Origin of the sequence: Campylobacter sp. RM12642, from assembly GCF_020137635.1 — a bacterium.
Lineage (GTDB): Bacteria > Campylobacterota > Campylobacteria > Campylobacterales > Campylobacteraceae > Campylobacter_E.
The window spans coordinates 115,344-164,500 of sequence record NZ_JACGAT010000002.1 but is presented as its reverse complement, the minus strand read 5'-3'; the positions used below and the strand labels follow the sequence as shown (position 1 = coordinate 164,500).

The 49,157-nt window shown below is 28.0% G+C and carries 46 protein-coding genes (1 of these 46 only partly in view); 30 read left to right on the top strand and 16 right to left on the bottom strand.

The annotated features are described in order from the left end of the window. Positions 1–30: 30 nt before the first annotated feature. On the bottom strand, positions 31–1,437 hold the full coding sequence (gene der, locus AVBRAN12642_RS01710; protein ID WP_239803537.1) for a ribosome biogenesis GTPase Der: 1,407 nt from the start codon (positions 1,435–1,437) through the stop codon (positions 31–33). Between the two features lie 34 nt (positions 1,438–1,471). Continuing rightward, positions 1,472–3,322 carry a flagellar hook-associated protein FlgK gene (flgK, locus tag AVBRAN12642_RS01705; RefSeq protein ID WP_336607862.1) on the bottom strand — a complete coding sequence of 617 codons (1,851 nt, stop codon included), beginning with the start codon at positions 3,320–3,322 and terminating at the stop codon, positions 1,472–1,474. Positions 3,323–3,516: 194 nt separating this feature from the next. On the opposite strand from flgK, the gene aroQ reads away from it, so the two are divergent. From aroQ to AVBRAN12642_RS01630, 15 genes are all read left to right on the top strand, one after another. Further along, positions 3,517–4,002 carry a type II 3-dehydroquinate dehydratase gene (gene aroQ, locus AVBRAN12642_RS01700; protein WP_214117276.1) on the top strand — a complete coding sequence of 162 codons (486 nt, stop codon included), beginning with the start codon at positions 3,517–3,519 and terminating at the stop codon, positions 4,000–4,002. Further along, positions 4,002–4,481, top strand: coding sequence for a 2-amino-4-hydroxy-6-hydroxymethyldihydropteridine diphosphokinase (folK, locus tag AVBRAN12642_RS01695; RefSeq protein ID WP_214117274.1), 480 nt, complete (start codon positions 4,002–4,004; stop codon positions 4,479–4,481). Before aroQ ends, folK begins: the two co-directional genes overlap by 1 nt. Positions 4,482–4,490: 9 nt before the next feature. Then, positions 4,491–5,759 carry a flagellar biosynthesis protein FlhF gene (flhF, locus tag AVBRAN12642_RS01690; protein ID WP_214117273.1) on the top strand — a complete coding sequence of 423 codons (1,269 nt, stop codon included), beginning with the start codon at positions 4,491–4,493 and terminating at the stop codon, positions 5,757–5,759. A 3-nt stretch (positions 5,760–5,762) separates the two neighbouring features. Next, the gene (locus AVBRAN12642_RS01685; RefSeq protein WP_214117271.1) at positions 5,763–6,629 is read left to right on the top strand and encodes a P-loop NTPase; all 867 of its coding nucleotides are present in this window, start codon (positions 5,763–5,765) and stop codon (positions 6,627–6,629) included. 5 nt (positions 6,630–6,634) lie between these two features. After that, complete coding sequence (locus AVBRAN12642_RS01680) at positions 6,635–6,988, top strand: hypothetical protein (protein ID WP_214117269.1); 354 nt, start codon at positions 6,635–6,637, stop codon at positions 6,986–6,988. Beyond that, on the top strand, positions 6,972–7,667 hold the full coding sequence (locus tag AVBRAN12642_RS01675) for an RNA polymerase sigma factor FliA (protein ID WP_442862352.1): 696 nt from the start codon (positions 6,972–6,974) through the stop codon (positions 7,665–7,667). The genes AVBRAN12642_RS01680 and AVBRAN12642_RS01675 overlap by 17 nt, the downstream gene beginning before the upstream one ends. After that, positions 7,660–8,760, top strand: coding sequence for a flagellar motor switch protein FliM (gene fliM, locus AVBRAN12642_RS01670; RefSeq protein WP_214119942.1), 1,101 nt, complete (start codon positions 7,660–7,662; stop codon positions 8,758–8,760). Before AVBRAN12642_RS01675 ends, fliM begins: the two co-directional genes overlap by 8 nt. Continuing rightward, positions 8,753–9,568: a flagellar motor switch protein FliY gene (gene fliY / locus AVBRAN12642_RS01665; RefSeq protein WP_336607339.1), complete on the top strand. Its 816-nt coding sequence runs from the start codon at positions 8,753–8,755 to the stop codon at positions 9,566–9,568. Before fliM ends, fliY begins: the two co-directional genes overlap by 8 nt. Continuing rightward, on the top strand, positions 9,565–10,092 hold the full coding sequence (locus AVBRAN12642_RS01660) for a TIGR00730 family Rossman fold protein (protein WP_336607338.1): 528 nt from the start codon (positions 9,565–9,567) through the stop codon (positions 10,090–10,092). Before fliY ends, AVBRAN12642_RS01660 begins: the two co-directional genes overlap by 4 nt. A 44-nt stretch (positions 10,093–10,136) precedes the next feature. Then, positions 10,137–12,425 carry a flagellin N-terminal helical domain-containing protein gene (locus AVBRAN12642_RS01655; RefSeq protein ID WP_336607337.1) on the top strand — a complete coding sequence of 763 codons (2,289 nt, stop codon included), beginning with the start codon at positions 10,137–10,139 and terminating at the stop codon, positions 12,423–12,425. Positions 12,426–12,492: 67 nt separating this feature from the next. Further along, complete coding sequence (locus AVBRAN12642_RS01650; protein ID WP_336607861.1) at positions 12,493–14,730, top strand: DNA translocase FtsK; 2,238 nt, start codon at positions 12,493–12,495, stop codon at positions 14,728–14,730. A gap of 18 nt (positions 14,731–14,748) precedes the next feature. Continuing rightward, positions 14,749–16,083, top strand: coding sequence for a branched-chain amino acid transport system II carrier protein (brnQ, locus tag AVBRAN12642_RS01645; protein WP_336607860.1), 1,335 nt, complete (start codon positions 14,749–14,751; stop codon positions 16,081–16,083). Positions 16,084–16,191: 108 nt separating this feature from the next. Next, positions 16,192–17,049: an isocitrate lyase/PEP mutase family protein gene (locus AVBRAN12642_RS01640; RefSeq protein WP_214119946.1), complete on the top strand. Its 858-nt coding sequence runs from the start codon at positions 16,192–16,194 to the stop codon at positions 17,047–17,049. Positions 17,050–17,051: 2 nt separating this feature from the next. Continuing rightward, complete coding sequence (locus AVBRAN12642_RS01635; RefSeq protein WP_336607334.1) at positions 17,052–18,128, top strand: PrpF domain-containing protein; 1,077 nt, start codon at positions 17,052–17,054, stop codon at positions 18,126–18,128. Positions 18,129–18,139: 11 nt separating this feature from the next. After that, positions 18,140–19,270: a PrpF domain-containing protein gene (locus tag AVBRAN12642_RS01630; protein ID WP_214117255.1), complete on the top strand. Its 1,131-nt coding sequence runs from the start codon at positions 18,140–18,142 to the stop codon at positions 19,268–19,270. Positions 19,271–19,354: 84 nt separating this feature from the next. Here the strand turns inward: AVBRAN12642_RS01630 and AVBRAN12642_RS01625 are convergent, their stop codons facing one another. From AVBRAN12642_RS01625 to rpsU, 4 genes are read right to left on the bottom strand one after another with little or no spacing between them, the layout of a single operon-like run. Further along, positions 19,355–19,831 carry a methylated-DNA--[protein]-cysteine S-methyltransferase gene (locus AVBRAN12642_RS01625; protein ID WP_214142576.1) on the bottom strand — a complete coding sequence of 159 codons (477 nt, stop codon included), beginning with the start codon at positions 19,829–19,831 and terminating at the stop codon, positions 19,355–19,357. Beyond that, complete coding sequence (locus tag AVBRAN12642_RS01620) at positions 19,831–20,394, bottom strand: UPF0323 family lipoprotein (protein ID WP_214117251.1); 564 nt, start codon at positions 20,392–20,394, stop codon at positions 19,831–19,833. The genes AVBRAN12642_RS01625 and AVBRAN12642_RS01620 overlap by 1 nt, the downstream gene beginning before the upstream one ends. An 8-nt stretch (positions 20,395–20,402) precedes the next feature. Next, the gene (locus tag AVBRAN12642_RS01615) at positions 20,403–20,819 is read right to left on the bottom strand and encodes a helix-turn-helix domain-containing protein (protein WP_214117248.1); all 417 of its coding nucleotides are present in this window, start codon (positions 20,817–20,819) and stop codon (positions 20,403–20,405) included. A gap of 34 nt (positions 20,820–20,853) precedes the next feature. After that, positions 20,854–21,066 carry a 30S ribosomal protein S21 gene (gene rpsU / locus AVBRAN12642_RS01610; RefSeq protein WP_214117291.1) on the bottom strand — a complete coding sequence of 71 codons (213 nt, stop codon included), beginning with the start codon at positions 21,064–21,066 and terminating at the stop codon, positions 20,854–20,856. 150 nt (positions 21,067–21,216) lie between these two features. Here rpsU and ccoG point away from each other — a divergent pair, with 150 nt between their 5' ends. From ccoG to AVBRAN12642_RS01565, 9 genes are all read left to right on the top strand, one after another. After that, on the top strand, positions 21,217–22,554 hold the full coding sequence (ccoG, locus tag AVBRAN12642_RS01605) for a cytochrome c oxidase accessory protein CcoG (RefSeq protein WP_214117245.1): 1,338 nt from the start codon (positions 21,217–21,219) through the stop codon (positions 22,552–22,554). Beyond that, on the top strand, positions 22,533–23,126 hold the full coding sequence (locus AVBRAN12642_RS01600) for a TetR/AcrR family transcriptional regulator (RefSeq protein WP_214149795.1): 594 nt from the start codon (positions 22,533–22,535) through the stop codon (positions 23,124–23,126). Before ccoG ends, AVBRAN12642_RS01600 begins: the two co-directional genes overlap by 22 nt. Positions 23,127–23,191: 65 nt before the next feature. Further along, a complete protein-coding gene (locus AVBRAN12642_RS01595; RefSeq protein WP_239803546.1) occupies positions 23,192–24,331 on the top strand; it encodes an efflux RND transporter periplasmic adaptor subunit in 1,140 nt (379 codons plus the stop codon). After that, positions 24,331–27,474: an efflux RND transporter permease subunit gene (locus AVBRAN12642_RS01590; RefSeq protein WP_336607331.1), complete on the top strand. Its 3,144-nt coding sequence runs from the start codon at positions 24,331–24,333 to the stop codon at positions 27,472–27,474. The genes AVBRAN12642_RS01595 and AVBRAN12642_RS01590 overlap by 1 nt, the downstream gene beginning before the upstream one ends. Next, positions 27,467–28,807: a TolC family protein gene (locus AVBRAN12642_RS01585; RefSeq protein ID WP_336607330.1), complete on the top strand. Its 1,341-nt coding sequence runs from the start codon at positions 27,467–27,469 to the stop codon at positions 28,805–28,807. The genes AVBRAN12642_RS01590 and AVBRAN12642_RS01585 overlap by 8 nt, the downstream gene beginning before the upstream one ends. After that, positions 28,761–29,774, top strand: a complete 1,014-nt coding sequence (ribD, locus tag AVBRAN12642_RS01580) for a bifunctional diaminohydroxyphosphoribosylaminopyrimidine deaminase/5-amino-6-(5-phosphoribosylamino)uracil reductase RibD (protein ID WP_250325123.1) — start codon at positions 28,761–28,763, stop codon at positions 29,772–29,774. Before AVBRAN12642_RS01585 ends, ribD begins: the two co-directional genes overlap by 47 nt. Beyond that, positions 29,775–30,293: a YqhA family protein gene (locus AVBRAN12642_RS01575; protein WP_214117232.1), complete on the top strand. Its 519-nt coding sequence runs from the start codon at positions 29,775–29,777 to the stop codon at positions 30,291–30,293. A 9-nt stretch (positions 30,294–30,302) separates the two neighbouring features. Further along, positions 30,303–31,304, top strand: a complete 1,002-nt coding sequence (gene hemE, locus AVBRAN12642_RS01570) for a uroporphyrinogen decarboxylase (protein ID WP_336607859.1) — start codon at positions 30,303–30,305, stop codon at positions 31,302–31,304. Then, a complete protein-coding gene (locus AVBRAN12642_RS01565; RefSeq protein WP_214117228.1) occupies positions 31,297–32,232 on the top strand; it encodes an asparaginase in 936 nt (311 codons plus the stop codon). Before hemE ends, AVBRAN12642_RS01565 begins: the two co-directional genes overlap by 8 nt. A 105-nt stretch (positions 32,233–32,337) precedes the next feature. On the opposite strand, the gene AVBRAN12642_RS01560 is transcribed toward AVBRAN12642_RS01565, so the two are convergent. From AVBRAN12642_RS01560 to AVBRAN12642_RS01540, 5 genes are read right to left on the bottom strand one after another with little or no spacing between them, the layout of a single operon-like run. Beyond that, on the bottom strand, positions 32,338–34,182 hold the full coding sequence (locus AVBRAN12642_RS01560; protein ID WP_336607858.1) for a transketolase family protein: 1,845 nt from the start codon (positions 34,180–34,182) through the stop codon (positions 32,338–32,340). Further along, the gene (locus AVBRAN12642_RS01555) at positions 34,183–35,223 is read right to left on the bottom strand and encodes a DUF7488 domain-containing protein (RefSeq protein ID WP_336607857.1); all 1,041 of its coding nucleotides are present in this window, start codon (positions 35,221–35,223) and stop codon (positions 34,183–34,185) included. After that, positions 35,220–35,522 (bottom strand): YbaB/EbfC family nucleoid-associated protein, encoded by a 303-nt coding sequence (locus AVBRAN12642_RS01550; protein WP_214117222.1) that lies wholly within the window; start codon positions 35,520–35,522, stop codon positions 35,220–35,222. Before AVBRAN12642_RS01550 ends, AVBRAN12642_RS01555 begins: the two co-directional genes overlap by 4 nt. Beyond that, positions 35,515–36,855, bottom strand: coding sequence for a UDP-N-acetylmuramoyl-L-alanyl-D-glutamate--2,6-diaminopimelate ligase (locus AVBRAN12642_RS01545; RefSeq protein WP_214119955.1), 1,341 nt, complete (start codon positions 36,853–36,855; stop codon positions 35,515–35,517). The genes AVBRAN12642_RS01550 and AVBRAN12642_RS01545 overlap by 8 nt, the downstream gene beginning before the upstream one ends. Beyond that, positions 36,852–37,124: a NifU family protein gene (locus tag AVBRAN12642_RS01540; protein ID WP_214117289.1), complete on the bottom strand. Its 273-nt coding sequence runs from the start codon at positions 37,122–37,124 to the stop codon at positions 36,852–36,854. The genes AVBRAN12642_RS01545 and AVBRAN12642_RS01540 overlap by 4 nt, the downstream gene beginning before the upstream one ends. Before the next feature lie 104 nt (positions 37,125–37,228). On the opposite strand from AVBRAN12642_RS01540, the gene trxA reads away from it, so the two are divergent. Together trxA and dapB are read left to right on the top strand one after the other, a co-directional pair. After that, positions 37,229–37,537, top strand: a complete 309-nt coding sequence (trxA, locus tag AVBRAN12642_RS01535) for a thioredoxin (RefSeq protein ID WP_214117217.1) — start codon at positions 37,229–37,231, stop codon at positions 37,535–37,537. Positions 37,538–37,541: 4 nt separating this feature from the next. Further along, the gene (gene dapB / locus AVBRAN12642_RS01530; RefSeq protein WP_336607856.1) at positions 37,542–38,279 is read left to right on the top strand and encodes a 4-hydroxy-tetrahydrodipicolinate reductase; all 738 of its coding nucleotides are present in this window, start codon (positions 37,542–37,544) and stop codon (positions 38,277–38,279) included. A 599-nt stretch (positions 38,280–38,878) separates the two neighbouring features. On the opposite strand, the gene AVBRAN12642_RS01525 is transcribed toward dapB, so the two are convergent. The 5 genes from AVBRAN12642_RS01525 to AVBRAN12642_RS01505 all read right to left on the bottom strand — a co-directional run bounded on the left by AVBRAN12642_RS01525 (position 38,879) and on the right by AVBRAN12642_RS01505 (position 44,002). Beyond that, positions 38,879–40,018 (bottom strand): tetrahydrodipicolinate N-succinyltransferase N-terminal domain-containing protein, encoded by a 1,140-nt coding sequence (locus AVBRAN12642_RS01525; protein WP_336607855.1) that lies wholly within the window; start codon positions 40,016–40,018, stop codon positions 38,879–38,881. Positions 40,019–40,027: 9 nt separating this feature from the next. After that, entirely contained in the window at positions 40,028–41,194 is a 1,167-nt protein-coding gene (locus AVBRAN12642_RS01520; RefSeq protein ID WP_336607854.1) for a sulfate adenylyltransferase, read from the bottom strand. Continuing rightward, a complete protein-coding gene (locus AVBRAN12642_RS01515) occupies positions 41,175–42,041 on the bottom strand; it encodes a response regulator (protein ID WP_214117208.1) in 867 nt (288 codons plus the stop codon). The genes AVBRAN12642_RS01520 and AVBRAN12642_RS01515 overlap by 20 nt, the downstream gene beginning before the upstream one ends. Continuing rightward, positions 42,022–43,191 (bottom strand): 2-C-methyl-D-erythritol 2,4-cyclodiphosphate synthase, encoded by a 1,170-nt coding sequence (gene ispF / locus AVBRAN12642_RS01510; RefSeq protein ID WP_336607324.1) that lies wholly within the window; start codon positions 43,189–43,191, stop codon positions 42,022–42,024. Before ispF ends, AVBRAN12642_RS01515 begins: the two co-directional genes overlap by 20 nt. Positions 43,192–43,306: 115 nt before the next feature. Continuing rightward, entirely contained in the window at positions 43,307–44,002 is a 696-nt protein-coding gene (locus tag AVBRAN12642_RS01505) for a molybdenum-dependent transcriptional regulator (protein WP_336607853.1), read from the bottom strand. Between the two features lie 61 nt (positions 44,003–44,063). Here AVBRAN12642_RS01505 and AVBRAN12642_RS01500 point away from each other — a divergent pair, with 61 nt between their 5' ends. The 4 genes in view from AVBRAN12642_RS01500 to AVBRAN12642_RS01485 are tightly spaced (at most 44 nt apart) and all read left to right on the top strand, a layout consistent with a single transcriptional unit that may run on beyond the window. Next, on the top strand, positions 44,064–44,729 hold the full coding sequence (locus AVBRAN12642_RS01500) for an MlaA family lipoprotein (protein ID WP_336607852.1): 666 nt from the start codon (positions 44,064–44,066) through the stop codon (positions 44,727–44,729). Beyond that, a complete protein-coding gene (locus AVBRAN12642_RS01495; protein WP_336607851.1) occupies positions 44,726–45,268 on the top strand; it encodes an MlaC/ttg2D family ABC transporter substrate-binding protein in 543 nt (180 codons plus the stop codon). The genes AVBRAN12642_RS01500 and AVBRAN12642_RS01495 overlap by 4 nt, the downstream gene beginning before the upstream one ends. Positions 45,269–45,312: 44 nt before the next feature. Next, on the top strand, positions 45,313–47,535 hold the full coding sequence (locus AVBRAN12642_RS01490; protein WP_336607850.1) for an efflux RND transporter permease subunit: 2,223 nt from the start codon (positions 45,313–45,315) through the stop codon (positions 47,533–47,535). Beyond that, positions 47,528–49,157, top strand: the 5' portion of a protein-coding gene (locus tag AVBRAN12642_RS01485; protein ID WP_336607320.1) for a hypothetical protein. The gene runs 788 nt beyond the window's last position; the window shows 1,630 of its 2,418 coding nt (coding positions 1–1,630); its start codon is at positions 47,528–47,530; its stop codon lies off the right edge, out of view. Before AVBRAN12642_RS01490 ends, AVBRAN12642_RS01485 begins: the two co-directional genes overlap by 8 nt.

Sequence of the window (49,157 nt, the reverse complement as noted above, 5' to 3'; positions counted from 1 at the left end):
TTAGCGAGTAATTAGGAATTAACTTCCTAATTATTCTTCAATTAATTCTTTTTCGCCTTTTTTACGAGCTGCTATGATTAATGGAACTCCACTTAAATCATAGTGTTTTCTTAATACATTTTGTAAATAGCGTTTGTAAGAAAAATGAAGTGCTTTTGGTCTATTCATTACAAGTGCGATTTTTGGTGGTGCAACGCTATATTGAGTAGCGTAATAAATCTTAACAAGTTTGCCTTTATCGTGTGGCAATGGATGAGCTAGACAAGCTTCTTCTATGATTTGATTTAGTTTTGAAGTTTGGATTTTTTGAATGTAGTTTGAATGCACTTTTAAGATTAAATCTAAAAGATTTTTAATACGCTTTTTACTAAGTGCTGAAACGCTAATAATCGGTGCATAGGCTAAGAATTTAAATCTATCAAGTCTTAAATGTTTGCAAACTTCATCAAATTCTTTATCACTCTTACCACATAAATCCCATTTATTTAAAACTATAATCACGCCTAAATAATTCTTACCCAAAAGCCCAGCTATTCTTTCATCAAGCTCGTTAAATCCTTCAGCAGCGTCTAATACAAGCAAGGCGATTTGAGAGTTTTCTAGCATTTTTTCTGTGCGATTTAGAGCGTATTTTTCTATACCTAAAATTTTACTTCTTCTTCTAATTCCTGCGGTATCAATAAATTCAAGCGTTTTGCCATTATATTCAATACTTTCATTTACAGGGTCAATTGTTGTTCCTGCAATGCTACTTACAACACATCTTTCATCATTTACAAGTGCGTTTAAAAGTGAGCTTTTGCCTACATTTACACGCCCTAAAATTGAGATTTTTATATGATTTTCATCAATTTCGCTAACTTCATTAATGCCTTCTTCATCATATTCACCAGCTATGTTTTCATCTAAGAAATCTTCTAAGCTAAGCTCTGAATTATCAGGCACGAAAGTATCACGCAAATGTGAGCTTAAAAAATCATTTAATTCATCAATTCCCGTTGCGTGAGATACGCTTATATTAAATACATTTTTAAATCCAAAACGAGTAAATTCCAAGCTTCTTTCTTCATCTTTTTTACTATCTACTTTATTAATTACTAAAGCTGTTGGTTTTTTAAGCTTTAATAAATCATAAAAATAAGCCCTATCATCATCATTTGCACCCAATTTACAATCTACCATATAAACGATTATATCAGCGTCTTTTGCTTCTTTTAAGGTGTTCTTTTTAACATTTTGAAATAATTCATCTTTATCATCAAGCCCACCGCTATCTACTAAAATAGCCTTTTTTCCATTAATATCAACTATTTTTCTATTAGTATCTCTAGTAGTGCCACTAATATCAGAAGTTATCGCTAAGCGTTCTTTTGCCAAGCGATTAAATAGTGAGCTTTTGCCAACATTTGGCTTTCCTATTAACATTATTTTTTGCATTTATATCCTTTATTAAAAAAGCTCATTTTAGCTATTATTGTTTAAGTCCTAGCAAAGTATCTAACATTTTATCAACCGTTGTGATGATTTTAGCACTTGCACCAAAACTTGCTTGATATTTCATAAGATTGCTTAATTCTTCGTTCATATCAACACCACTTACTGATTGAAATTCTGCTGTTACATTAGCCAAGATAGCTTCGTTTGTTTTGTATAAAGTATTATTGTTTTCTGCACGACTTGCTATATCTGTTGTTAAAGACCTATAAAATCCTTCAAAAGTAGCTTGAGTGCTTTCTCCTTTAGTATCGTAAAAATCAATTTTATTATATTGAAGTTGATTGATTGCATTTGCTACATCGTTATTTCCATCAGCACCAGAACTACTTGCTCTAAGTAAAGTTGGATCATGTCTTAGGCTAGTATCTACATTTATATTGCTACCATTAGTGCCTTCAAAGAATTTCCCAAGACCAAAAATTCCAGGAAAATTCGTGCCATGATCTTCTACGCCTACTTTAAATCCATCTAGTTTAGGAATAAGACTAAAAATACCACTATCTTTTGTTTCATCATAAGAATAATCAGCTAAAAAATAATCATCAAAATCGTTTAAATTGTTATTATCATTATTATCATCTGTATTAGAATTAATTTTTTCTAATAAACTAGAACTTCTTACTCCACCTGTCATTGATGTGCTTGTATCAAGAGTGATTGTTTTTCTTGCTACTTCTTTACCATTATCGTTATATACGATTAAATCAAATGTGCCTGTTTTTAATCTATTATCTGCATTCATAATAATATCATCATTTTTTAGATGAGACATTTCATTTGATAATATTTGCTTTTGAGCTGCTCTTGAGTAGATATTGTTTGTTTCTGTAATCATAGTTTTTGCAAAAGAATCAAGATTGTTTATATAATCTTGCAAAATACCATCATCAAATCCATTAGTTTGGGTATTAAACTCACGACCTCTTAAATCAAGTTGAGCTCCTAATTGTCCCCCACTTAATTTAGAAGTTAAATCAGCAGTAGTTCCATCTTGAAGCTCATAATAAATCCTTTGAAAAGGGCTTCCTGCAGCAACACTATCTATTCTTAATGGATGAAATGTTGTCCCATCAACTATAGAAAAACCTTCAATATTTAAATGATAATCTATGCTCCCATCTTTTACATTTGTATCAAATGAAGCATTTTGTTCTAAATTCTCTTTAAAAACTGATGATTTAACGAGTTTTGAAAGTCTTAATTCTAATTCATCTCTTTTATCTCTTAAATCATTTGCCATAGAATCACCAGCACTCTCACTTGCTGCTATTTGAGCATTAATTGTAGAAATATCCTTACCAATTCTATTTATTTCTTCAATAGTTAAAACTACATCATCATTTACTGATTTTTGCATTTTAAACATATCATCTCTAGTAGCTTTTATATCTTTTGCAAGGGTTGTTGCTACTTGAACTAGATTTATTTTTGTAGCACCATCAGCAGGGTTGCTAGCATAATTATTCCAAGCTTTTTGATAAGCTTGTAAATCATTTAAAATTCCAACATCTTTTAAATCAGGAAATCTTTGTGCTGCTTCTTCAAGTTTTGTTTTTAGATATTTAGTATGTTCAAAATTATTTGTATTATCACGCATTTTTGTGAAAACATACTCATCGTGAATTCTTACAATCTTATCAACCTTAGTTCCAAGTCCAATATCACCAGCTGGCACATGTAAAGCATCTGCTGCTGATTGAACCACTCTTTGCCTAGTATAATAAGGATTGTTTGCATTTGTAATGTTATGTCCTGTTGTAGATATTTGAACTTGTGCAGCTCCAAGACCACTTACACCTGTATTTAGTGTTGAAAATATACTCATAATTAACCTTTAAAACTTTAACTTGATTTAAGCTTGTTAGCAAAATATATTCCATATCGTAAAAATTTTATTAATCTTTATATTTATTTGAAATTCTTTTTTTTAGATATTGATTTAAAAAATATTTTTTAATAACTTATATTAAAATTAAAAACTTATAATCCAACATTAAAATATTTATTAAAGGAAGAAATATGAAAATAATGGTAATTCAAGGACCAAATTTAAATATGTTAGGTCAAAGAGACCCTAGAATTTATGGAACTATGACTATGGCTCAAATACATGAACAAATGAGTATAGCTGCTAAAGAAAGCAATGTTGATATAGAGTTTTATCAAAGCAATTATGAAGGCGAAATAATTGATAAAATTCAAGAGTGTGTAGGAACTTGTGATGCAATTATTATAAATGCTGGTGGATATACTCATACATCAATTGCGATTGCTGATGCAATAGCAGCTACTAGAATGCCTGTAGTTGAAGTTCATATTAGTAATATTTATGCTAGAGAAGAATTTAGAGCTAAGAGTTTCTTAAGTCCTGTATGTGCTGGAACTATTAGTGGTTTTGGGCCATTTAGTTATCATTTAGCATTACTTAGTGCTATTCAAATGGTTCAACAACAAAGAGCATTTATAGCAGCTCAAGAAGAAGCACTAAAAGCAAATAACGCTTAATGCCAAATATCAAGATAAATGAAGCGAGATATTTTAAAAGGATTAAGTATTATCCGTATTTTAGTAAGGATAATAAAGCTTATAAATATTTAGCTTTAATTTCTCTTGGTAGTAATATAGAGCCTGAGTGTGAAAGATTTGTAAGATTATTTAAAAAATTAAAATCTGATAGAAGATTTAAGATTATTCAAACTTCAGCATTATTAATAAATGAAGCTTTTGGGTATAAAGAGCAAAAAGATTTTACAAATGCTTTAATGTTTGTTAAAACAAGTCTTCACGCAAGAGAGCTTTTAAAAGTTTTACAACACTATGAAAATATTTTTCATAGGACAAGAAGTTTTAAAAATGCACCTAGAACTCTTGATTTAGATATTGTTTATTTTAGTGAAAAAACATATTGCGATAAGAGATTAGTATTACCACATTATGGTGCAGAAGATAGGATTAGTATAACTTTAGTATTAGGAACAATGTAAGGAAAAAATATGGCAATTAGGCAAGATAGTTTTAGAGTAGAAAAAGGACAAGATTATTTAGCTTATGTTAGAGATTATTATGGAGATGAAGCTGAAATAGTTGCTGTAACTCAAGTAGAAGGAAGAACTCCAACAAGCCCTGCTATGGTAGAAGTAGTTGTAGCTATTAATGATACAAAAGAAAAAAAGCAACCAATTGTAAATAAAAGAGCAGCGTTACACTACGAAAATAGCTTAAAAGAATTTAAAAGCGATAATTTTGATAGAAAAATAGCTATAGAAAATAAGCAAAATCAAAATGAAAATAAATCACTTAATCAAGATTTAAATTCTAAAAAAGAATTATCTAGATTAAAGTTTAATCCTAATTCTAGCAATAAGTCAAAAGATGATAAGCAATTATTAAATGAGTTAAATAGCAAAGTAGATTATTTAATGAGTATGAGATGGGGAGAGCTTGCTCCTGCTAGAAATAATCTTGAAATTCCACCTGAGTTTGCATTAATTTATGATAAAGCAAAAAAAAGTGATATGTTACAAACTCATTTAGATGAAATTATGAGAGCAACTCTTAAAAATATGCCAAAAGCTTTATTGAGTAATAAAGAAGCAATTACTAGATATTTTACAACCTTACTTAAGAGTATGATACCTTGCAGAGTTGATGCACCTATTAGAAAACAAAAAATAATTATGTTAGTTGGCCCAACAGGGGTTGGCAAGACTACAACATTAGCTAAGCTAGCTTATAGATACGCATACGGAAGCAAAAGATACAAAACTGCTATAGTTTCACTTGATAATTTTAGACTAGGTGCTAAAGAGCAATTAGCTGAATATGCTAGGACTATGAGATTACCAATTGCATTTGTATCAACCGAAGAAGATTTACATAAAAATCTTGAGACTTTAAGTGGTTATGATGTGGTTTTAATAGATTCAACCGGTAATTCTCAATATGATAAAACAAAAATTGAAAAATTAGAAAGTTATTTAAAGGCTAGTGAGAGTGAAATTGAAGTTGCATTAGTATTAAATGCTGGTATGAAGTATGATGATATGGAAGAGACTTTTAATGCTTTTAATGCTTTAAATATTGATACTTTAATACTTACAAAATTTGATGAAACTAGAGCTTTTGGTAATATTTTTTCATTAATTTTTAATATTAAAAAACCTGTTTCGTTTTTTTCAATAGGTCAGAATGTTCCTGATGATATTTTAGTAGCTAATAGCGAGTATTTAATTAAATGCGTTTTAGATGGATTTAAAGGATAAATTATGCAAACACAAGCTGATAAATTAAATGAGCTTATGAAAAATGAGCATAAAGTAAATAAGAAAAATACAAAATTTATTGCAATTACAAGTGGTAAAGGTGGGGTTGGCAAAAGTACAATAAGTGCTAATATTGCTAATTTACTTGCAAATGATGGATATAAAGTAGGTCTTTTTGATGCTGATATTGGTCTTGCAAATCTTGATGTAATTTTAAATGTGAAAATAGGTAAAAATTTATTACATGTTTTAAAAGGAGAATGTAAGCTAGCTGATATTATTAAACAAGTAAAACCGAATTTAAAACTAATCCCAGGTGATAGTGGTGGAGAGATTTTAAAATACAATAATTCAAGTTATTTTGACGCTTTTTTAGAAGATGCTGAATTATTAGAAGATTTAGACTTTTTGATAATTGATACGGGTGCTGGTATTGGTGGAACTACTTTACATTTTTTAGAAATTGCTGATGAAGTTATTGTTGTAACTACACCTGATCCTGCTGCAATTACTGATGCTTATGCTACTATTAAAGTTACTTCTGATGTAAGAAATGATTTTTTAATGCTTTTTAATGTGGTAAAAAGCGAAAAAGAAGCACTAGATTTATTTACAAATATTTCAAAAGTTGCATCAGCAAATATTAAAAATAATCCTGAATTAAAGTATTTAGGATATTTAGAAAGCTCTGCTTATGTTATTGATTGTATTAAAAGTAGAGTTTTGTTTTCTCAAAGTTCATCAAGAGAAACTAATCAGTTAAAAAAAGCTACTAATAATCTTTTATCAAGATTGGAACGAAATGTGCTTAAAGATTCTGATTCAGGAAATATAAAAAGCTTTTTTAAGAGATTAATTGATAGGATTTAAGGTATATGAGAACGGATAATTATATTGCTTTTGTTACAGTTTGTGGATTTTTTATAGGTTTTATTTGTGCTGTATTTAAGATTGATGATCCGTTTATGATGATAGGTTTTACCTTATTTACTACTTTTGTTTTTTATATTTTAATCCATCTTGTTGTTCTTAATTTTGTTGATGCGAAGAAATTAGGTAGTAGGACTTTTGATAAATTTGCTTACGAAAATACTACAAATCATTTTATAAAAGAGCTTGAGATTAGAGAAAATAGAATGGATAAGATTATTCAGAGTGTAGAAAGTGAATTAGAAATTATCAAAAAACAAACAAAACCTGCAAGGAAATATAATGCAAAAGCGGCTTAATGCGTATGCAAGTGCTTTAAAAAATGCTCAAGATGAATTAGCTGTTAAATATCAACCAGCATTAAGAGCTATGGCATTTAGATTAAAAGAACGCTTGCCTGCTAGTGTTGATGTTAATGATTTAATAGGTGTTGGGACTGAAGAATTAATCAAATTAGCAAGACGCTATGATGATTTACAAAATGATAATTTTTGGGGATATGCTAGAAAAAGAGTATATGGTTCTATGCTTGATTTTTTAAGAAGTCTTGATACTTTAAGCAGAAGCAATAGAAAAATTGTAAAAGATATAGAAAAAATAATAAATGATTATATAAATGATTTTGATGAAGAACCAAGTGATGAGTATTTAGCAAGTGAATTAGGTATAGAAGTAGATAAGATTAAAGAAGCAAGATTAGCACAATCAATTAGCTATATCGTTCCATTAGATGAACAATTACAAGTATTAAGCGATGAAGACGCTAATGAAAGACTTGATAAAGAAAATTTATTAGAAAAAATTACCGAAGTTTTAGAAGAATTAAATGAAAGAGAACAATTGATTATTCAGTTATATTTTTATGAAGAGCTTAGTTTAAAAGAAATTAGTGAAATTTTGCAAATTAGCGAATCAAGAGTATCGCAGTTGCAAAGTAGGGTAATTAATACATTAAGAAAAAGGCTAATTGATGGCTGATATTTTATCTCAAGAAGAAATAGACGCACTTTTAAATTCCGTTGATTCAGCCGATAGTGTCCCTGAAGTAAAGAAAGAAAACGATGAAAGGCAAATCATAATATATGATTTTAAGCGTCCAAATCGTGTTAGTAAAGAACAACTTCGTGCAGTAAAAGGAATTCATGATAAATTAGCAAGAAGCCTTGCTACTCAAATTTCTCAAATGATGAGAAGTATGGTGGAAATAAAGCTACATTCAGTTGATCAGATGACTTATGGTGAGTTTTTGATGTCTTTACCAAATCCTACTAGTTTTAATGTTTTTTCAATCAAGCCTTTAGATGGAACTTGTGTTTTAGAGATAAATCCTAGTATTGCCTTTCCTATGATTGATAAATTATTAGGCGGAGCTGGAGAAGGAAGTGAAAAAAATAGAGAATTAACAGATATTGAGATTAATTTACTTGATAGTATTTTAAGAATTATGATGGGTAGGCTTAAAGAAAGCTGGTCAATAATTACTGATATGTATCCTAGCGTAGAAGCTAAAGAAAGTAGCCCAAGTGTAGTCCAAATTGTAAGCCAAAACGAAATAGTAATAATGGTTGTAATGGAGCTTACTATAGGTAATAATAGTGGTATGATTAATATTTGTTATCCTGTAATTTATTTAGAACCAATTTTAGGTCGTTTAGCAAATCGTGATGTAATGCTAGGCGAAACAAGTGCTAAAAAAAGTAGAAATAAAGAAATCAAAACCTTAGTAGGTCGTGCTGATATGGTCTATGAAGTGATTTTAGGTAAGGCTTTTATTAGCGTAGAAGAATTTTTAGGACTTGAGAATGGAAATATTATTAAGTTAAATAGAAATGCTGATGATAAAGCTATTGTGAGCGTTGATGGAAAAGATGTATTTTTAGCTCAATTTGGTATTCATAGATACCAAAAATCAATTAAGATTTTAGATTTAATTAAAACTGATAAAGATGAGGTTAAAAACATACTTGAAGCTTATGAGTTAGAGCGTAAAACAAAGGCTGCAGAATTTGATAAAGTAGTAGAAAATCAAGAAGAATTGTCAATGGAAGATGAGGATAAGATAAATGATTGATGAGTTTTTAGGTTTATTTGTAAATGAATGTATTGCCACTATTGAAGGGCTTACAGGAAAAAGTGCTAGATTTAGCGAATATAGTGAGTTTGATATTAAAAACAATGCCTTAAAACCACCTATTTTAAAAGCTGCTTTTAAAAGCGAAGATAAAGAATTTGCATTTTTATCAAGTCCAGTTTTAATGAGTGCGATTTCTGAATGGATGATGGGTGAAGAAGAAATCTCAATGAATGAGAATTTAGGCACAGATGAGCTTGACGCTAGCAAAGAAGCAATTAGCAATATATTTTCAGCATTTTCAACTTCATTAAATGCACAAAAGGATTTGCCTAAATTTAATTTTAGCTTAGAAAAATGTGAGTTTTTGACTGATGAGTGTGATTTATCTAAGTTTTATAAAATTTATTTTTATGATGTAAATATCAATGATTTAAACGAGCAAATAAGTCTTGCTATCAATGAAAAAGCTTATAAGCTTTTAAATCCTAATTCAAATTCTACAAAAGAAAGCGAAGTAAGTGCACCTAAAATGGATTTGGGTGAGTTAAAAAATATTAATTTAATAATGGATGTAAAGCTTCCGATTAGAGTTAGAATTGGTAGTAAAAAAATGCTTTTAAAAGATGTTTTAACAATGGATATAGGTTCTGTTATTGAGCTTGACCAATTAGCAAATGACCCTTTAGAAATATTAGTTGGGGATAAATGTTTTGCTGAAGGAGAAGTTGTTATTGTTGATGGAAATTTTGGTGTGCAAATTACTAAAATCGGAGATAAAAAAGAAAGGTTAGAAAGTCTTAGATGAAATCAGTTACAATTTTTGGCTCGGCTAGATTTGATGAAAATAATAAATATTATAAAGACGCTTTTGAATTAAGTGAAGTTCTAGCAAAGAACGGCTATAGCATTACTACAGGTGGTGGCGGTGGTATTATGCACGCTGCTAATAAAGCTGCTTTTTTAGTTGGCGGGGTTGAGAGTATTGGTATTAATATAAAATTACCAATGGAACAAAGATTAAATGAATATTGCACTAAATCTATTGAATTTAGCGATTTATCTTTAAGAAAAAAAGCCTTAATGCAAAATGATGTAATGATAGTTTGTGCTGGTGGATACGGAACTTTAGATGAATTATTTGAAGTTTTAACCTTAGCTCAAACAAAATTAAGAAATTATAAAATCATTTTGTATAACGAAGAATTTTTTAAACCATTAGTTGATTTTTTTAAAAATACACTTTTAAATTCCGGTGCAATTGATGAGAGTTCTTTAGATATTTTTAGCGTAGCAAATACACCTAGTGAAGTTTTAGACTTAATAAAATAATTTTTTTACCGATATACCCTAAAGATTATTAACAAGGAAAAAGAATGAGAATAACAAGCTCTTATATTTATTCACAAAATTTAGGCAATTTTCAGCGTCAGCAAAATATGATAAATGACGCAAATAACCAATTAACAAGTGGTTTGAAGATTAATCAATCTTATGATGACGCTGGAATTTATTCAGAAGGTTCAAGACTTGTTTATGAGATTTCTACATTTCAGCAAATTAGCGAAGCTGCTAGTAAAGCTATAAATATTACAAAAAACTCTGATAAAGCAGTAGATGAAATGAGTAAGGCACTAGACCAATTTAAAAACAAATTAATTCAAGGTGCAAACGAAGTTCATTCTGATACTTCTTTAAACGCTTTAGCAAATGACTTACAAAAAATAAGAGATCATATTGTAAATATTGCAAATACAAGTATTAATGGACAATATTTATTCAGTGGAACTAATGTTGGGACTAAGCCTTTTGATGAAAAGGGTAATTATTATGGCAATGATGAAAATATGCAAGTTTTACTAGGGTCTAATGTGTATAATGATTACAATATTTCAGGTCAGGAGCTTATGAAAGGTGTTGATAATGATTACAAAAAAATAATCAGCACAAATGTTCGTTTGGTTGATAGAAGATATGATATTAATAAACCAGAAGAAGTGCATTATATTACTCAAGATAGTAAGATTAAAGACTTAATTGGTAAAGAATATTTAAAACCACAAGCTAATGGAAAAGAGCTTAATGTGAATGATCATTTTTTAAAAAATGATGAAGGAAGATTTCCTGATACTTATTTTTATGTTCGTGGGACTAAGGGAAATGGTGAGAGTTTTAAAGCTAAGTTTAAGATGGGTGCTGATGAAGATGTTGGTGCTATGCTTAGTAAAATAGGTGAGTTATACGGAAATACTAAAGAAAATAAAGTAGTAGATGTAACGCTTAGCAATAATGGAACAATAGAAATTACTGATTTAAAAAATCAAGAAAGTAGAATTAATTTTTCTATGTTTGCAGCTACTGCTAAGGCTGATGATTTCGGACAAATTTATCCACCAAAAATACCTGATACACCACCAATGCCTATCATTCCTTTTCCTGTTAAAAGTGAGTTAGCAAGTGTAACTAATCCAAATGATTTAAGAAATAATAATGATGTTTTTGTTTTAGAATTTACAAATACAGGTAATATTGATACTTCTTTTACTAGCGATGGGATTGATTATTCTAGGTCTTTATTTAGTAAAAAAGATAATATCTTAAGCTCAAACATAGCTCAAGTAGATAAAAATAATAATGTAGCTACTAATGAGACTAAATTAGTTGAGGCTTCGCAAGGAACATTAAAGCTAAATCCAAATGATACTACAAGACCTGATAGTGTTTTAAAACTAGAAATTACTTCAAAAAATAAGGTGCATTATTCAATAGATTTTAATATTACTCAAGGCACTGCAACGGCTAGTTATAAACAAAATGGTCAAGATAAAAAAGTAACTTTACCTATTACAAATGTGGTTTATGATAATAATCAGCATATTTCAGATAGTGTTAAAACAAATCCTGAAAATATAACATATAAGCAATTAGGAGATATTATTTCTATGTTTGCTAGTGATAATATCCCAACTAAAGATTATCAATTAGTTAAAAAATATCCAAATCAAGCTAATTCTCCTATGATTTTAAATAATGATGATAAAGCAGAATTAGAAAGGCTGTTAATTAATTCTAAAAATTCAGTTGATGTAGGTCTTAATGAAAAAGGTCAAATGACTTTAATAGACAAAGGTGCGACTACTACTAAAATAGATTTAGCTATATTTGACGCTAATACTATGAATAAAGATGAATTTGATTTTGGAAATGATGCTAATGGTTTGCCAATTGCTGAAGGTTCTAAAAAGGGAGATTTGTTTAATTTCAATACAAATTCTACTTTAATTGTTGATGAAGGTAGGGTTGATATTATAAAAGACCTTGATAAGATGATAGAAGCTGTTAGAAATGGAAATTATAGAGCAGATAGTAATAATCCTGAATTGTTAAAAAGTGTTGGTATTCAAGGAGCTTTAAAAAGGATTGACCATTTACAAGATCATATTAATAAAGTTCATACAAAAATAGGTGCAACTCAAACAAGTATTCAAAATTCTCAAGATAGAGCAGATTTAATGAAAGTAAATGTTGAACAAGTTAAGGCGAAGGTTCTTAATTCAGACCCTGTAGAAAGCCAATTAATGCTAATGCAAGCGACAATTACCTTACAAGCTACTTTACAAGCTAGTGCGCAGGTTTCAAAATTAAGCTTATTAAATTATATGTAAGATGAAAAAAGAATTTATATTTATATTTGTTTCATTTATATTATTTTATTTTAGTTTCGGGCTGTTTTTGCCCGAAGCTAATGGATTATTTTTAGCAAGTGCTTATTTTAGCAAGGGCTTAAGAATTTGTTTTGGAAATCTTTCTTATATTTTTTTATTAGCATTTGTAGGAAATTACTTATTTGTATATAAATCTTTTAAATATGCTTTAAAAATATTAGCCAATATAATTTGTAGTATTTTGATATTATCTTTACCTTTTTCTAGTGTTTTTGATTTTGGAATTATTAGCTTTTTAGGTTTTGTAAATATTGTATTTTTTATCTTGCTTGTATTTGTTTTAATTTATTTTAATCATTCTTATATTTATTCAAAATTACAAGATAAAGATAAGTTTAAAAATCTTTTTAAAAGTAAAGAAAAACCTATTAAAAAAGAAAAAATCATAAAAGAAATAAAAACTCCTAAAGAAGACAAATCAAAACCAAAAGAAGAAATTTTAAGCGATTTAGGCAATATTAGATTTGTAAAATCATATGAAGCAAAAACTCCTAAAGAAGATGAAAAGACTAAAATTAATTTTACAAATGAACAAGGCAAAATAATTAGTGAGCCAAAAATAGTTTTAGAGCCTTTAATGCAGAAAATAAACAAAGATAGCATTAATAAAGATGATTTTAAAATAGTTAAAAACGAAATAAAAGAAGAAAAATCAGTAGAGCAAAACGAAGAAATACAAAATGAAATTCCTGTTTTAAATTCTAATGATTTTCAAGATATTTTGATAGTAGATGAGCAAGATTCTCAAAGTTTTGTCCCTAAAAAAGGCAAAAAAGTAGAGATTTTAAATGAGCTTGAAGAAAATAAAGCAATTTTAAAAGATATTGAATTAGGAGCGATTGAAATACCAAGAGATTTTGAGTTACCTAGTGTGGAATTATTAGATAAAGCCGTAACTACAGAAATAATAATTAATGAAGATGAACTTGATGAGAAAATAAACGAGCTTTTAGCAAAATTAAAGCATTTTAAGATTGATGGAGATGTGGTTAAAACATATTGGGGTCCTGTGGTTACTACATTTGAGTTTAGACCTGCTGCTGATGTAAAGCTTAGCAAAATTTCAGGCTTAGCTGATGATTTAGCTATGGCACTTAAGGCTACAAGTATTAGAATTCAAGCACCAATTCCAGGAAAAGATGTGGTAGGGATTGAAATTCCAAATAAAACTTCTCAAACAATTAATATTAGAACTATTTTTGAAGATGAATTATTTTCAAAATCTAAAAGCAAATTAACAATAGCCTTAGGTAAGGATATAGTAGGAAATACTTTTGTAACCGATTTAAAACGCTTACCGCATTTATTAATAGCAGGAACTACAGGAAGTGGTAAGAGTGTGGGTATTAATGCTATGATTTTAAGTCTTTTATATAAAAATAGCCCAAGGACTTTAAGGTTATTGATGATTGACCCTAAAATGCTTGAGTTTTCAATGTATAATGATATTCCGCACTTATTAACTCCTGTAATTACAAGAGCAGAAAAAGCAACTTTAGCTTTAAAAAATATGGTTTTAGAGATGGAAAGACGATATGAATTAATGGCTAGCGTTTATACTAAAAATATTGAGAGTTTTAATGAAAAAGCACCTAAATTAGGACTTGAGCCTTTTGCTTATATTGTAATTATTATTGATGAGTTGGCTGATTTAATAATGACTAGCGGAAAAGAAGTAGAAACTTATATAGCAAGATTAGCTCAAATGGCAAGAGCAGCAGGAATTCATCTAATAGTAGCTACACAACGCCCAAGTGTAGATGTAATAACAGGTCTTATTAAGGCAAATTTACCTAGTAGATTAAGCTATAAAGTTGGAACTGGAGTTGATAGTAAGGTTATACTAGATTCTAAAGGAGCTGAGAGTTTGCTTGGTCGTGGAGATAGTTTATTTACTCCACCAGGAACAAGTCAGATAGTAAGATTGCACGCTCCATTTGCAAGTGAAGAAGAGATAATTAGAGTAGTAGAGCACCTAAAAAAACAAGAAAAAGCAAATTATGATGAGAGTATTTTACAAGATTCAAGCTTTACTCAAACCTATGTTAAAAATAATGATGATAGTGTAGATGAATTATTCAGTGAAGCTGTAAGAATTATGCAAGAGAGTGGAAAAACTAGTATTTCTTATATTCAACGCCAATTAAATATAGGTTACAATAGAGCTGCTAATATTGTAGAGCAGTGCGAAAAGCAAGGAATTTTGAGCGAACCTAATTCAAAAGGTGTGAGAAGTCTTTTATAAAAAAATCTAAGGAGAAATATGACAAAAATAGGAAAAAAAGAATTTTATGTAGTAGCATTAATGCTGTTTGCTATGTTTTTTGGTGCTGGGAATTTTATTTTGCCACCAAAACTAGGAATGGATGCGGGGAGTAATTTTTATTTAGCGATTTTGTTTTTTTGTGTAACAGGTGTTGCTTTACCTGTTTTAGGCGTTGCTGCAGTTGCTAAAGCAGGAACATTAAAAGAATTAGCAAGTAGAGTAAATGTAACATTTGCAGTAATTTTTGTAGCAGTTATTTATATTACCATAGGGCCTTTAGTAGCAATTCCAAGAGCTAGCACTATGCCTTATGAAATAATGATTTTACCTTTTGTTGATAATGAATATAATGTATATTATTTAGCTTTTTATAGTTTTATATATTTTGCACTTAATTATTATATATGCTTAAATCCTAGCACTATGTTAGATACATTAGGCAAGTATTTAACACCGATTTTACTTATTTTAATAGCAGTATTTTTTATATGCACTTTAATTTATTCAGAAGTAAATGTTAGCATTCCTAATCAAAATTACACTACCCACCCAGTAGCAACAGCATTTGTAGAAGGCTATCAGACTATGGATGCGCTTGCTGCTTTAGTATTTGGGATTAGTGTTGTTGGAGCTTTAAAATCATTAGGAGTTACTAATAAACATCAATTATCATTACTTACTATAAAAGCAGGATTATTTTCTGGAATTATTTTAATGATAGTTTATTTTGCTTTAGGGTATTTAGGCTATGTTTATGGTAATACCTTTAAAGACGCTAGTAATGGGGCTATTTTATTATCATTAATTAGTGATGATTTATTTGGTAGTTTTGGTAGATTTATTTTAGGTTTTACTGCCTTACTTGCTTGTCTTACTACTACGATTGGTTTGATTGGCTCAAGTGCTAGTTATTTTAGTAGTGTTACTAAGATTTCTTATAAAACTTGGGTTATTATTTGGGTAGTTGCTAGTTTTGTTTTATCAATTCAAGGTTTAACGCAGATTTTGAAAGTAAGCGTTCCTATATTAATAGCGATTTATCCAATAGCTATAGTTTTAATAATTTTATCTTTAATAAATAATTTAATAAATGAGAGCAAAATCATTTATAGATTTAGCGTTTATACTGCGGCTTTTATAGGAATTTTAAACGCAATTGATAGCTCAATTTTAAGCATAAATGATGAAAAAATATTATCTTATTTAGGTATAGCTAAATATTTAGAAATGTTGCCATTTTACTCATCTATGCTTGGCTGGGTTATACCTGTGATTGTTATGTTTATATTGGGATATATTATTAATGCCTTTAGTAAAAAAGATGATTTTTAATTAAATCATCTTGTTACAATTCTACACACTTATTTCTTATTAATTAACAATTAATATCAAAAATTAAAATTTTGTGTTAAGATTAAGCATTTTTTAAAAGGAGTGCTAATGAAAGCAAAAATTTTAAAAGAAGCACTTAATTCACAAGAAATTCTAGTAGCACCAGGAGCTTCTTGTGCTTTATATGCAAGACTTATTGAATTAGCAGGTTTTAAAGTTGTTTATGCTACAGGAGCAGGTATGGCAAATATGCAGTTTGGTTTTCCTGATATAGGACTTGTTAGTATGAATGAAATGTTAGAAAATACAAAGAGAATAAACGACGCTACAAATCTTCCCGTAATAGCAGATATAGATAATGGCTACGGCAATGCTTTAAATGTTTATAGAACAGCAAAAGAATTTAGTAAAAACAAAATAGCAGCAATTCAAATAGAAGACCAGCAACTACCAAAAAGGTGCGGGCATTTTGATGGGAAAAAATTAATATCTCAAGATGAAATGTGTGCGAAAATCAAAGCTTGTAAAGACGCTTTAGAATATGATACTTTAATAATTGCAAGAACAGACGCAATTGCTGTTAATGGTTTTGATGATGCTATTAATAGAGCTAATGCGTATTTAGAAAGCGGAGCTGATATATTATTTATAGAAGCTCCTACTAGCATAGAACAAATGGCAAGTCTTCCTAAATTAGTAAAAGCTTATCATATTGCAAATATGGTAGAAGGTGGCAAAACTCCGATATTAAGCAATGATGAATTACAAAAAATGGGCTTTAATATAGTCCTTTATGCAAATGCTACTTTAAAAGCTGCTATTAAAGGTATGAATGATTTATTAAATCATTTAAAAACTACAGGCAGAACAGATAATGCAGAACATTTAATGATTTCTATGAAAGAAAGAAATAGAATATGTGAATTTGATAAGTGGATGGATATAGAAAATAAATTTAAAGGATAATTATGAAAATTAAATGCAGTGTTTATAGGGGTGGCACGAGTAGGGGGCTAATATTTAACGCAAATGACTTGCCTAAAGATAAAAGCACTTGGGCTGATATATTTAAAAAATCCATTGATTGTCATAACCAAAACGCTATTGATGGGCTAGGTGGTTCTATATCATCAACCAATAAAATATGCGTTGTAAAAAGTGTAAATAATAAAAATTATGATATTGAGTGGGAATTCTTTCAAGCTGGGGTTATGAAAGATAGTATAGATAATAAGGGCACTTGCGGGAATTTAATAGCTGCTGTTGGAGCTTATGCCATTAATGAAAAGTTATTTAGTTTTGATAGGTTTGCAAGCAATGTATGTGTTAGAATTTACAATACAAATATTAAAAAAATTATTGAATTTAAAGCTAAGATTAAAGATGGAGAATTTGTAGAAAAAGGCTCTAGTATTATGCAAGGAGTTTTTGGTGGTTGTGAGCTGGCTGATGTTTTTATTAAAAATGCAGGGGCTGAGCAAACAGGACTTAAATATCCATTAGGAAAAATTAGCAATTTTAATGGTTATAGAGCTACTTTACTTGATTTAATAAATCCATTTTTATATGTTGATGCAAGGGAATTTGATTTAGATTTTAATTTAAATTATAATGATTTTAGTGCTTTAAAAGCTATTGAAGATTTAAACAAATTAAGAGATTTTTATGCTATTAAATTAGGTTTTGCTAAAGATGAAAATGATTTAGAAAACAATCAAGCTATACCAAAAATAGCAGCACTTTTTAAATCTGATGATAAAAGTGAATTTGATATAGGAATTAGGGTTTTAAGCCTTAGAAATCTTCACAAAAGCTCGCCTGCTAGTGGATTATATAATTTAGCCGTTGCAGCATTAGAAAATGGCACTTTAGCAAATGAGCTTAGTGGTTTAACTATGATACAAAATGGTATTCAAGATGTAAAAATTAAACATTTTTTAGGCGTAGTAGATGTTAGCGTAGAGATAGAAAGTGGTAAAATCATAGGTGTTGGACTTAAAAGAAGTGCAAGAAGAATAATGGACGGATTTATTTACATTAATTAAAAGGAGAAAATATGAAGAAATTTAAATGTAGTATTTATAGAGGTGGCACATCTAAAGCTGCTTGTTTTTATGAAAAGGATATGCCAGCAAGAGTTAAATGGGGCGAGTTTTTAGCTGATGTTATGGGAACTGCTACAAAGCAAATTGATGGAATTGGTGGTGCTGCGTCAGTAACTTCAAAGGTAGCTATAGTTGATATTAAAAATAATGAATTAACTTATACTTTCGCTCAAGTAAATATTGATAAAGAAATGGTTGATTTTAATAGTAATTGTGGAAATATTAGCTCATGCGTTGGTGCTTTTGCTTATGATTTGGGTTTGATTGATTTAAATGATTCTAAAATGTATGAAAAAATCATTATAAAAGATGAGTGTGATTTAGAAAATAAAATAATTTGCGTTAGGATTTTAAATACTAATACAAATAAATATTTAAAAGCTAGATTCAAATTAAGCGATGATTTAAAAAGTTTTGAACCAGCAGGAGATACTAAAATAGCAGGAGTGCCAAATACAGCTAGTGAAATTAAATTAGGTTTTATTAATCCTGAAGGCTCTATGAATAAAGGATTATTGCCTACAAATTCTGCAAAACAAGTTGTAAATACAAGTTTTGGCAATATTGAAATTAGTATAGTAGATGCTGGAGCAGCACTTGTGTTTATGAGAGCTAAAGATTTATTAAGTGGCAACATATATGATGAAATTTCTCAAAACGAGCTTGATAAAATTGAAGAAGTAAGAAGCATAGCAAGTGAGCTAATTGGCTTAGCAAAAAAAGAAGAAGCAACAGCAAAAAATCCATCAGTGCCTAAAGCTTGTTTGGTTGATTTCGTGCAAGATTACACTAGCACAAGTGGTGCTAAAATATCAAAAAATGATATAAATGTATGCGTTAGAATGATGAGTATGCAACGCCCACACCCATCAATTGCAGTTACAGGAACGGTATGTATTTCAATGGCAGCAAAGACACAAGGTACATTAATTAATGAGCATTTAAGTAGCTTTTCTAATGAATTAGTAATAGCTCATCCAAGTGGGACAATTACGGGATTTATTGATAATGATAGCGTGAGTGTGATTAGGACTGCAAGATGCTTAATGCAAGGCTATGTATTTACTAGAAAAGATTATTAAGTTAAATTTCTAATTTAAATTCCTTTTTTGGAATTTAAATTAGGATTAAGTATTTTATAAATTAATAATGGCTTATAAAATACTTTAAAAATTATTTGATTTGATATTGTTTTTTTCGTGTTTATTTAAAAACTCTTTCATATTAGACACTTCACAAGTAAATCTTCCTAGACTTTCATCAGAGCGAATTACTCTATGGCAAGGTAGTATTATTAAATAAGGGTTTTTTGATAATGCAGTTCCTACTGCACGATAGGCTTTAGAATTTATTCTATATGCTAATTCTTTATAAGTTATAGTGTTTGCGTAAGGTATATTTTTAAGTTCATTTAAAACTTCTTTTGTAAAAGCAGAAAATTTATCAAGATTAAGTTTTATATTTGTAAAATCAAAATCTTCTCCCTTAAAATACTTTAAAAGTTCAGATTTTACTAATGAAGTTATTTGATTTGGTTTTTCTTTTAAAGTAGCAAGATTTGTAATATCAACTGAAATCAAATACTCATCATTAGCTTTTATTAAAACTATAAAGTTTTTAAATTTTATAATTTCAATATACATTAAGAGCCAAAACTACCAGAACTACTAGCACCACTTGTGCTTTGGCTTTTAAAAAATCCACTACTTTTTGAAGCTCCTGCACTAGGTGTGCTTTTAAAGCTATTTACACTTCTTTGATATGTGCTTGGGTTTTGATAATGTGTAGCTTTGTTTGCATTAAAATGTGAATTATTAAATAACTTATTGCCTATCCAAGAGCCAATTATTGCACCTGCTACAGAGCTTAGCAAAACTTCGCCTAATGAATGATTTGAACCAATACTTTCATTTGTTAATGAGCTTTGATTTGCTTCTATTTTTGCATTTTCAGCTTTTATTAGCTCATCCATCTCAGCCTTGCTTAATACTCTTTCATTTCCATTTAATTCTTTTAGAACTACTCTTGTTTCATCGCTTGGAAATTCATCTTTAATTCTGTATTGTTTAGGAGCATATTCTTCTATTATTAAAAATGAGCCTTTAGCTTGTTGTTGCTCTTCACCACCACAAGCACTTAATAATGAACCAGCTACAATTGCAGTTAAAGACGCTTTATAAGTTAAGTTATTTAAATTCTTAAACATTTTTCCTCCTAAATCTTTGATAATTTTTTGTTTCTTATAAATACTTGATTGTTTTCTAGTTTTATTTTTTTACTTTTAAAAAGCCTTGATATTAGATATTTTTTTATTTTTTCACGCTTTTTTTTCTTAAATCTTAATAAATATTCATCTATTAAAATCCATTTTGCTTTTATAATTACTGGTAGATTTATTTTATTTTTTAATTCTTCGTTTTCTTTTTTTAATTCTTCGTTGCTTAGTTTTAAGATTTTTATTTGTTCTAATAGCTCATCTTTAATAGCTAAACTATTTTGTTCTGGTTCTATTAAAACATAGGTTTTATTATCTTCTTTTATTGATTTTAAAGTGCCTCTTCTAATTCTATTATAAATAGCTTCTTTGCTGATATTTAAGTATTTTGCGGCGTCTTTTACTAAGAGTTTCATTTCTAACCTTTAAAAAGGGGATAACCCCTTTTTATTAAAGCTTTGCTTCGTAATGTCTTAACATATATAGGCGTTTTAGCATTTTTTTTCTAGCTGAAATTTTTTGTTTTTTGCGAATTTCAGTCATAGGTTCAAAAAAGCGTCTTGCTCTAACTTCTGTTACGATTAGGTTACGATCAGTTTGCTTTTTGAATTTGCGATAAGCCTCGTCAAAAGATTCGTTATTATGAACTTTAATCCCTGGCACGGCAATCACTTCCTTTCGTTGTAAAATTAAAAGTGCTAATTTATAAAAAAATTGTTAATAAACAAAATATTTTTTAATTTACTATTCTTAATTTTTAAAGACTAAAATTATCTTAAAATTACAAATTAAGTTAAAATTAAGGAGAGCGTAATGGGAAATATTACAAATTATTTTAAAAAGCGGACTACATTTTATGTTTTACTTACCTGTATTATCTTTATTATTCCATTTATTAGAATAAATGGTAATCACTTATTTTTGCTTAGTTTTGATAAACAAAAATTAGATTTATTTTTCATATCTTTTAATACAAATGAGTTGTATTTAATGCCATTTTTATTAATTATGATGTTTGTATTTATTTTTTTTATTACAAATTTACTTGGTAGAGTTTGGTGTGCTTGGGGCTGTCCTCAAACTATATTTAGAATAATTTTTAGAGATTTAATACAAACTAAATTATTTAGAATTTATAGTGGCAGAAAAAATAAACAAAATAAACCAAGAAATAAAATATTTGCAAGAATTGCAAGTGTTATTGTGTTTTACCCAATTAGCTTAATTGCTGCAAGTAATTTTTTATGGTATTTTGTTCCACCTGAAGATTTCTTTACTTATCTTGACCATTTTAATGAACACTTACTTTTATTTGGAATTGTTTTATGCTTATCTTTATTTATAACATTCGATATTACTTTTATTAAAGAGAATTTTTGTGCTTATATTTGTCCTTATGCAAGAATTCAAAGCGTTATGTTTGATAACGACACAAAAAGTGTTATATATGATGAAAGTCGTGGCGGAATTATTTATAAAGATGGAGAAAAAATTATAAAAAAACCAATAGGTGGAGAATGTATAGCTTGTGAAGCCTGTGTAAAAATATGTCCAACTCATATAGATATTAGAAAAGGAATGCAACTTGATTGTATAAATTGTCTTGAATGTGCTGATGCTTGTTCAAATGTTCAAGCAAGATTTAATAGACCATCATTAATATCTTGGTCTAGCACAAAAGAAATAAAAACTAAAGAAAAACTTAAATTCTTTAGATTTAGAACTATTGTTTATATAGTTGTATTGTGTGCTATGTTTATTGGGTTAGTTTTAACGGCTGGTAGCAAAGAAACTATGCTTATGAATATAAATAGAACTACTGAATTATATACAATAAATAAAGATGAAAACTATGTTGATAATGCCTATGTTATATTATTTCACAATACTAGCAAGCAAGACCATAGATTTTATTTAGAAATATTAGATGATGATATTAGTATTTTAAAACCTAAAAAAGATTTTAGAGTTAAAGCTGGTGAGAAATTAAAACAAATTGTTATTTTAAGAAGCGAGCTTAAGAAAGTTAAAAAACATCATAAGCATATTAATATAAGAGCTTATGCCTTAGATGATGATAAAATATTTACCATAAAGGATACAATATTTATATATCCTAAGGAGAAAAAATGGAAGGAAAAGAAGAAATAATTTTAAAAGTAGCCCTTGAACTATTTTTAGAAAAGGGCTATGAAAATACAAGTTTAAATGATATTGTTAAAGTAACTGGCGGTTCTCTTGCGACGATATATAAAAAATTTGAAAATAAAAATAATTTATTTTTAAAGGCTTTAAAATTTAGGGCAGAAACTAGGTTAGAGAATTTAAAAATTATGATTTCTTCAAAAGCCAACTTGGATTTACCAGATTTTTTAAATGTATTTGGTAATGAATATTGTAATTTTTTTATAGGCGAAGATAATGCAAAATTTTTAAGATTAGTTCTTGAAAGAACTTATCAAGATATTAATTTTAAACAAGAATGTGCAAAAGCAGATAAAGATGTAATAATTAGATTTTTATGTGAAGTATTTGAGAAAAAAATTAAAAAAGAAATTCTAAATGAAATAAGTGCTTATAATTTAGCTAATTTATACTGCTCTATGATTAGAAGTAATAAGATTTTTGATTTGATTTTTAACTCTAAAGAAATCTTTACACAAGATGAATTAAGTGAGCATGTAAAAAATGTCAATATCTTATTTTTAAGGGCTTTGCGTTAATTTCATTAACTTAAATGTAATTATAATTACATCTTTAAAATTTAAAATTACAACAAGGAAAATTTATGAAAAGACTTATTAAATTAAGTTTCGTTGCTAGCTTGTTATTATTTACAGCTTGCAATGACAAGGTAGAGCAAAAGCAGCAAGAAATGCCACCTTCTATTGTAGATATTAAAAAAGTAAGTTTAGAAAATGCTGAAATTTATTATCAATATGCAGCGAAATTAGAAGCTAACAAAGATGTAGTAGTTTTGCCAAAAGTATCGGGCGAGATTAAAAAAATATTATTTAAAGATGGCGATTTTGTAAAACAAGGAACAATTTTATATAAGATTGATGATGAGCAATATAAAGCTAGTTTGGATTTAGCGTTAGCTGATGTTGGTGTTGCTAAAGCAAACTACGAAAACGCTAATACTGATTATAATAGAACTAAAGACTTATATGCTAAAAAAGCAGTTAGTCAAAAAGAATTTGATACAAAAGAAGCAGCCTTTAAAAGTGCAAAAGCTAGTTTAGATAAAGCCAATGCAGCTTATAAGATAGCTAAATTAAACTATGATTATACTAATGTAAAAGCTCCATTTGATGGATATGTGCAAGCTTCGTTAGTTGATGCTGGAAGCTATGCTAATGCAAATAATACTCAATTAGTAAAAATTGTAGATCAAAATACTTTAAAAGCTACATTTTTTATATCAGATACAAATATGGAACAAATTAAAAGAAATAATAATGATTTAAAAAGTGCAAAAGCTAATTTTACTTTAAATGGTAAGACTTATGAAGGTAAAGTTGAGTTTATATCAAATTATAATGAATTAGCAAGCACTAAAGCTTATGCGGTTTTTGAAAATACTAATCAAGAATTAAGTGCAGGAACCTTTGTTAGTCTTAAACTAAGCAATATTATGCAAAATGATTCTTTTGTAATTAGTAGAGAAAATTTATTACAAGATATTGATGGATATTATGTATTTGTTAAAGACAAAAATATAACAAAACAAATTCATGTTAAAACAATTTTTGATGATGAGAAAATTGCCGTAATTGACGCAAAAACAAGTGATTTAAAAGTTGATGATGAATTGATTTTAAATAATTATAAAAAGATTTATCCTGGCGCAAAAATAGCAACTAAGGCAGAATTTGGTGCGATGATGCAAAAGCAAGCTCCTAAAGAGCAGACTAAGGAACAATAATGTTTTCTAAGTTTTTTATATATAGACCAGTATTTGCGATAGTTGTTTCAATCATAATTACTATTGCTGGTATTTTAGGAATGAAGGGTTTGCCTATTGAAGAATATCCAAATGTTACATCTCCAACGGTTAGGGTAACTGCTAATTATTCTGGCGTTGATGCAGCTACGCTTTCTCAAAATGTAGCAAGTATTCTTGAAGACGCAATTAATGGTGTTGAAGATATGATTTATATAACTTCAAGCTCAAGTTCAAGTGGTTTAATGTTTTTAAATGTTTATTTTAAGGTTGGAAAAGACCCATCAAAAGCATTAATTGATGTTAATAATAAAGTTCAAAGCGTTCAAGCAAAAATGCCTGAAGAAGTTAAAAAATTAGGTGTTAGTGTTGATGAGACTAGCTCAAATATTTTAGCTGTTGTTTCGTTTTATTCTCCTGATGATAGCCGTGATGAAACTTATCTAAGTAACTATGCTACATTAAATGTGGCTGAAGAGTTAAAGAGGTTAGAAGGTATTGGTAGTGCTGAAGTAGTTGGAGCTAAAGATTATTCTATGAGAATTTGGCTTGATTCAGAAAAGCTTAATAAATATGATTTAAATCCAGCTGTTGTAAGTGCAGCTATAAGAGAACAAAACTCACAATATCCAACAGGAACGATAGGCGATTTACCTATGAAAGAAATTAGTCCATTTGTTTATACAATGAGTGCTAAAGGTAAGCTTAGTAAGGTAAGTGATTTTGAAAATATCATAATAAAAGCACTTCCAAATGGAAATATTTTATATTTAAAAGATATAGCAAGAGTAGAGATAGGAACTAAAAACTATGGTTTTGCTGGACTTAATAATGGCAAAAAAATGGTTCCTATGATGATTAATTTAAAATCAGGTGCAAATGCTATAGCAGTAGCTCAAGCTGTGAAAGAAAAATTAGAAGAGCTAAGTAAATTCTTCCCAAGTGGTGTTGCTTATAGTATGCCTTATGATACTACTGATTTCGTAAAAGATAGTATAAGCGAAGTTGTTCAAACATTTGTTGAAGCTATTTTACTTGTTTTAATAGTTATGTATATGTTCTTAAAAAACCTTCGTGCAACTATTATTCCATTAATTGCTGTGCCGGTTTCTTTACTTGGAACTTTTGCTTTCCTTTATGTTTTTGGTTTTACAATCAATCTTATTACATTATTTGCTTTAGTTTTAGCAATCGGCATTGTTGTTGATGATGCTATTGTCGTTGTAGAAAATGTTGAGCGTGTGTTTAGAAGTGGTATTACAAAAGATGTAAAAGCAGCTACTAAAATGGCAATGGATGAAGTAACCGGACCTGTAATTTCTATCGTTTTAGTATTAAGTGCGGTATTTATTCCTGTATCATTTTTAGATGGATTTGTAGGGCAAATTCAAAGACAATTTGCAATTACTCTTGTAATTTCTGTTTGTATTTCAGGTTTTGTTGCATTAACGCTAACTCCTGCATTATGCGGTATATTATTAAAAGACCATGAAGATAAGCCTTTTTATTTAGTTAAAAAATTTAATGACTTTTTTGATTGGAGTATTAATATTTTTGGTAGTGCAGTTGCAAAAGTTTTAAGACATGTAATTCCAAGTTTAATAGTGGTTGCTATATTCTTTTATGGAATTTTTGCCTTACTAAAAATTATTCCTAGCTCTCTTGTTCCTAGCGAAGATAAGGGTGCTGTATTGGTTTTATCACAATTAAAATCTTCTAGCAACCTAGATAAAACTTTAGCCTTTAATAATAAAATCTATGATATGGTTAAGAATAATCCTGCAGTTGAAAGTATGATTTCTTTAAATGGATTTGATGTAGAGAGTTCAGCTCTTTCTCCAAGTGCTGGAATTTCATTTATTACATTAAAAGATTATAAAGATAGAAAAGATTTAGGTATTAATGGAGATAGTGAAAATTTAGCTAATACTTGGATGAAAAATATGTGGCTTGACCCTGATGGTTTTGCATTTTTCTTAAATCCACCACCGATTATGGGGCTTTCTTTAACAGGCGGATTTGAAATGTATGTGCAAAATAAATCAGGTAAAAGTTATGAAGAAATTAAAAAAGATATAGATACTTTACTTGCAGCAGCATCAAAAAGACCTGAATTAACTCAAGCAAGAACGACTTTAAATACTGATTATCCTGAGTTAAAAGTAAGTGTTGATGAGAAAAAAGCTAAAATTTTAGGGCTTAGTTTAAGTGATATATATTCAAATTTAAATTTAATTTTTGGTTCTGTTTATGTGAATGATTTTACTGCTTTAGGTAAAAATTTCCAAGTAAATGTAAGAGGCGATGAAGAATTTAGAAATAAAAGAACAAGTCTTGAAAACATTTATGTTAAAAATAGTGAAGGCAAAAGCATATCTTTAGCTAGTGTTGTTGATATTAAGCCAAGTGTAGCAGCGTTTTCAGTAACTAGATTTAACCTTTTCCCAGCTGCAAAAGTTACAGCTTCGCCAGCTCCAGGATATACTAGTGGAGATGCTATTAATGCTATAGTTGAAGTATTTAATGAAACTATGAATAAAGATGAATATTCTTATGCTTGGGCAGGAAGTTCTTATGAAGAAGTAAATGCTAGTGGTAGTGGTTCTACTGCATTTGCATTAGGTATGGTATTTGTATTTTTAATACTTGCAGCTCAATATGAAAGATGGTTAATGCCACTTGCAGTAATTACAGCAGTTCCTTTTGCAGTATTTGGAAGTTTAGCAGCAACTTATTTAAGGGGTATGCAAAATGACATATATTTTCAAATAGGTTTATTATTGTTAATTGGTCTTAGTGCAAAAAATGCTATATTAATTGTTGAATTTGCTATGGAAGAAAAATATAAACACGGCTTAAATACTTATGATGCGGCTATAAAGGCGGCAAAACTTAGATTTAGACCTATTATTATGACTTCTTTAGCGTTTGGTTTTGGTATTTTACCTTTAGTATTTAGCGAAGGTTCAGGTAGTGCTGCTAGACACTCACTTAGCACAGGGCTAGTTGGTGGTATTATTATAGCTTCTAGTATATCTATTTTATTTGTGCCTTTATTTTTCTATTTACTAGAGAGTTTAAATGATAAGGTTTTTAAAAAGAAAGGAAAGCAAATTAATGAATAAGCTTTTAATATCAGCAATCGCAGCTTTATTTTTAGCTGCTTGCTCTAGTGTTAATAATTATGAGCTTAAAACTCCAAATAATTTAGATAATAATACTAAATTTGAAATTAAAGATTGGAGAAGTTTAGGTAATGATGCAAATCTTAATCGCTTGATTGAGATTGCTATGGAAAACAATGAAGATGTTAAAATGGCTATTAATAATCTTTTAATAGCTGAATCAAATTTAGTAAGTGTTGGCATTAAAAGAGAGCCTAGTATTAATCTTGGCATTAATGCAAATGAGAGATTAATTAAACACCAAAAGCCAACTTACGGACATTCTTTAGGTCTTAATTTATCTTATGAAATAGATTTATTAAATAAATTTGGTAAGGCTAAAGATAACGCTATTTATAGTGCTAATATTAGCGAATTTGATGTAGAAAATACTTATCAAACTATTGGATTTAGTATCGCAAAACTTTATTATCAAGTTGTAGCAACTAATAAAAAAATAGAAATTTTAGAAGACTTTATAAATAGCTATGAAAAAACTTTAAAATTAAAAGAAGAGCAATATAAATTAGGCTTTATTACAAAATCAGTTCTTTTACAAACTAAAGAACAATTTACTCTAAATCAAACTAAATTAAGAAGTTTAAAATTAGAAAGAGATTTGTATATTAATTCTTTAGATATTTTAGTTTATGGATTAAATCAAGAAAAAGAACCAATTAAATTTGCTAATAACTTAATAGAAGATTTTGTTATGCCAGCTACTATACCAAGCTCTGTTATGACAAATCGTCCTGATATAGCAAAAGCAATTTTAGATGTAAAAATAGCTCATAATAATGCAAAAATTGCTTGGGATAGCTTTTTTCCAACCTTTACAATAGGTGCTGGTGTTAGTTGGAGTGGAGATACACATAATGTATTTTCTGACCCTGTTGGCTCAATTACTGCTAGTTTGTTACAACCTTTATTTAATTTAGGTGATGTTGATGAGCAAGTAATTAGAGCAAATTTAGCTCAAGATAATGCAGTATTAAGCTATGAAAAAGTAGTAAAAACTGCGTTAAAAGAAATAGAAGATGCTATTTTAAAATATAATAATGCCGAAGTTAAATTAAGAGATTATGATGAAATAGTAAAACTAGAAGAAGAAATTTATGAGTTTAATAAGCTTAAATTTAATGAAGGAGAAATCAGCTTTTTAGAATTCTTAGATAGCGAAAGAGCTTTACAAAATAGCTTAATAGAGCAAATTGATTTAAAATTAGGCAAGATAACTGCAGGAATTGATGCTTATAAAGCTATTGGAGTTAAAAAACTTGAATTTAGGAAGTGATTTTTATATGAACCTAGCCTTAAAAGAGGCTTGGAAATATCAATTCTTAACTTATCCAAATCCTGCCGTAGGTTGTCTAGTATTAGATAAATACGGCAAGATTTTAAGTATTAAAGCACACCAAAAAGCAGGAACATTTCACGCAGAAAGATTATGTGTGAATGAAATCTTAGAAAAATATGGAAAAGATGCTTTAAAAGATAGTGTTTTTTATGTAACTTTAGAGCCTTGCAGTAAGCAAGGTCGCACTCCACCTTGTCATGAATTATTAATAAAATATAAAGTTAAAGAAGTAAATATAGGCTCAAGTGATAGTTCTCAAAATGGTATAAATGAATTAAGACAAGCTGGAATTAAAGTAAATCTTGGAATTTTACAAGATGAATGCGATAAATTAATTGCTCCATTTAAATTCTGGCTAGATAATAAGCCTTTTGTTTTATTTAAATTAGCAATTAATCTAAATTATAACAATGAAGGTAGTATTAGTAATGAGTATTTAAGGACATATTTTCACGAAATTAGAACCAATATAGATTATTTAATAATTTGTGGTAATACTTTAAGACTTGATAATCCTATGCTTGATGCTAGATATTCTACCAGCAAAAAAGCACCTAATTTATTAGTATTTTCAAAATATTTTCAAGATTTAAATTCTAATTTTAAATCTCTAAATATTTTTAAAACTAATAGAGAAATTATTTTTGGTAAAAATCCTTTAAAATTAAAAGATGAATTGCAAGAGCAAAATATTAAATTTGTAATGATTGAAGGCGGGTTTAATGCCTTAGAACTTTTCAAAAATCAAATAGATTGGTTGTTTTTACAACAAAGTAATTCTACTTATAAAAATTCAAATAACTTTAAGTTAAGTTTAAGTCCTATTTATCAAAGCACTACAAAAGATTTTTATAATAAACCACACGAATACCAACAATTCGGATTTTATGAAATAAGGGAATAAATGTTAGAAAAATATTTTGAAAAATTCCTAGTAAATTCTAGGTTTATTACAATCTTACCTGTTATTTTTGGTCTTTTAGGTGCTTTTATGTTATTTTTTATTGCTAGTTTTGATGTGTATAAGGTCATAAAAGTTACATATACTTATTATTTTTTAGGTGCTGATATTGATATTCACGAAGAAGCTGTAAGCACTATAGTTGGAGCTGTTGATTTATATTTAATGGCTTTAGTTTTTTATATATTTTCTTTTGGAATATATGAATTATTTATAAGCGATGTTGAAGAATTTAAACAATACAAACAAAGCAAGGTTTTAGAAGTTCATAGTTTAGATGAGTTAAAAGACAAGCTTGGTAAAGTTATTATTATGGTTTTAGTTGTTAATTTTTTCCAACACGCACTTAATTTAAAATTTAGCTCAAGTATGGATATGCTTTATTTAGCAATCGGTATTATGTGTATTTGCCTTGGATTATGGGCTTTACATAAAAGTGATAATAAATCTAAAGAACACTAAGGAGCAAAGATGATATTTATAGATACTTGTTTTGGAAAAAAAAGTGATGTTATGCCTATTTGGATGATGCGTCAAGCAGGTAGATACCTAGCTGAATACAAGGCTACTCGTGCTAGAGCAGGAGATTTTTTAAGTCTTTGTAAGGATTATAAATTAGCTAGTGAAGTTACGCTTCAGCCAGTGGATATACTAGATTTTGATGCGGCTATTATATTTTCAGATATTTTAGTAGTGCCACTTGAGATGGGCCTACCACTTAGATTTGAAGCAGGTGAAGGTCCTGTTTTTGATGAGATAATATCTAGTGAAATTGATGTAGAAAAATTAAATATAAATGCAGCTAGTAAATTAACTTATGTTTATGACGCTGTAAAATTAACTCGTGAAAAATTAGCTTCAAATAAAGCTTTAATAGGATTTTGTGGTGCTCCTTGGACTTTAGCAACATATATGATAGAAGGAAAAGGCTCTAAAACTTATGCAAAAAGCAAAAGAATGATTTATGAAAATCCAGCCTTAGCACATAAATTATTAGCAAAAATTACTGAAGTTTTAAAAGAATACTGCGAAAATCAAATAAAAGCAGGTGCTAATGCTATTCAGATTTTTGATAGCTGGGCTAATGCACTTGAGCCTAGTGCTTATTTGGAATTTGCTTGGAAATATATTCAAGATTTAGCAAGTTATTTAAAGACAAAATACCCACATATTGCAATAATTGCTTTTCCTAAAGGAGTAGGTGGTTTTATTGAATGTTTAGATGCAAAAATTGATGTTTTAGGTGTTGATTGGAGCACTCCACTTCAAGTAGCAGCAAAAACTCCTTATGTATTGCAAGGAAATCTTGAGCCTTGCAGACTTTATAGTAAAAAAGCTATAAAAGAAGGCGTTGAAATCATAAAAGAACTTACAAAAGATAAGGCTCATATATTTAATTTAGGGCATGGAATTTTACCTGATATTCCAGTAGAAAATGTAAGATATTTAATAGATTGTGTAAGAAATGCTTAGTTTAATATCTCTTGGCGGGACAATTTCTATGCGTAATTTAGGCGAAGGAGCAATTCCTAGCCTAAATGCTGATGATTTAACAAGTTCATTTAAAGACATTAATGCAATAACTTTTAGCAATATCTCAAGCCCAAATATAACTTTTTCAATGTTAATTGAAGTTTTAAATCTTGCAAAAGAAGAGATTAAAAAAGGCTCTCGTGCTGTAATTATTACTCAAGGAACTGATACTTTAGAAGAAAGTTCATTTTTTTGTAATTTATTTTGGGATTTAGATGAGCCACTAATTTTTACAGGTGCTATGAAAAATCCTAGCGAGTTAGGAAGTGATTATCTAGCTAATATTAGCAATGCAATTACTTTAGCAAATAGTGAGTTAGCAAGGGGTTTAGGTGTGCTTTGTGTATTAAATGATAGCGTTCATTCAGCACAATTTATCCATAAAAGCAATTCATTTAGTCTTGAAACTTTTACAAGTTTTAATCGTGGTTTGGTTGGAGAGATTAAAGAAGGTAGGTTTTATTTATTTAACAATAATTATAAAAGGCTAAAACTAAAGCCTTTAAAAGAAATTACTAAAAAAGTAGCCTTACTAAAAATGTGCCTTGATTTTGACAATGATATGCTTGAATATGCTTTAAATAATTATGATGGTTTGGTAATTAGTGGCTATGGAGCAGGGCATGTAATGGCTAGAGCTATGCCAATTATTCAAAAAGCAAATATTCCAATAATTATGACAAGTAGATGTGAAAGTGGTAAAGCAGGTCTTAGAACCTATGCTTATGCTGGAGCTGAAGTTGATTTGATTAAAAATGGTGTAATTATGAGTGAATATTTAAGTGATGTTAAGGCTAGAGCTTTATTAATTAGTGCTTTATCTTTAGGAATTACAAATATAAAAGGTATGATTGAAGAATTAATTTAAAGGCAAATAAATTGCCTTTAGTTCTGTAGTGCTAAAATTAGATTTTTATTAATTAGTGCTACAAATAAAAGAATTGATTTAAAGGCAAATAAATTGCCTTTAAACTTATAGGTTTTCTTTTATTTTTTCTGCATCAAATCCAAAATATTTAAATACATCTTTTTCTTTACCACTAGCGCCAAAACTATCCATTATGAAAAGCTCATCGCAGTATTTATATAATTCATAAGACCTTGCAGCTTCTATTCCGATAATCTTGCCTTTTAATAAAGATTTATCAAATTCTTTATCAAATAATTCAAAGCAAGGCATACTTAATACATTTATATTTTTATCTTTTGCAATTTCAAGTGCAAGTGCAACTTCGCTACCACTTGCAATTATTGTAGCGTCTGCATTATCGCTATATTTTATAAAATAAGCTCCCTTGCTAATATCAGGAATGCTTGTATTTAAGCTTGGAAGTGCTGAGCGACTAAGTGTGAATGCACTTGGATTATTTAGCTTTAAAGCTACTTGCCAACAAGCTATATTTTCAGCCATATCAGCAGGACGGAAAGTGTATAGATTAGGAATATTTCTAAGAGTGCTGATTTGCTCAATTGGTTGATGAGTTGGACCATCTTCTCCTACTCCTATGCTATCGTGTGAAAATACAAAAAATGCTTTTAAATTCATTAAAGCCGCTAATCTTATTGAAGGCTTTAAATAATCACTAAATACTAAAAATGTAGCACAAAACGGATGTAAACCATATCTTGCCATTGCATTTATAATTGCACCCATTGCATGCTCACGAATACCAAAAGCTATATTTTTACCACCATTTCTAATATCTGCATAATCTTTTAGATAAGTTTTATTTGATGGTGCTAAGTCTGCTGAACCACCTAAAAATGTAGGAATTTGTTTTGCTATTTCGTTTAGACAAGCGTGGTTGCTATCTCTTGTAGCGTAATTTTTACTTAAATCAAGTTTAGAAAAATCCACATTTAAATCTTTTTTACCTTCTAAATAAGCTATAAATTCTAATTGTTCATCATTAAATTTATTTGCTTTATCCCAACTTGCAAAATACTCATCACTTCTTCTACACATTTTCTCAAAGCCATTTTTAGCTTCGCTATCTATATAAAACTCTTCTTCATTCCAATTAGCAGCTTTTTTAGCTTTTAAAGCTAGTTCAGCACCTAGTGGTGAGCCGTGAGTTTTCTCGCTTCCTTCTAATTCACAAGCACCTTTTCCAATCTTGGTTTTAGCTATGATAATACTTGGACGCTCAGCATTTTTAGTCATTTCTAAAGCCTTGCTAATTTCATCAAAATTATGCCCATCAATAGTATAAACATCAAAGCCAACGCTATTAAATCTAGCCTTTATATCATCACGAAATGCTTGTTTTACATCGCCTTCAATACTAATTTCGTTACTATCATAAATTAATACTAAGTTATTTAAATTATGAACATTTGCTAAAGAACAAGCCTCATAGCTAATTCCTTCTTGCAAATCCCCATCTCCACAAAGGCAGTATATTTTATGATTTAACGAATTATTTAGTTTGCTACTAGCAAATTTTGCTGCCATTGCAAAACCAACAGCATTTGCAATACCTTGACCAAGTGGGCCTGTATCTATTTCTACTCCGTGAGTTTTAATCTCAGGATGCCCTGCTGCAAGTGAGCCTAATTGGCGAAAATTTTTAAGCTCATCAAGACTTAAATTAAATCCACTTAAATGTAAAAACGAATATATTAAAGAACTTGCGTGTCCGCCTGAAAATACTAATCTATCACGATTTATATGATTTTTTGTATTTAAATTAATTTTTGTGCTAAGCACTGCTAAAATATCACTAAGTCCCATTGCTACGCCTGGATGACCACTATTTGCACGATTAATCATATCTACACTTAAAAATCTTAAATTATTTGACATTTTTTCTAACATTTATTTTCCTTTGTTAATTGTTATAAAGAATTGAAAATCCCCGTTTTTATTCTCGTCTTTAATATATCTTTGGATTAATATATTTAAAACACCGCTTTGTTGAATTTGTTTATTAAAATCTGCTTTAGTATTTACTATTACATTATTTACTCTTAGGATTTTATCTTTTAGCTTAAAGCCTAAATTTTTATTTAAAATTCCTATTACATTTAGATTATTATCTAAAGTTATTCCTAAAGAATTTGAAATCTGTTTTTTAACAATTGCTTTTTTTGTTGTAAATACTGGTTGTTCATATATTTTAGGACTTACAACAGAGCTTATATTAATTTCTTCATTATCTCTTAAAACTTTTAAATAAATAGTGCTTTGATTTTCTGCAAAAAGTATTCTTTCATTTAATGCCCTAAGTGATTCTATAGGCTTATCATCTATGCTTAAGATTTCATCATTTAATCTTAAGTTGCTATTAAAAGTAATACCACTCACAAAATATCTATCCCCTCTTTGAGTAAATGTAGCACCAATATCGCCCCAATAAACATCATTATATTTTTTAAAATGATTTAAATAACGATTGCCTATGAATTCCCCATTTAATAAACTAATACCCAAAACTTTGCAACAAGGAGAATTTAATAAACCAATTTTTGTATTAAAATCAAGCTTATCTCTTTCAAATAAACCTTGAGCTAGATATTTTAAATGTCCTATATATTCTTTTTTAGCATCAATAATTCCTAGCCAATCATTTCTAGTTCTTGTTGTTTCATCATCTGTGATTGGCTTTATTAAAGAAAAATCAGTCCTTACTAAATAAAGATTTAAAAATGGGTCGTATTTAATGTATGAATTTAATTTTGTATCAGGTAATTTTACTACAGCTAAAAGATTTTCATCTAACACAAAAGCAGGTAAGCCTTCGTAATTTAACATACTTGCTTTATTTTTTTCATAACATGCTAAATAATCATCAAATGTAGGTCGCTCTACGCCAAATAAGGTCGCTACTAACATTAAAGATAATGCAAGTTTTCTCATTTTCCTGCCTTAAAAAACATATCAGCCGCAGCATTTTTTGTACTTGAACTTGCACTTTCTAAAGCTTCATTTAGTGCAGAAATTAATAATATTTGCATAGATGATTTGTCTTTTAATAATTCATCATCTATTTTTATATCAATTACTTGAAATTTGCCATTTACTTTAACTTCTACCATTCCAGCACCACTTTTTGCTACAAATTCTTTATTTGCTAATTCGTTTTCAAATTCTTTAGCTTTATTTTGGACATCTTGTAACATTTCTTGCATTTTAGAAAAATCAAAATCTTTAAACATATTCACCTTTCAATCTAATTTTTTCTTCATAATTGTGTATTTCATCTAAGCATTCAAGTGCTACTTTTTCATCTAAAAATGGATATTTTACACCTTTTATTTCTTGGTAATCTTCATCACCTTTACCTAAAATCATAACACATTCATTTTTATTTTGAGCTAAAAGTGCTTTATAAATTGCTAATCTTCTATCAATTACAATATTTATATTTTTTAATTCGTTTTCGCTTAAGCCATCTATCATATCTTTAAGAATAGCAATAGGTTCTTCATCTCTTGGATTATCACTTGTTAAAAATAAAGTTTTTGCATAATGACTAGCTATTTTTGCCATAGGAGTTCTTTTGCTTTTATCGCGATTACCACCTGCGCCTAATACTACTATTAATTCTTTATGTTTCATTGCTTCTAGCACATTAGCAATTCCATCTGGAGTATGGGCAAAATCTACTATTATTTCTTTATTATATTTATTAGGAATGCTTTGCATTCTTCCCATTACCCCTGCATAATTAGCAATAGCATTAGTTAAATCATCTTTATTAGGTTTTACTAATTCATTAACACAAGCAAAAGCTGCAAGAAGATTATAGATATTAAATAAGCCTTTTAAAGAAGAGCTAATCTCATAAAGCTCATTTTTAACAGCAAAAACTGCTTCAATACCATCAATTAATGTATAAGCTTTTACACTATATAAAGCAGGATTTTCTATACCATAAGTAATAGCACCTTTTACATTATAAGAAAATTTATAAGCATCTTGATTTATTATTTTTAAGCATTCATCTTGAAAAAAACTTGCTTTACAATTTGCATAATTTTCAAAAGTTTCGTGAAAGTCTAAATGGTCTTGAGTTAAATTAGTATAGATTTTAGCAGCGAATTTCATATCTCCACAGCGATTTTGTGCAATTGCGTGAGAGCTTACTTCCATTACAAAATATTCGCAATTATTTAAAGTTGCAATTTGTAAATACGATAATAATTCTAATAAAAATCCTGTTGTTAAAGATTTTGCCGCAACTTTTTTATCATTACAAAATGCCCCACGAGTTCCACATAAAAATACTTTTTTACCTAAATCAAGCAATATAGAATAAATTGCAGCAGCGGTAGTGGTTTTACCATTTGTGCCTGTTATACCTATAATTTTTATATTTTCATTGATTTTTAAAAGTTCTCTTGCTTTTGCTTCGTTAATTACTAAAGCACCTTTAGATTTTGCATCGTTTTCGTATTTGGAATTTGAATTAGTTAGTAAAAAATAACAACCTTTTTCACATTCATTTGAATTATCTGTTATGTAAGAATTATCTAAATTAACTTTCATAGTTTTTCAAAAGCTTCCTTTCCACCTTCAAGATTTATTAGCGAAATATTGCTATCAATTTGTTCTTTTAAAGCCCTTTCAAGCCCTAATTTTAAAGTGGTATTTGCAGCAGCACAACCATGACAAGCACCAAGTAATTTTATATAAACAACCCCGTTTTTAACACCCAAAAACTCCAAATCGCCACCATCATTATGAAGTATGTGAAGCTTTGATTTTAGGACATTTAAACAAGGTTCAATTAATTCTTCATCACTAAATATCATAATTTTTCCTTATTGTAATTTGTGTTATTGTGCTTTAATAAAATAAATATTCATTAACTAAGTTAGATGATAATTTTTATTTACAAATATTTTTTTAGGAGAATAAAATGGCAAAAGAATTAACAAGTGAAAATATTAATTTAGCTAAAAAAGGCGTTGCTTTAGTAGATTTTTGGGCACCATGGTGTGGACCTTGCAGAATGCTTGCACCTGCTATTGAAGAATTAGCAAATGAATTTGAAGGTAAAGCATTAGTGGCTAAAGTTAATATTGATGATTGTGAAGAATTAGCTGCTGAGTTTGGAATTCGCTCAGTTCCTACTATGTTATTTTTCAAAAATGGCGAAATAGTTGATACGGTAATTGGTGCTCAAGCAAAACAAGCTTTAGCTGATAAATTAAACTCACTATTATAATAAAATGATAAATCTAGCAGTATTTGGGGCAAATGGTAGAATGGGTAAGGAGCTAGTAAAACTAGCTTTGGCTGATGAGAATATTGATTTAGTATATTCTTTTACTAAGGAAAATAATGATTATAATGAGCTTTTTAAAGCTAATGTTATAATAGATTTTTCTACTCCTGCTGCTAGTGTTGAGTTACTTGAAAAAGCTAGCTTATTAGATAATCCACCAGCTTTAGTTGTTGGAACTACTGGGCTTAAAGATGAATATTTTAAAAAAGCTAAATCTTATAAAGGTAAGTTTTTTTGGGCTTCTAATACTTCATTGGGTGTTGCAATATTAAATGAACTTACGAAAATTGCTGCACTTGCTTTAAAAGAATTTGATATAGAAATTTATGAAAAACATCATAAGCATAAAGTTGATGCTCCTAGTGGAACAGCTCTAACATTAGCAAAAAATGCACTTGAAGCTAGAAATAAAGCTTTAAATAAAGAGCATAAGATTTGCTTTAATAGAGAAGGCAAAAGAGAAGATAACGAAATAGGTTTAGTAAGCCTTAGAGGTGGAAGCGTTGCAGGGTATCATAGTGTTGGGTTTTATGGAGATGATGAAAGCGTAGAATTAATTCATAATGCAAATTCTAGAGTAATATTTGCTAAAGGTGCTATTAATGTAGCAAAATGGCTTATTACTAAAGAGAATAAAAATTATTCTATGAGTGATTTTGTAGGTGAATTATTAAATAAGTAATTATAAAACATATTTTATTTTTAAGATTGCTTATAAAATTTACAATTAGTATTGCTTAATAACGAATAAAAATAATACCCTTAAACAATACAGGTTCAAAATTTATAATCGTTATTTGAGCTTAATTTTTACAATATAAGCGATTTATAAAAAGGGCTTTTGCTTTATAAAATGTTTTTAAAGTCCTTAAAATGTAATTTAATAATTTTTGTAAAACCTACTAAATAGATTTTAAAATCAATTTATGTGTTAAAAATTGATAGAATTTTTTATTAAAACAGATATTAAAATTTTTAAGAGAATTTAAGCTAAGATATTTTAAATCTTCACAAAATAATTAGTATTCAAATTTATGGATTGTATTTGCTTAATTAAAATATTTATAAAATTTTTTATTGCAGAGCAATTGTTGTTGTAAAATAAATTTGTTTTTATATTCTTTTATATTCATAAATTTATATATCAAACTAGAAATAAACTTATAATTCAAAGAATTTTATAAGCATATTATTATTGATTTATAAGTTTATATTTAATACTAATAAAATACATATTTTAAGTGATATTTAGAAATTACGATTTCTCGTAATTTCTTAGTTTTAATGTAAATCTTTATTTAGTTTAATTGCTTTTTTATTAAAGCCTACTTGAAGTTTTCCATTAGTTGAGTTTAGTCTAAAGTGTAGGGCATTTAATCCTGATAATTCTTTAGCTTTATAAACATTTTTATCAAAATTAAAATTAGGATTTGCATTCTTAAGTCCATCACACAATAACAATTCAACCTTGCTTCCACCTAAAATTGCAATACCTGCATCAATTACACAATCATCTCCTAAAACTATTCCTGTAACGCTATTTGCTCCTAATAAACATCTTTTACCAACACTAATTGGTGTGCCATCAGTCCCGCTTAATACTCCTAAAATACTTGCACCACCGCCAACATCACTACCTTCGCCTACTATTGCAGAGCTTGAAATTCTACCTTCGCACATTACTGAACCTAGAGTTCCTGCGTTAAAATTCACATAACTTGCACCTGGCATAATCGTTGTTCCATTAGCTAAATGTGCTCCTAATCTAACCTTAGAAGTATCTAAAATCCTTGTATTATCAGCTGGGATTATTGTTTGTAAATATCTTGGGAATTTATCTATAAAATCAATTTCAGGATAAGTTTTGCTAAATTTTAATTCAGCTTCAAATTCTCTTAAATATTCTAATTCATAAGGTTTTGAATTGCTCCAAGCAAGATTTTTTAATAGTCCAAAAGCTCCATTTAGATTAATCTCTCTTGGTTTTACGAATTGTCTTGATAATAAATGTAGTTTTAAATAAACACTAGCAATGCTTTTAGGTGCTTCATCGCTATTTAGTGCAACTAGAAAAAATCTTTCATTTTTTATATTTTTTAAAGCTGCTTTTAGACTTATTATATTTTCGTGTCTTTTGCCATCGTTTTCAAAGCATTCAAAATGTTTTAAGATATTTTTGATTTGCTCTTCTTTAAGCTCGATACAAAACTCACTTTCATTTTTGTAATTATTTAGTGCTAATTCTTTAAAATACACAGCAAAAGTGCCGAAATTTTGCATATAATTTACATTTGCAAAATCAATATAAATTAATTCTTTGCTTTTTTGTCCGAAATACCCAACTCCTAAAGCAAAAGCAAGTGGTTTAAAAAAGTCTTTTTCGCTTTGAACTTTTTCACAAAATTCATTAAAATTATTCATAAAATCTCCTTAAATCATATAACTTGTTTGATATAAAGTAATTAGCTCTTTATAAAGGTCTTCATCACTTCGTTTTTCTATAATACCATTACTTGGAAATAATCCATCATAAATCATTTGAACATTTTTAAATCTATTAGGGTGCAAATGTGCTAATAGCTTTGCTGATATTTCTTTTCTTACTAAAACGGTTGGCGGGATTAGCCCTGAATGAAGCATTTCTCTAATCATTGATGAGCGATATTTTATGTGATGATGAGCTCCGTGTGGGCATGATTTTGTGCTTACCATTACATTGCATTTATTACAAAATACAAATTCAGGTAAAACTATTAGCTCTAAGCCTGTTTTTTTAGATAATTCATCTATGGCTGTATGAGCTAAATTATTATCATAAAACAATCCTAAACCTTGATGGTTTTGTCCTATTACTAGCTTATTTGCACCAAATGAACTTGCCAATAAACATTCGTAATTTGGGTCAAGATAAGGACTAAATAAATCTATGTTTTTTAAATACACAGGGAAAATTCTCTCAAGTGGTAAAAAGTTTTTCGCATAGTATTCAAAGCATTCTTTTTTTGCTTGAAAATTTAAAGAATTTGTATCATATCCTTCAACTACGAAAATTATCACTAAATCAGCCTTATCAATAGTCCATCTTAGCATTCTTTCGTGTGCTCTTGTAATTGGGTCGGCATTTAGGATTAGGGCTGTTATTTTCTTAGCATTATTTTTTTTGATTTTATTATTTAGAGCAGTTTTTACTTTTTTAAATTCATTATTAAAAATCTCAACCTTTCCTGCTATGCAAGGATTTAATTCTTTATCTAATTTGCAAGTATTTGCACTAAATATATTTGTATATGCTTTATCATTATCAAAAGTAGTTGCTTGAGTGATTTTTCCTACTTTTTTATCATTTAATATTAATGTAATTTCATTGTTACATTGATGGTTTTTAATATTATCATTTAATTCATAATTAGGAGAAAAAGCTAAAGTACAGGCTGATATATTTTTATCAATTGTGGCGGAATTAAATTCCTTAAAAACTTCTTCTTTATTTGGTAAATATCCATTGGTATTAAAAGAATTAATTTCAATTAAACTTAATATACTTAATTCTTTTTCAGTAATTTTTATTTCTTTTATTTTATTTTTTATTGATTCCATATTTTCTCCTTTTTTCCCAAAGTGATTTTCTGCTTAATCCTAATTTTTTACTAAGCTCTGTATCAGAATAGCTTTTTTGCCAATTAATTATCATATTTTTTATGTAATCATCAATTGTTAGAATTTCTCCTAATGCTAGTGTATTTGAATTGTCTTCTAGCTCAATTATATTAAAGCCTTCAATATCGGCATTTCCATTAGTGTGAAATATAAAATTTTGCCCTTTACTAAGCTTGATAATTTGCTCTAATTTAGAGCCTTTTAAAACTTGAAAATTTGTAAAATACCTAATATCTCTATCTCCTACTAATAAATTGTTTAGATTAAATGAGCTACTTAAATCAGTAAAATGAATATTTACATTATGAGAAAATACATAATTAAAAACATAGCTATCCGCTAAGATTTGCTTATTTGTTTTTATTAGTGTTGGAAATACTAATCTTTTTGCTGTATGAAATTTTGAATCAATAACTGATTTTATATAGCTACTTAGTGCGGTATTTTGAGCTTTTAGCTTGTTGTAGCCATAAAAATAGTTTATTTTTCTAATAAGTTCTTCTATCATAAAAGGTTTTTGTATGTAATCATATGCTCCAGCTTCAATAGGCATACTAACTGTATCACTACTCACATAAGAAACTAACAATAATATAACGCTATTTTTATGATTTTGAATAACCTTTAAAAAATTATCTATATTAGTAGATAGCAAAATAACATCATAATATTTGTTTTTTATATCTTTAAAATCATTTGCAACTTCACAAATATATCCAGCATCATTTAGCTTTAAAGCCATACTTTGAGCTAAGTAAATCTCATTTTCAACTATTAATATTCTCATACTCGCTCCAATCAAATAATTTCATATTAACAACTACGCTTACGCTTATACCTTCGCATCGCCCAACAAAACCTAGTTTTTCTGTTGTAGTAGCTTTTATATTAATATTGCTTGTTTTTAGGGTAGTGATTAAATTTTTTAGCATTTCTTGTTTATGTTTTAAGAGTTTTGGTTTTTCAGCACATATTGTAATATCAGCATTAATTAGCTCGTATCCATAAGATTTGCATTTATCATAAGCAAGTTTTAATAGTTGCATAGAATTTGCGTTATGATAATTATCATCATCAGGGCTAAAAGCAGCTCCAATATCTCCTAAGCCACAAGCTCCAAATAAAGCATCAGTAAATGCGTGAGCTAATACATCTCCATCAGAGTGTGCTTTTAGAGCATATTCTTTTCCTAGTCTTACACCTGCTAAGATTAATTCTTCATTTTTATTATCTTCATCTAATTTATGCCCTACATTAGAGTGGCAAAACTCATGCACATCGTATCCATATCCAACAAAAATATCTTTACTTGGCTTTGCTAGATTGAGTAATTTTAATTTTTGTAAGTCATTTTTTGTAGTTATTTTAAAGCTTAATTCATCTCCATTTATAGCTTTTATTGTTCCGTTATTTGCTAATATTGCCGAGCTTTCATCTGTAAAATTTTTTAAATTCGCAGATTTTAAAGCAGAGCTTTTGCTAAGTTGTGGGGTTTGAACTAATCTTAGTTCATTTCTATTTAAATAGCATTGTTTTTCTTCATTATAAATTGTATCAACAATTTTAATAGCTGGAAAAACGCAATCATAATTTTTAGCATTTAATATAAGTTCGTTTAATACATTAGGATTTATAAAAGCTCTTGCTACATCAGTAATTAAAACATATTGAGAATTTACTTTTTCTAAAGCATTTTCAATACTTTCAAATCTTTCTTTACCGCCTTTAACATAAATATAATTTGGCTCTTTAACTTCATAAAAACAAGGCTCATCACAAACAATTATTATTTTTGAAAACTTATATAATTTCTCAAATTCTTTTGCTAAATATAGCCATAATGGGGATTTATTTATATATAAATTTTGCTTTTTACAAGGTAAATTAAACCTAGTAGAATTACCTGCAGCTAATAAAATAAGCGTTATATCCAACATAATTATCCTTAAAATTATGATTTTGTGTAAGTTTTTAACATAATTTTATTTAAATCTTATCTAAAATGTAACATTTTTATAAATTAAATTAAAAATTGTTACATTCCGTAACAAGTTATAAAGATACTATGATTTTTTTAGCGGGAATTTGAAATTGAATTACATCATTTATTGAGTAATTTTTACATAATTTATTTTTTTTACCAATTGCTTTGATGATTTGGTTATTGAAATTTAATGTAAAATAAATTAGCTCATCTTTAATATCTATATTTTGAATAATTGCATTAAAGCTATTTTCTTTATTATTTTCTAATTCTATAAAATTAATTTTTGTTATTAAGATAACTTCATCAAATAATTTTAGATTTAATTCATTAAGAGCAGCTACTGAAATATTTGCTTTGATTAAGTCATCACCACATTTACAAGTTAGATTTATATAATTTTTCTCATTTTTAATCTCAACTATTTTAGCTTTAATTTTATTTTGAGCTGATAGTTTATAGGTAAAATCATCATTGAGTTTGGCTTTAAATTTGCAAAACTCTTCATATTTTTTTAATATATCTTCACTAAAAGCACTTAATTTACTTCCTTCTTTTCTTGAAGTATTTGAAAATAGATTATACTCACTAGCTTTGCTTATTTCATCAAGACTATCCCAAGCATTTTTATAAGAAATATTCAAATTCTTAGCAGCTTTGCTAATGCTTTTGTCTGTTTTAATTTGTTGTAAAAGCAATATATGTTTTTTTGTAATTTTTACATTATCATTTAAAATAAATTCAATTTCTAGATTAATTTTCATAGTTTGTTCTTAATATTTTTTTGTTATTATTTGCCAAAAATACTAAATATGGAGTAATTTTGTGATAAAAAAATTATTTTTTATCCTTTCTTTGATTACGCTAGTAGTTGCGAACGAAATTGATGATTTTGAAGCGGAATTTAATCAAGTAGAAAGAGTAGATAAATTTTATAATTACAATAAAGCTGTTACTAGTTTTAATTATGCAGTTTATAATATGAGTTTAAGACCACTTAGCAATATTTACAATACTATCACTCCTCCAATAGTTAAAAAAGGTGTTAATAATTTTTTCCACAATTTAGGGTCTCCGCTTAGATTTATTACTTTATACTTGAGTGGAGAATTTAAATCAGGAACTGCTGAATTAGGAGCATTTTTAGGTAATACCACATTGGGTTTAGGTGGTATTTTAAGACCTTTTAAATATGAAAAAGAAAGTGATTTTGGCTTGATGCTTGCTAGATGGGGTGTTCCACCAGGAGAGCATATTGTTTTACCATTTTTAGGGCCTTCAAATATAAGAGATGCTTTGGCTTTGCCGTTTGATTATGCTTTAAAGCCTAATTTTTATTTAACTAATAATGCTAGTATTAGCGTTTCTACTTTTGGGCTGATTGATAAAACAAGTAGTAATTCTGCTTTAATTAATGAAGCTTATAAAAGTATAAATCCTTATGTAACAATAAGGGATTTTTATGAAAAAAACCGAAAGGAATTAGAATGAAAAAATTATTAATAATAGCTTTAAGCTTAGCAAGTTTATATGCTTACAAAATTGATACTTTTAAAGATGACATTGTTTTAGATGTTGCAAAAATACAAGATATCTTTAAGGGTGATGGCAACGATAAATCACAAGATTTATTTAATTTATTAAAAGATGATTTAGATATTGAATTAATGACAAAATTAGTTCTTTCAAAAAACGCTAATGAGTTAAGCGCTGAAAAATTAGCAGAATTTCAAAATATTTTTATAGAAAGACTTAAAAAAGATTTTTCATCTAAAATTGATTTGGTTAAAGGTAGTAGCCTTGAATTAACAAGCACTAATGTAGATGATAAAAGATGTCAGGCAAATATGAAAGTTGAGTATGAAGAACAAGTTAAAGAAATGATATTTAAGTTTAGAATTATCAATAACGAATGTAAGTTATATGATATTGATATTTTAAATACAAGTTTAATAGCTAGTTATAGAGCTCAGTTTTTAGATATTATAAAACAGAGTGGAATTAATGGCTTATTTGAAAAGCTTAAATGAATAAAATAATTAATTTTCTTCTTGTAAATTCTAAAAAAGTTTTTATGATAACTCTTTTACTTTGTTTAGGGTTATCATATTATTCTACTAAGATAGAAGTTGAAGCAAAATCAACTAGCTTTTTCTTAGAAGATGATAAGGATTTACAACTATTTAATGAAAGTATAAAAACTTTTGGTTCTCAAGATTTTTTAGTATTAGCCTATAAAAGCCAAGGCGATGTCTTTAGTATTGAAAGTATTGAAAAACTTCAAAATATAGAGAAAAAACTATTAAAAATAGATGGTGTTAAATCAGTTCTTAGTATTTTAAATGCTCCATTATTTTTAAGTGATGGAAAAAGTATAAATGAAGGAGCTAATTTATTAAAAGCTAAAGATGAAATAAGTAAAAATAAATTTTATTTAAAGAATTTAATTAGCAAAGATTATTCGGTTGTTGATTTTTTAATATATGCAAATAACCCAGATGATTTGATTGTTACATTAAAGCAATTTGCGCTTGATAATGATTTGATTTTAGGTGGGATGAGCGTTATTGCAAGTGATATGATTACTTATGTTAAATCTGATTTATATGTTTATGGAATAGGGTTATTTGTATTATTATCAATTGCTATTTTTATATTTTTTAGAAGTTTGTATTTTGTATTTGTTTGTATGTTTATATGCTTAATTTCTCTTTTTAGCACGACGGGAATTTTGGCGATTTTGGGTTATAATATAACCGTTATTTCAAGTAATTATGTAGCATTGGTTTTAATTATTACAATTTCTGTTATAGTGCATTTATTATCTCATTTTTCAGAACTTATAAACTTTAATAAAAATACAGATAGATTAACACAAGTAAGACACACATTATTAGCTAAGGCAAAACCTAGCTTTTATGCTATTTTAACAACCGTAGTTGGGTTTTTAAGTCTTGTTTTTTCAGGAATAAAACCTATTAGTGAATTAGGTGTTATGATGAGCATTGGTATTAGTGTTAGTTTGCTTTTATGCTATTTATATTTGCCTTATTTGTTACTTGCAAAAAAAGATTTTAAAAATGTATATTTTGCTAAAGAGCCTAAGTTTTTATTGTTTTGTGCAAATACTGCAATAAATCATAGAAAAATAGTATATTTTGTAAGTTTGATAATAGTTGTTTTTGCTATTGTTTCAATTCCAAAGCTTAGTGCTGAAAATAGTTTTGTGAATTATTTTAAAGATAGTAGTGATATTAAAAAAGGTTTATTATTAATTGATGAAAAATTAGGTGGAACGCTTCCGTTAGATGTAATTGTTAAATTTAACGATGAAGACGATGAACAAGCTGATGAGTTTGCTGAATTTTTAGATAATAGTGATAAGTATTATTTAACACCATCAAAAGTAGAAATTCTAAAAAAAATTCATAATTTCTTAGAAAATCAAAATTATGTAGGCAGTGTTTTAAGCCTTTATTCGCTTTTAGATTTTGCAAAATCTATGAATAATGGTAAAGATATTGATGGCTTTTTGCTAAATATATTGCAAAATAACTTTGAAGAAAGCACTAAAAAGCAAATTATTTATCCATATTACAACGAAAAATCAAAAGAATTTAGAATAGCAATTAGAATGGTTGATAGTGATAAAACTTTAAAAAGAGCTAAATTTTTAAAAGATTTAAATGATAATTTAAGAGAACTTACAAAAAATGATAATATAAATATTCAAGTAAGTGGAGTTATGGTGCTTTATAACAATATGCTAAGCTCACTTATAAGTTCTCAAGTAGATACTCTTAATTTTGTTATACTTAGCTTATTTGCATTATTTTTAATAATTTTTAGAAATATAAGATTTAGTATTATTGGAATAATTGCTAATTTAATTCCTATTTCATTATTGTTTGCGATTATTGCTTTTAGCGGGCTAAGCCTTGATTTAATGAGTATTACAATTGCTGCAATTTCTATTGGAATTGGAGTTGATGATATAATACATTATGTGCATAGGTTTAAAGAAGAAATCAAAAAAAGGAATTTAAATGATGCTATTAGGGCAAGTCATCAAAGTATTGGTTCAGCACTTTACTATACAACTTGCACTATTGTTTTAGGATTTTGTCTTATGATGAGCTCTAATTTTACACCTACTATTTATTTTGGATTACTGACTGTTTTAGTTATGATTTTATTATTATGCGGTTCTTTGTTTTTATTGCCATCACTTATAATTAGTTTATATTTTAAGGGTTATTTTAAAAACGAATTATCAAAGAAGGATTTAAGTGCTTAAGTTTAATAATATAATTTGGCTTTTAAGAAAAAATTTTTTTATTACTTTTATTTTGCTTGTATTGGTTTTGTTTTTTAGTTTTTATGTGAATTTTACAACCGTCAATGATAAGCTAATTAACAATAATAAATTGATTTCTCATAGTATTCAAAATGCTATAAAACAGCATAAAATTAGACTAGATTTATATTCAAAAGCACTTGAGATGGATCCTGATTTAAAGAGTTTGGATTTAAATACATTTTCAGCATTTTATTATCTTAACGAAGATGGAGAAGTCTTAGATAAATTTAGTAGTGATGAGGTTGACCCTTTAAAAAAATTCATAGAAATTAATACTAGAAATTTAGTAGATAAGACTACTTATATTAGTGAATTAATAACCACAAAAGATTTACAAAGTAGCATATATTTTGCAAAAAAATTAGAGAATAATAAAAATACATTTTTGGTTGCAAAGCTTGATTTAAAAGAACTTTTAAAAAGTGTGAATAAATTTAATACAGATTATATATTAGTAGATTCTTTTGGTAATGTTTTGTATTCAAGTAATCAATCAAAATTAGATTTATCTGTCAATGTAAATGAGTTTAGTTACTATTGGTATTTATCTGGAATTTATCAAACAGCAAGTAATTCTGATAATATTATTAAAGAAGTAGAATATAGTGGCTTTAATGTAAGAAGCTTTATATCTGTAAGTGAGTATTTTAATTATTATTTTATATTGAGTGCATTTTTACTAATAATATTAGTTATGTATTTTTGGAATGCTTATCTTGATTCTATGTTGGTTGAAAATGGTTTAGTTAAGCAAGTAAGATATTGTTATGATTTACAAGGAGCTAGCGATATTGATGAGTTTCAAAATTTTGAGCTAATAGAAGGCTCTGATTTAGAAGACTTGCAAAAACAAACGGCATTTTCGGTTCTTGAATATAAAGATATTAAAAAAGAATATAGAGAATTAGAACAAAGACTTAGCTCTATGTTTAGTAAAAGCACAATTCCTATGCTAATGATTGATGCTTTTACGGCTAAGATTTTTAAAGCAAATCAATCAGCACTTGATTTTTATAATCAAAAAATTACAGGTATGTCTAAAATGAATTTGTATATGCTTGGTAAAAAAGAGCAAAGAGATACCATTATAGACCCGATAAATTTTGCAAACAATATGCAAAATTCTATTAAAAATCAAGGATTTTATATACAAACTGAACACTATGTGAATGGAGAAGACTTTAAAGAAGTTAAAATATATCCATTCGTTATGAGATCGGAGAGATTTTGCTATGATATTTTGATGATTTTAGATACTAATATGGTTAGTAAAAGTTATGAAAATATTAAATCTCAATATGAAGCTTTAGAAAAAAGTTTCATTATTACTATGAATTTTACCCTTAAAGGTGGTAAGTTAAAAATAAGAAGTTGTAGTAAAAATATAGATAGAATTTTAGGTTATACAGCTTTAAGTTATACTTATTTTAAAGAGCTTTTACATAAAAGTAGCTATCCTGCTTATATTGAATTTTTATTAAAATTAAAAAATCTTAAAGATAATAGTTTTACAAATTATTCTAAAGTAATTGAACAAAATTTATATTTAAGACAAAATA

Coding starts and splice junctions, on each gene's coding strand:
- der (WP_239803537.1), bottom strand. CDS start 1,437: ATGCAAAAAATAATGTTAATAGGAAAGCCAAATGTTGGCAAAAGCTCA.
- flgK (WP_336607862.1), bottom strand. CDS start 3,322: ATGAGTATATTTTCAACACTAAATACAGGTGTAAGTGGTCTTGGAGCT.
- aroQ (WP_214117276.1), top strand. CDS start 3,517: ATGAAAATAATGGTAATTCAAGGACCAAATTTAAATATGTTAGGTCAA.
- folK (WP_214117274.1), top strand. CDS start 4,002: ATGCCAAATATCAAGATAAATGAAGCGAGATATTTTAAAAGGATTAAG.
- flhF (WP_214117273.1), top strand. CDS start 4,491: ATGGCAATTAGGCAAGATAGTTTTAGAGTAGAAAAAGGACAAGATTAT.
- AVBRAN12642_RS01685 (WP_214117271.1), top strand. CDS start 5,763: ATGCAAACACAAGCTGATAAATTAAATGAGCTTATGAAAAATGAGCAT.
- AVBRAN12642_RS01680 (WP_214117269.1), top strand. CDS start 6,635: ATGAGAACGGATAATTATATTGCTTTTGTTACAGTTTGTGGATTTTTT.
- AVBRAN12642_RS01675 (WP_442862352.1), top strand. CDS start 6,972: ATGCAAAAGCGGCTTAATGCGTATGCAAGTGCTTTAAAAAATGCTCAA.
- fliM (WP_214119942.1), top strand. CDS start 7,660: ATGGCTGATATTTTATCTCAAGAAGAAATAGACGCACTTTTAAATTCC.
- fliY (WP_336607339.1), top strand. CDS start 8,753: ATGATTGATGAGTTTTTAGGTTTATTTGTAAATGAATGTATTGCCACT.
- AVBRAN12642_RS01660 (WP_336607338.1), top strand. CDS start 9,565: ATGAAATCAGTTACAATTTTTGGCTCGGCTAGATTTGATGAAAATAAT.
- AVBRAN12642_RS01655 (WP_336607337.1), top strand. CDS start 10,137: ATGAGAATAACAAGCTCTTATATTTATTCACAAAATTTAGGCAATTTT.
- brnQ (WP_336607860.1), top strand. CDS start 14,749: ATGACAAAAATAGGAAAAAAAGAATTTTATGTAGTAGCATTAATGCTG.
- AVBRAN12642_RS01640 (WP_214119946.1), top strand. CDS start 16,192: ATGAAAGCAAAAATTTTAAAAGAAGCACTTAATTCACAAGAAATTCTA.
- AVBRAN12642_RS01635 (WP_336607334.1), top strand. CDS start 17,052: ATGAAAATTAAATGCAGTGTTTATAGGGGTGGCACGAGTAGGGGGCTA.
- AVBRAN12642_RS01630 (WP_214117255.1), top strand. CDS start 18,140: ATGAAGAAATTTAAATGTAGTATTTATAGAGGTGGCACATCTAAAGCT.
- AVBRAN12642_RS01625 (WP_214142576.1), bottom strand. CDS start 19,831: ATGTATATTGAAATTATAAAATTTAAAAACTTTATAGTTTTAATAAAA.
- AVBRAN12642_RS01620 (WP_214117251.1), bottom strand. CDS start 20,394: ATGTTTAAGAATTTAAATAACTTAACTTATAAAGCGTCTTTAACTGCA.
- AVBRAN12642_RS01615 (WP_214117248.1), bottom strand. CDS start 20,819: ATGAAACTCTTAGTAAAAGACGCCGCAAAATACTTAAATATCAGCAAA.
- ccoG (WP_214117245.1), top strand. CDS start 21,217: ATGGGAAATATTACAAATTATTTTAAAAAGCGGACTACATTTTATGTT.
- AVBRAN12642_RS01600 (WP_214149795.1), top strand. CDS start 22,533: ATGGAAGGAAAAGAAGAAATAATTTTAAAAGTAGCCCTTGAACTATTT.
- AVBRAN12642_RS01595 (WP_239803546.1), top strand. CDS start 23,192: ATGAAAAGACTTATTAAATTAAGTTTCGTTGCTAGCTTGTTATTATTT.
- AVBRAN12642_RS01590 (WP_336607331.1), top strand. CDS start 24,331: ATGTTTTCTAAGTTTTTTATATATAGACCAGTATTTGCGATAGTTGTT.
- AVBRAN12642_RS01585 (WP_336607330.1), top strand. CDS start 27,467: ATGAATAAGCTTTTAATATCAGCAATCGCAGCTTTATTTTTAGCTGCT.
- ribD (WP_250325123.1), top strand. CDS start 28,761: ATGCTTATAAAGCTATTGGAGTTAAAAAACTTGAATTTAGGAAGTGAT.
- AVBRAN12642_RS01575 (WP_214117232.1), top strand. CDS start 29,775: ATGTTAGAAAAATATTTTGAAAAATTCCTAGTAAATTCTAGGTTTATT.
- hemE (WP_336607859.1), top strand. CDS start 30,303: ATGATATTTATAGATACTTGTTTTGGAAAAAAAAGTGATGTTATGCCT.
- AVBRAN12642_RS01565 (WP_214117228.1), top strand. CDS start 31,297: ATGCTTAGTTTAATATCTCTTGGCGGGACAATTTCTATGCGTAATTTA.
- AVBRAN12642_RS01560 (WP_336607858.1), bottom strand. CDS start 34,182: ATGTTAGAAAAAATGTCAAATAATTTAAGATTTTTAAGTGTAGATATG.
- AVBRAN12642_RS01555 (WP_336607857.1), bottom strand. CDS start 35,223: ATGAGAAAACTTGCATTATCTTTAATGTTAGTAGCGACCTTATTTGGC.
- AVBRAN12642_RS01550 (WP_214117222.1), bottom strand. CDS start 35,522: ATGTTTAAAGATTTTGATTTTTCTAAAATGCAAGAAATGTTACAAGAT.
- AVBRAN12642_RS01545 (WP_214119955.1), bottom strand. CDS start 36,855: ATGAAAGTTAATTTAGATAATTCTTACATAACAGATAATTCAAATGAA.
- trxA (WP_214117217.1), top strand. CDS start 37,229: ATGGCAAAAGAATTAACAAGTGAAAATATTAATTTAGCTAAAAAAGGC.
- dapB (WP_336607856.1), top strand. CDS start 37,542: ATGATAAATCTAGCAGTATTTGGGGCAAATGGTAGAATGGGTAAGGAG.
- AVBRAN12642_RS01525 (WP_336607855.1), bottom strand. CDS start 40,018: ATGAATAATTTTAATGAATTTTGTGAAAAAGTTCAAAGCGAAAAAGAC.
- AVBRAN12642_RS01520 (WP_336607854.1), bottom strand. CDS start 41,194: ATGGAATCAATAAAAAATAAAATAAAAGAAATAAAAATTACTGAAAAA.
- AVBRAN12642_RS01515 (WP_214117208.1), bottom strand. CDS start 42,041: ATGAGAATATTAATAGTTGAAAATGAGATTTACTTAGCTCAAAGTATG.
- ispF (WP_336607324.1), bottom strand. CDS start 43,191: ATGTTGGATATAACGCTTATTTTATTAGCTGCAGGTAATTCTACTAGG.
- AVBRAN12642_RS01505 (WP_336607853.1), bottom strand. CDS start 44,002: ATGAAAATTAATCTAGAAATTGAATTTATTTTAAATGATAATGTAAAA.
- AVBRAN12642_RS01495 (WP_336607851.1), top strand. CDS start 44,726: ATGAAAAAATTATTAATAATAGCTTTAAGCTTAGCAAGTTTATATGCT.
- AVBRAN12642_RS01490 (WP_336607850.1), top strand. CDS start 45,313: ATGATAACTCTTTTACTTTGTTTAGGGTTATCATATTATTCTACTAAG.